30 protein-coding genes, 1 tRNA gene and 1 pseudogene are annotated in these 42,888 nt (G+C 47.4%); 12 read left to right on the plus strand and 20 right to left on the minus strand.

The window, feature by feature from the left end:
• The 12 genes from Q0090_RS03935 to Q0090_RS03990 form a co-directional block, all read left to right on the plus strand.
• A partial coding sequence (locus Q0090_RS03935; protein WP_297947664.1) for a T9SS type A sorting domain-containing protein occupies positions 1–2,279 on the plus strand: 2,279 nt, incomplete at its 5' end.
• A gap of 425 nt (positions 2,280–2,704) precedes the next feature.
• Complete coding sequence (locus Q0090_RS03940; RefSeq protein WP_297947666.1) at positions 2,705–4,357, plus strand: hypothetical protein; 1,653 nt, start codon at positions 2,705–2,707, stop codon at positions 4,355–4,357.
• A 19-nt stretch (positions 4,358–4,376) separates the two neighbouring features.
• The gene (locus Q0090_RS03945; RefSeq protein WP_297947668.1) at positions 4,377–6,764 is read left to right on the plus strand and encodes a T9SS type A sorting domain-containing protein; all 2,388 of its coding nucleotides are present in this window, start codon (positions 4,377–4,379) and stop codon (positions 6,762–6,764) included.
• Positions 6,765–7,377: 613 nt separating this feature from the next.
• On the plus strand, positions 7,378–7,806 hold the full coding sequence (locus Q0090_RS03950) for a SoxR reducing system RseC family protein (protein ID WP_297947670.1): 429 nt from the start codon (positions 7,378–7,380) through the stop codon (positions 7,804–7,806).
• Between the two features lie 5 nt (positions 7,807–7,811).
• Positions 7,812–8,771: a Fe-S cluster domain-containing protein gene (locus Q0090_RS03955; RefSeq protein WP_297947672.1), complete on the plus strand. Its 960-nt coding sequence runs from the start codon at positions 7,812–7,814 to the stop codon at positions 8,769–8,771.
• A gap of 47 nt (positions 8,772–8,818) precedes the next feature.
• The gene (rsxC, locus tag Q0090_RS03960; protein ID WP_297947674.1) at positions 8,819–10,150 is read left to right on the plus strand and encodes an electron transport complex subunit RsxC; all 1,332 of its coding nucleotides are present in this window, start codon (positions 8,819–8,821) and stop codon (positions 10,148–10,150) included.
• Between the two features lie 26 nt (positions 10,151–10,176).
• Positions 10,177–11,175, plus strand: a complete 999-nt coding sequence (locus Q0090_RS03965; protein ID WP_297947676.1) for an RnfABCDGE type electron transport complex subunit D — start codon at positions 10,177–10,179, stop codon at positions 11,173–11,175.
• Positions 11,172–11,897 carry an RnfABCDGE type electron transport complex subunit G gene (locus tag Q0090_RS03970; RefSeq protein ID WP_297947678.1) on the plus strand — a complete coding sequence of 242 codons (726 nt, stop codon included), beginning with the start codon at positions 11,172–11,174 and terminating at the stop codon, positions 11,895–11,897. Before Q0090_RS03965 ends, Q0090_RS03970 begins: the two co-directional genes overlap by 4 nt.
• On the plus strand, positions 11,894–12,484 hold the full coding sequence (locus tag Q0090_RS03975) for an electron transport complex subunit E (RefSeq protein WP_297947680.1): 591 nt from the start codon (positions 11,894–11,896) through the stop codon (positions 12,482–12,484). The genes Q0090_RS03970 and Q0090_RS03975 overlap by 4 nt, the downstream gene beginning before the upstream one ends.
• A 31-nt stretch (positions 12,485–12,515) precedes the next feature.
• Positions 12,516–13,088 carry an electron transport complex protein RnfA gene (locus Q0090_RS03980; protein ID WP_297947682.1) on the plus strand — a complete coding sequence of 191 codons (573 nt, stop codon included), beginning with the start codon at positions 12,516–12,518 and terminating at the stop codon, positions 13,086–13,088.
• 460 nt (positions 13,089–13,548) lie between these two features.
• Positions 13,549–15,921, plus strand: a complete 2,373-nt coding sequence (locus Q0090_RS03985) for a TonB-dependent receptor (protein ID WP_297947684.1) — start codon at positions 13,549–13,551, stop codon at positions 15,919–15,921.
• A gap of 124 nt (positions 15,922–16,045) precedes the next feature.
• Positions 16,046–16,825: a patatin-like phospholipase family protein gene (locus tag Q0090_RS03990; RefSeq protein ID WP_297947686.1), complete on the plus strand. Its 780-nt coding sequence runs from the start codon at positions 16,046–16,048 to the stop codon at positions 16,823–16,825.
• An 8-nt stretch (positions 16,826–16,833) separates the two neighbouring features.
• Here Q0090_RS03990 and Q0090_RS03995 read toward each other — a convergent pair whose 3' ends face one another.
• The 20 genes and pseudogenes from Q0090_RS03995 to Q0090_RS04085 form a co-directional block, all read right to left on the minus strand.
• Entirely contained in the window at positions 16,834–17,844 is a 1,011-nt protein-coding gene (locus Q0090_RS03995) for an ABC transporter ATP-binding protein (RefSeq protein ID WP_297947688.1), read from the minus strand.
• Positions 17,841–18,881, minus strand: a complete 1,041-nt coding sequence (locus tag Q0090_RS04000) for an iron ABC transporter permease (RefSeq protein WP_297947690.1) — start codon at positions 18,879–18,881, stop codon at positions 17,841–17,843. Before Q0090_RS04000 ends, Q0090_RS03995 begins: the two co-directional genes overlap by 4 nt.
• 26 nt (positions 18,882–18,907) lie before the next feature.
• Positions 18,908–20,077, minus strand: coding sequence for an ABC transporter substrate-binding protein (locus Q0090_RS04005; RefSeq protein ID WP_297947692.1), 1,170 nt, complete (start codon positions 20,075–20,077; stop codon positions 18,908–18,910).
• A gap of 106 nt (positions 20,078–20,183) precedes the next feature.
• Complete coding sequence (locus Q0090_RS04010) at positions 20,184–21,401, minus strand: FprA family A-type flavoprotein (RefSeq protein ID WP_297947694.1); 1,218 nt, start codon at positions 21,399–21,401, stop codon at positions 20,184–20,186.
• Between the two features lie 22 nt (positions 21,402–21,423).
• Complete coding sequence (gene lgt / locus Q0090_RS04015) at positions 21,424–22,290, minus strand: prolipoprotein diacylglyceryl transferase (protein WP_297947696.1); 867 nt, start codon at positions 22,288–22,290, stop codon at positions 21,424–21,426.
• Positions 22,291–22,296: 6 nt separating this feature from the next.
• Positions 22,297–23,199 carry a diaminopimelate dehydrogenase gene (locus tag Q0090_RS04020; protein WP_297947698.1) on the minus strand — a complete coding sequence of 301 codons (903 nt, stop codon included), beginning with the start codon at positions 23,197–23,199 and terminating at the stop codon, positions 22,297–22,299.
• 4 nt (positions 23,200–23,203) lie between these two features.
• Positions 23,204–24,016, minus strand: coding sequence for a lipoyl(octanoyl) transferase LipB (gene lipB / locus Q0090_RS07985; protein WP_366136308.1), 813 nt, complete (start codon positions 24,014–24,016; stop codon positions 23,204–23,206).
• A 51-nt stretch (positions 24,017–24,067) separates the two neighbouring features.
• Positions 24,068–24,742, minus strand: a pseudogene (locus tag Q0090_RS07990) (MBL fold metallo-hydrolase); the annotation flags it as partial.
• Between the two features lie 15 nt (positions 24,743–24,757).
• Positions 24,758–25,792, minus strand: coding sequence for a UDP-N-acetylmuramate dehydrogenase (murB, locus tag Q0090_RS04030; RefSeq protein ID WP_297947702.1), 1,035 nt, complete (start codon positions 25,790–25,792; stop codon positions 24,758–24,760).
• A 3-nt stretch (positions 25,793–25,795) separates the two neighbouring features.
• Positions 25,796–26,287: an SPOR domain-containing protein gene (locus tag Q0090_RS04035; RefSeq protein WP_004334415.1), complete on the minus strand. Its 492-nt coding sequence runs from the start codon at positions 26,285–26,287 to the stop codon at positions 25,796–25,798.
• A 189-nt stretch (positions 26,288–26,476) separates the two neighbouring features.
• The gene (gene truA, locus Q0090_RS04040) at positions 26,477–27,274 is read right to left on the minus strand and encodes a tRNA pseudouridine(38-40) synthase TruA (protein ID WP_297947704.1); all 798 of its coding nucleotides are present in this window, start codon (positions 27,272–27,274) and stop codon (positions 26,477–26,479) included.
• A 6-nt stretch (positions 27,275–27,280) separates the two neighbouring features.
• Positions 27,281–29,647: a type I DNA topoisomerase gene (topA, locus tag Q0090_RS04045; protein WP_297947706.1), complete on the minus strand. Its 2,367-nt coding sequence runs from the start codon at positions 29,645–29,647 to the stop codon at positions 27,281–27,283.
• A 417-nt stretch (positions 29,648–30,064) separates the two neighbouring features.
• Entirely contained in the window at positions 30,065–31,276 is a 1,212-nt protein-coding gene (locus tag Q0090_RS04050) for a class I SAM-dependent rRNA methyltransferase (RefSeq protein WP_297947707.1), read from the minus strand.
• A 56-nt stretch (positions 31,277–31,332) separates the two neighbouring features.
• On the minus strand, positions 31,333–33,372 hold the full coding sequence (gene dnaG / locus Q0090_RS04055; RefSeq protein WP_297947709.1) for a DNA primase: 2,040 nt from the start codon (positions 33,370–33,372) through the stop codon (positions 31,333–31,335).
• Between the two features lie 26 nt (positions 33,373–33,398).
• Entirely contained in the window at positions 33,399–35,882 is a 2,484-nt protein-coding gene (locus Q0090_RS04060) for a bifunctional UDP-N-acetylmuramoyl-tripeptide:D-alanyl-D-alanine ligase/alanine racemase (protein ID WP_297947711.1), read from the minus strand.
• Between the two features lie 386 nt (positions 35,883–36,268).
• Positions 36,269–36,342, minus strand: a tRNA-Arg gene (locus tag Q0090_RS04065).
• 46 nt (positions 36,343–36,388) lie between these two features.
• Positions 36,389–38,818: a UvrD-helicase domain-containing protein gene (locus Q0090_RS04070; protein WP_297947712.1), complete on the minus strand. Its 2,430-nt coding sequence runs from the start codon at positions 38,816–38,818 to the stop codon at positions 36,389–36,391.
• Positions 38,815–40,185, minus strand: coding sequence for an SWIM zinc finger family protein (locus Q0090_RS04075; RefSeq protein WP_297947714.1), 1,371 nt, complete (start codon positions 40,183–40,185; stop codon positions 38,815–38,817). The genes Q0090_RS04070 and Q0090_RS04075 overlap by 4 nt, the downstream gene beginning before the upstream one ends.
• 148 nt (positions 40,186–40,333) lie before the next feature.
• Positions 40,334–42,154, minus strand: a complete 1,821-nt coding sequence (locus Q0090_RS04080; protein ID WP_297947715.1) for a long-chain fatty acid--CoA ligase — start codon at positions 42,152–42,154, stop codon at positions 40,334–40,336.
• Positions 42,155–42,519: 365 nt separating this feature from the next.
• Positions 42,520–42,888, minus strand: a 369-nt coding sequence (locus Q0090_RS04085) for a hypothetical protein (protein WP_297947717.1), incomplete at its 5' end; no start/stop codon positions are given.

Consider the following 42,888-nt stretch of genomic DNA (forward strand, 5'->3'; position numbering starts at 1 on the left):
TGGCAGAAAAGGTGACTCACACCTATGCGACTGCACTCGCCGAAAATACTATTGTAACCATCGATGCTAGTGATATTATGGCCCTCCGAGATGGCGGTTATACAGCTGGCAACGTTATCGGTATTGCTGCATTGGATGCTCCCAATCTCGTAGCAATCGAAATGCGTTATACTAAGCTGTACGCATCGCAGAAGATTGACCTCTCGGGGTACAATCTGCAAAAGGTTGTAATGAACAACGTGAAAGAGGTGGTTCTTCCTCCCGCATCAGAAGACCTCAAGGAGATTGTTATAAAGAATATGTATAGCACAGATTTGGGAGAGAATGATCCCGAGTATGCTTGCCTTACAGTGGATAGACTCGATCTCTCAACCTATGCAAAATTGGAGAAATTGGACCTCCAGAACCAAAACATTAAGGAGGTGAATGTCTCTGGCCTTGAGGAGTTGAATTATCTCGTTATCAGCAGATCTAATCTCCATAATCTTTATGGAGCCAAGGAGCTGAAGAAGCTTGCTTTTATAAACGTTAGTGGTAACTATTTGAGCTTCGATCAGATCCCTCTCCAAGGAAGTGCTACGTACCATACCTACTTCCAGAACGCCTATCCTATGGAAGGACATCACTTTGGTTTGGTTGCAGATCTGAGTCATCTCGCTGTTGTGAAGAATGCAGAAGGTCAGGATGTTAATACGGTCTTTACACCATGGTGGCACAAAGACGCTGCAGACTATAGCGGTGAAGCGATTCCTCAGGATATGTACGTTGTAGAAAATGGTAAGATCACATTCAAAGAAGCCATACTCAATGGCCAAGAAAGTCGTGAAGTAGAGATTAGAATGACCAACGAGGTTTATCCTAAAATTACCATCTCTTCTTACTTCCCCTATGCTACAGAGGCCTTCTCTATCTCTAAACCATCAGAAGAAAAAGTCTTCTTTGACTGGAGTGCAGATCCTATAGAAGATGGGATTGTACGTGTAGAAGACGAGAGAGGTAGAGAGGTATTCGCTGGCAATATCTTGGTGGGGACTCAGCTAACGTTCTACATCAAACCTTGGGAAGGTAAGATGATTAAAGAATTTAAGTATGGCTCACATAGTCTCACGCAAGCAGACTTCAAATACGATGCTCTTTCCGAAGAGTATAGCTATACTATTCGCATAATGTCTCAAGAAGAAGCTACCGTACAAATTACTTTTGCAAACAGCACCTACAAGGTAGAATTCTCTACTCCGGAAGGAATTCCCGCAGGTTCTCTCGTGGCTTTCAATGGGGAAACAGCTATCTCTAGCGGAGATCAGGTGGCCGGTAAGACGGAAATCAGATTTTCTATTGATTCAAGCGTGTTAGACGAAGCGAAAAAAGAAGTTGACTATTGGTTGGTAAATGGAAATAAAAAGGGCGAAGGACGAAATCCTTTGGTACTTACCATTACTGAGAATGTAACTGTATCGGCAGTCCTCAAAGAGAAGGGGAATGAACCCAAGCAGGTCGCTTTTTCTGTGAAGACAGAGCCTAAGAGCGACACCGGCCTAGACCTCGCAACCTTTATCCTAGACGTGAAGGCTCCAGGTAAGGATGAGTACGAAATGGCATTCGACTATGCAACACTTACCGAGGGTTCTGAAGTGATTTTGAAGGCAATGATCATGTCCGATTTCAAAGAACTCTACGATTTTGTAAAGATTATGGTCAATGGAAAGGAAGTTGAGCATACCATCGAACCTTCTTTGGATATGCCTACTGCTCGCTTTAAGGTGACAGGGGATACTGAGGTTGTCTTTGTTTATTCGAAAAAAGACCTTCCCGGCTTCATCATTAACTATAGCGTAAAAGAAGGGAAGGGTACACTCACTTGCACCGGTACAGATGGCGTTGTAGAGAATGGTAGCAAGGTGCCCTATTCAGAGTCAATCGAGTTTGTTGCCACCCCCGATGATGGCTACGAAATCGCTTATTGGGAGATGGATGGCGAGAAGAAAGAAAGCAAAGATTCTCAGCAGCTCTTGAGCTTCTTGTCTGGTGAGTCTCACGATGTGAAAGTGGTTTTTGCGCTCAAGAATAGTGTTGATGCTGTGGCTGGTGCAAGTGTCTCAGTTCGTCTCGAAGGTACTACACTCCTTGTGGAAGGCGACTACAAGGCTGCAATCTCTATATACGATGCTATGGGACGTTTGGTTTTGACGACTACAGAGCACAAGGTTGATCTCACTACAATAGCTAGCGGAGCTTACTTTGTACAAGTGGGAGCTGCCGTCTACAAAGTGTTGCGTTGAGAGGCTACATTAATTATGTGATACAACTTATGTAGTCGGGTGCGTTAGCACGACTACGTGTTGAGATGCACTCCGGATGGATATCCGGAGTGCATTTTTTTGTGAGTTTGCTCTAATGAGAAAGAGTTGGAGTCGAAGGTCGTTTTTTGCTCCCTTCGGTTGTGACTTCCCTCTAATGTTGTCGCTTCTTACATTTACTTCCTAGAGAATAATTCGTCAATAAGGGGGATATAAAGTCTTATATTGTCTAGTCTAGTTTAGCTAGTAAAATTTGATGCTTAAATCAAAATATATACTTATCTTAGCTGGCAGATAATGGGGATGATCTCAACGTCCTCGCCCGATCTTTTCACTTCCGTTGCTACTAGCGATAGCATCCCGCAAAATATAAGACTCCATAATAACACCAAAGAATTATTGATCAGATGAAAGCAAGAACGCTGTTGAAATTTCTCGCACACACTCTCCTCTTTTCATTATCCGTCTGTGGAGTAGCTCTAGCTCAAGATCCATCCTCAGAGTGGAAGCCTCTCAAGGGCTTTGACTACACGGCTCAGACTATTGATGGGCAACGTATTAACATTGATTCGCTTGTGAGGGCTGGCAAGAAGGTCGTTTTAGATTTTTCTGGAACATTTTGTAGACCTTGTTGGACAATACATCAACGAGGCACTGCAGAACGCCTTTGGAAAAAGTATGGTCCTCTAGGGAGTGACGAGATGTACTTTATCTGGATTGAGGCTACTGGAGCCAGCAGAGCGGCCATTGAAGGAAAAGAAGGGAATACTCTTGGAGACTGGACAAATGGAGGCACCGTCCCTTATCCGATTGTGTCGGATGCCCAGATGGCAGATGCTTTAGGAATTCCCCTCTCATACGTCCCCTGCATCGTATTGCTCTCGGCTAACGGTACCTACATTGAGGTGCAAGATATATTACAAATCAGCGAAGAGGGGGTTTACAACAAGAGTAAAGAGTGTCTTTCTGCTCAAGATACCCCCGTTGTGCGGGATCTCTATGCCCCCTCTTGGGGCATGACAACTAAAACCCCCTGTGAGATACAAGCCTATGTGGGCTCTGTCTCTCCCATCACAAAGTATATTTGGCAGGTCAATGGTAAGGACTATGCGACTACCTCTGAACCTCGCTTAATCTTGAATTGGCCAACAGAAGGGGAGATGGAGCTTGCTCTGAAGGCTGTCAATCAGTATGGAACCGGTACCTCGCTATCCAAGCAGATTAAGGTGCGACAGGGAGAGGAGAAGGCATCATTGCCCATCAGAGAAACCTTCGAAAAGGGGGGATTGATAGGCTGGAGCCGTGCAGATCTAGACAGAGACCTTATCGGATGGACCTATCTCTCTCAAGAACTCTCACGCCTCCAGGTGTCCGAAGATCAACTCTCAGCAAAGACGATGGCACACTCTGGCGAAGACTGTCTGGTCTCTTGGTCGTTCTATCCGACAGAGTTTAGGAGCTATACAAACCTAATTGGCTATAGAGTCTCAACTAAGAACTGGCTCCTTCCGCCTCCTATAAGCATTCCCGAGGGCGGGGAGGTAGAGACACATCTAACCCTCTATGCTCGCTCCTTTAGTAAACAATTCTTGCAACAAGATTCTCTCTATATATACTATGTGCCGGCACCGGTTAATCCGCTCTCTTGGACAGATGGGATGGTTAAACTTCTAACGACTCCTATATCCTACAATTGGAAAAAGGTTGAGTGCGACTTGTCTTCTTTCCGAGGACAAAAGATCCAGCTCATACTGGCGCATGAGACCTATGGGGCCACCGGGCTATTGATTGATGATGTTTCTATTGAGACAACGGATAATAAAGGAACTGCCGTGCAACTTCCCAGCCGAGGTCAACTCACACTCGTCAATGGAATACTCTACCTAGAGACTTCTTCCGATACCGAGTGGTATCTATACAATGTCGCCGGGGAACTACAAGGCCGAGGTGTTCTGAGCGACGGATCACGTCAACTAACTTCAGCCCCTCTCTCAAAAGGGCAATACATCCTCTCTACCAAAGGATCCAATGGTAGCTACTCCTATAAGATTCAAATATAAACTAAAGAGACTAAGAACTATGATGCAAAGAACTACCTCTTTACTTCTGACCTTTATCCTCCTTTGCTTAGGAGGGCAATGTACTTTGTCTGGTCAGAACAAGATTACTTTGACTACCAACAAACTTGTTGGAGAGTCAATCAAATTGCAGATCAAAGCCGTGCCGGGAGCCTCACTATCCTATGAGGGGCTGGAGGAAGATGCCAGTGGCAACTACACTGTCGGTTCCAGTACATTCTCTATCATCGGTGATGTCGAAGTACTACGCTTTACCAATTGTGGCATCAAGGCTGCTTCTTTCTCTCCTCAGCATAGTACCCTTAAGGAGGTGTGGGGCAACTTTAATCAAATGGTGGGCACCATTGATCTCTCTGGGGCTCCCAAGCTAGAGACCTTTGTCGTTACGAAGAATCTGCTTTCGCATGTCAATCTAGCCAACTGTCCCAAGCTTTCGCTCATCTACGCTGATAGGAACTCTCTTGAGACAATAAATATTGAGGGGTGTAATGCCCTCACGTTCCTCTCCCTCTCTACTAACTGTCTGAGTTCGCTGTTATTCCCCTCAGAAGCAAGCGGTCTAAAGGAGATACGATGCGAAAACAACCAGATCAATGGCGAAGCGATGAGAGCGACCCTTCGTTCACTCCCTGACCTCCGCGAATCTCCGGAGTTGGCAAGCATATTGTTGGTTAATCAGAGAAACCAAAACGAAAAGAACTGGGCATGGCATTCCGATATAGTCCTAGCCAAGGAGCAACGAGGCTACCTTTGCAATGGCATTTCTGAGGAAGGCGAAATAGGGGATTATGAGGGCATAGAAGATCCACAGGTAATCACCCAACAGATCTCTATGACTATTGGAAGCGACCTCGTAGGAGAATCTAAATTCATGACTATCAAGGGGATCGGAGAGATAACTATCGATGGTGTAGAGGAGGCTTATGACCCCAATCGAAATAGCTACACCTTTACAAAACAAGAGGTAACCATACGTGGCGAGGTGACCGACCTTACCTGCTCCATACTTGGGCTTACAAAACTCGACGTCTCTCAAGCTACCTCTCTTGCCAGACTAGACTGTAGCTCTAATGCACTCACGGAGCTTGATCTCTCCAATAATACCAAACTCGAGAAGCTCATCTGTCTCAACAACAAGATAGCTCAGCTAAGCCTAGACAACCATGCTGAGTTGACAGAATTCAATAGCTCTAACAACGAACTGACTCAACTCAGCATCAAAAATAGTCCCAAGCTCAGCAGATGTGATGTATACCTCAACAACCTATCCACAGAGGCATTAAATACTTTCGTTGATGGGCTCAGAAGTTGTGAAGAAAGTAGCCATGGCATATTGATTCTTATTGACACAAAGAATAAGAAAATTAACGAGCGCAATAAGCTCACCAATGAGATTATTACCTCTGCTCGTGGCAAAAACTGGGATGTGTATGACTGGGCAGCTGGCAATGCCGTTCAAATAACTGACATTGTTATCTCTGACGCTCTCATTACTCTAGAGACCGGACTAGCCATAGGAAACAAGATTGCTTTAGAGATCAGCGGATCAGACAATGTTACTATAACGGGTGTTGTTGAGCCTTTTGAAGCTTACTACAAGGAGTATACGCTCACCGATACCAAGATCTCTATAAAGGGTGACGTCAAAGTTCTTGTATGTAGCGGGCAGAAGATCCAAAAAATTGACGTCTCTCAATGCCCTCTTCTAGAGTATCTACACGCTTATAGGAATGAACTTTCCACTTTTACGATCTCTAATCACAGCAATATCAAGCGACTCCTATTGAGCGAAAACGTTCTTACCGAGGTGAACGTCTCAAACTGTGAAAAGCTAGAGAGTATCTCCCTCTGGGGTAATAAGCTAGAAGGTATAGGGTTCAGCAATTGTCCTAAGATTACCTATGTAGACTGTATGCGCAACAATATCGGAGATGCAGCCTTCTTGCAATTTGTTGAAGCGCTCCCCTCTATTCCTAGTTACGAAAAGGAAGGTGTCTTCTTGGCCATAGACACCCAGTGCAACCCTAGTGACAAGAACGTTCTAAATAAGAATACAGTAGGAAAGGCAATGGCTAAGCATTGGGTTGCCAAGGACTTTAGCGATGGCAAGTTCGGAGAAGAAGGTGCGCCCTTCGAGGGTAGTGACGTCGCTGCGGACAAGATTGTAGAGGCTAACCTCGCAATCTACCCGAATCCTGCCACCGATTGGCTCTACATCTCGGGAGCTGCTCCAGGTGCTGCCATTTCTCTACATGCACCCGATGGACAACTCCTCTACCAAGGCACTACATCTGCCGAAGGTGTTGCCTCTATAGAGTTAGTCGTTCTCGCTCCTGGATACTATATCCTCCAGGTAGGCTCTGATACAAAGCAGATTATCAAGCAATAGTTGGGTGGGGAGGAGGCTCTCCCTCTTAGATCCTCTGTTTGAGATTTGAACGAAAAAGGGGCTTGGCCAATGGTCAAGTCTCTTTTAATTTATATGCCCTAGACTGCAGAGGCTACTTATGGGAGAGCATGCGAGAAGGGTAGAACTTCTCCGATAGAAGCATTTGTAGAGAAGTCAACGCTAGGGTGAGGCCTCAAAATAAAACCAGATCTTTCCTATACCTTCTTGTCTAGTGCCATAAGATACCTACAAGTACCTAGTTGTTAGTTGTTAGCTAGCGGCGAGATGCGGCTTGCGTACTGTGTGGCCAACGCCATCTAAGCGAGTCTAGAGGCTTCATTTTCATTATCTCTGGAGAGATTATTATCTATCCCTTTGTGTATCAGAGCTCTTTACAAGAGCCCTTCTCTCTTTCCTTTTGTCTTGTTTTCCCCTCTTGCATGTTGTTTTACTTTCGTTCTTTCTATGCTTTTTCTACACTTTGTAATGCCTGTTTGCCAAGTGTGTGTGTCAAACTTATCAATTCCTCTTACCCAATATGTGGTGAAAGTAGATTTTTATACCTACTTTTGTGGAGCAAAAGACAAGTCTAAATCTGCGATAGCCATTTAGTATGGAGAGTAGTGTATTGGAGCATAGGGCTGTAGTTAGTGCTGTATATGCTGATAGAGTGATAGTTACTATCACGCAATCAAGTGCGTGTAGTGGGTGCCATGCAGCCAAAGCTTGCACTGCTGCAGACCATAAAGAGCGCCCTATTACCATATATCGTCCGATGGGAGAGTATGAAATAGGAGAGCTGGTCTTACTCAAAGGTCGTTATGCCATGGGTAATACGGCAGTGGTGATTAGCTTCGTTGTACCTCTGGTATTGTTGCTCGTTGTTGCATTGCTTGCTGTGCATGTTTTGCATCTCAGCGATCTTTATGCAGCTCTTTGCACTTTGGGGGGAGTGGGAGTGTACTATCTTATCCTTTCTTTCTTCCGCAAGTCGTTGAGCAAAAAGTTTGTCTTCTATATAGAGAAAATCCAATCTAACTAAACGATATGATACTAACTCTTACAGTTATTGTACTGGGAGCAATTGCGATTATCAGTGCATTGCTACTCTATGTTGTGTCGAAGAAGTTCGAAGTACAAGAGGATCCTCGTATTGGCGCAGTGGCAGAGGTGCTACCTCAAGCCAATTGCGGCGGTTGCGGGTATCCCGGGTGTGGCGGCTTCGCATCGGCATGTGCAGGAGCAGAATCGCTCGATGGTCTCTTTTGTCCCGTAGGAGGAGCCCCTGTGATGAGCAAGGTGGCTGAGATTTTGGGCTTGGCAAGTGTAGCATCCGATCCCCTGGTTGCTGTAGTTCGTTGTAATGGTACTTGCGAAGCTCGCCCTAAAGTAAACGAGTATCAGGGTGCTAGAAGTTGTAAGATTGCTTCTGTACTCTATGCTGGTGAAACAGGGTGTTCTTTTGGTTGCCTTGGTCTAGGCGATTGTGCAGACTCTTGTGACTTCGATGCTTTGCATATGGATGCCACTACCGGTTTGCCCGTTGTAGATCAAGACAAGTGTACTTCGTGTGGAGCTTGTGTGAAGGCGTGTCCTAAAACCATCATTGAGCTACGCAAGAAGGGCCCGAAGAATCGTCGCATTTTTGTCTCTTGTGTCAATAAAGACAAGGGTGGTGTGGCTATGAAGGCTTGTAAGAATGCTTGTATTGGCTGCGGTAAGTGTGCTAAGGAGTGTGCATTTGATGCTATTACCGTAGAAAACAACCTAGCATATATAGACCATACTAAGTGCCGTTTGTGCCGTAAGTGTGTGGTTGTATGTCCTACTCATGCTATCCATGAGGAGAACTTCCCTCCCCGCAAGCCTGAGGCTCCGAAAGAAGACGCTGCTAAGCCTGCTGCTCCCAAGACCGAGCAAGCTGCAGAAGCCCCCGCTAGTGAGGCTCCCAAGGTTGTGGCTCAGCCTGCTAACTCTCAGAGCGAAGCTCCACGAGCTAATGCGTGACATACGTAATTTATTAGAAGGAAATACATCGATCATTTATAGATACTATGCAGAGGACTTTTCGTATCGGAGGTATTCATCCTCCCGAAAGTAAGTTGTCGGCCGGGCGCCCTATAGAGGTATTGCCCTTGCCTAAGCAGGCTGTGATTCCTTTGGGGCAGCATATTGGTGCTCCTGCACAGGCAGTAGTTGCCAAGGGTGACCTAGTAAAGGTGGGGACTCTTATAGCAAAAGCAGGAGGCTTTGTTTCTGCTAATATCCATTCTTCTGTATCGGGTAAGGTAGCAAAGATAGATGCTATCTATGATGCAAGTGGGTATAAGAAGCCGGCCATCTTTATAGATGTAATAGAAGATGAGTGGGAAGAGTCTATAGACCGAACGCCGGATCTCAAGCGTGAGTGTGCTCTTTCTCCCAAAGAAATTGTAGATAAGATTGCCGAGATGGGCATTGTAGGGATGGGGGGAGCTACCTTCCCAACCCATGTAAAGCTCTCACCCCCTCCCGGGCAAAAGGCAACTGTACTTATCATCAATGCCGTAGAGTGCGAGCCTTACCTTACGAGCGACGACGCTCTGATGCGTGAGCATGCCGAAGAGATTATGGTGGGATGTACCATCATTATGAAGGCAATTGGGGTAACCGAAACCAAGATTGGGATTGAGGTAAATAAGCCCGAAGCTATTAGCATAATGGAGAAGGCAGCAGCCTCTTTCTCGGGGATTGAGATCGTTCCTCTCAAGAAGCGTTACCCACAAGGTGGTGAAAAGCAACTTATCGATGCTGTTATTCGTCGTCAAGTAGCAAGTGGTGCTCTACCTATCTCTACGGGTGCCGTAGTGCAAAACGTAGGTACAGTATATGCTGTTTACGAGGCTGTACAGAAGAATAAACCTCTTCTTGAGCGTGTTGTAACAGTTACGGGTAAGATGCTTCAGAACCCCTCTAACCTTCTTGTACGCATTGGTACTCCTATGATTGACCTTATCAATCATGCCGGCGGTATGCCAGAGGATACCGGTAAGGTAATTGGCGGTGGTCCTATGATGGGTCGTGCTCTCGTTAATACCGAAGTACCCGTAGCTAAGGGCTCTAGTGGTTTGCTCCTTCTCAATCGTAAGGAGTCTACTCGTCGTCCTATGCGTGATTGTATCCGCTGTGGTAAGTGTGTAGGTGTATGTCCTATGGGGCTTAACCCTGCCTTTATTATGCGTGATACCGTGGCTAAGAACTGGGATAGCTGCGAGAAGATGAATGTGGCGGACTGTATTGAATGCGGTTCGTGTAGCTTCACTTGTCCGGCAGATCGTCCTCTATTAGATCACATACGTATCGGTAAGCAGACGGTAATGGGCATCATGCGTTCGCGTAAACAATAAGAACCTCATACAGTGATTCAAGAGTGATGGAAAATAAATTAATCATAACGCCTTCCCCTCATATCCATAGTGGGGATAGCATCAGCAAGAATATGTACGGGGTGCTTATTGCACTTATCCCGGCGTTCCTCTTCTCGGTGTATCAATTTGGTTGGCATGCTCTTTTGGTAACGGCTATCTGTATCGTTACATGTTGCCTAACCGAGTGGTTTATTACCCGTTTTATGCTCCGCCGCGAGAATTATATTTTGGATGGCTCGGCTATCCTCACGGCGGTGCTCCTTGCGTTTAACCTCCCTTCGGAGCTCCCTTGGTGGATTGTAGTATTTGGCGCTTTCGTTGCCATTGCTATTGGTAAGATGGCATTCGGGGGGCTTGGGAATAACGTATTCAACCCTGCTTTGGTAGGTCGTGTATTCCTCCTTATTTCGTTCCCTGCACAGATGACCACTTGGCCTGTTGCCAATAAGCTCACTGCAATGGTGGATGGGGAGACGATGGCTACGCCTTTGTCTCTTATGAAGCAGGCCGTGCACGGCGATACGAGTGCCCTTGAGCAACTTCCCTCTCATATCGATCTTTTCCTTGGGTTAAACCCCGGTTCGATGGGGGAGATTTCTGCCATAGCATTGCTTATCGGCCTTGTGTATATGCTCTGCCGTAAGATCATTACTTGGCATACACCTATTTCAATCTTCCTCTCAGTGCTTGTGTTTGGTGGTATCCTTTGGCTTGTTAATCCCGATGTTTATCCCGATCCCATCCAGCACCTAACGACCGGAGGTCTTATGCTTGGTGCCATCTTTATGGCTACGGACTATGTTTCTTCTCCAATTACACATCGTGGTCAGCTTATCTATGGTTGCTGTATTGGGTTGCTAACTGTGATTATCCGTACATGGGGTTCCTATCCGGAGGGGATGTCGTTTGCCATTCTCATTATGAATGCCTTTACGCCCATCATTAACCTCTATGCGAAACCTAAACACTTTGGAGAAAAGATAAAGAAGGAGGCTACAAAATGAAAAAGCTTGCATCTACATTCCCCAATATGCTCCTATCGCTTACCCTCATTTGCTTGCTTGTGGGGGCTATCCTAGGAGTTATGAAGTCGGTTACTGATGAGCCTATTGCCAAAACGGAGCTTAGTAACAAGATTGCTGCCATTGAAAAGGTTGTACCCGAGTTCGACAACAATCCCCTTGATGAGGTACTGGAGTACAAAGAGGGAGAGAAGGACGTTGTGAAGGTGTACGTGGCAAAGAAGGCTGGCGAAGCTGTTGGTTATGCCGTAGAAACCTTCACCAAAAATGGTTTTGGTGGTCGTATCGACCTTATGGTAGGTTTTGATGCCAAGGGTGTTATCTGCGACTTCTCAGTGCTAAAGCATGGAGAAACTCCGGGGCTTGGTGCCAAGATGGACGAATGGTTCCATACCGACGCCAAAGGTGGTAATATCCAAAACATGAAAGGTGTGGATATGGCTGCTGAGAATGGTACGCTCGTGGTTGCAAAGGATGGCGGTAAGGTTGATGCTATTACAGCTTCTACCATTACAAGTCGTGCCTTCCTCGACGCCGTTAATCGTGCTTATAAATATTACTTAGAGGCTGCTGGTGGTGCTTCTGCCGGTGCTGAAGCTACGGATGCTGCTGCGGCTACACCTCAAGACGAGGCTTCCACTGCAGCAGAAACCACCTCTACCGAAGAAAATGCGGCTCCTGCCGAGAAAGGAGATAACAAATGAATCAATACGTAAAGACGCTTACTAATGGATTCATCAAGGAGAATCCTACTTTTGTACTTCTCCTTGGTATGTGTCCTACGCTGGCAACGACCACATCGGGCAAGAATGGTCTTATGATGGGGCTTGCTACAACCTTCGTGCTTATCTGCTCGAATTTGGTTATCTCGCTTCTGAAGAAGTTGATCCCGGACGCTGTGCGTATCCCCGCATTTATTGTGGTGATTGCCGGTTTCGTAACGGTGTTGCAGCTTCTCATCCAGGCTTTCCTTCCCGATCTTAACAATAGCTTGGGTATCTTTATCCCTCTTATTGTTGTAAACTGTATTGTATTGGGTCGTGCAGAGTCGGTAGCTTCTAAGCAAAACCCCGTGCTCTCTATGCTTGATGGTGTGAGCATTGGTCTCGGTTTTACTATGTCGCTAACCATCCTCGGTTCGGTACGTGAGTTCATCGGTTCGGGTAAGGTGTTTGAGCATCTTATTTACCCCGATTCGTATGGAGCATTGGTCTTCATCCTTCCTCCGGGAGCCTTCATGGTATTGGGATGTCTTATTGCTCTCTTCAACGTAATCACGAAGAAGTCTTGATGATTTGTAGAACCCTTAATACGATTGTGTTATGCACTATATAATGATTATAATCGCGGCAATTTTCGTCAATAACGTCGTATTGTCGCAGTTCTTAGGGATCTGTCCCTTCTTCGGGGTATCTAAGAAGATTGATACAGCTGCCGGGATGGGTGCTGCCGTTACGTTCGTGCTTGCTATTAGTACGATGGTGACCTTCCTCATCAACCAGTTTGTATTGGTGCCCCGTGGACTTGAGTTCTTGCAAACGATTGCGTTTATCTTGATTATCGCATCTCTTGTACAGATGTTGGAGATGGTGCTTAAGAAGGTTTCTCCTCCACTTTACCAAGCGTTGGGTGTATTCCTCCCTCTTATCACTACTAACTGCTGTGTACTAGGGGTGGCTATCCTTGTAATTCAGAAAGAATTTACCTTCCTAGAGAGTTTGATTTACGCTATCTCTACAGGTTTGGGCTTCTTCTTGGCAATGGTAGTCTTCGCAGGAATTCGCGATCAAGTATCAAAAGCCAATCTCCCCAAGGCTATGAAGAATATCCCTATTGCCATGATTAGTGCCAGTATTTTGGCTATGGCTTTCATGGGATTTAGTGGTATCGCTTAATTGCTAGCCGATTCAGGAGATTCGGTAAACAACCGAATTTGAAAGAGAATGGAGCGGTGTTGTTCCCCATCTAGAGGGGAGCAGCACCGCTTTCCTTTTAGATCCTTTGAGAAAGCTATCCCATAAGAGCCAGGATCTCCCTCTCCTAGTTCGGGATAATTTGTCCTTTCTTTCTTGTTAATATATCATAAATGGGGGGGGGGTAAAACCTCTTTTATAAGAAATATATATCTTTGTGCTATTCCGCTTCCTAGGTAAAAGTGGAGGGGAATTCCCGCTGATTTTTATCAAGAAATCAGGCAAAACTGGCAGGTGAAATCAGGTGAAAATCGCGGGATAATTGGGCAGAATATTTTCTTCTCCCAGGCAGGAAATATTCTCCACCTCGGTAGAAAAAGGTGTAGAGCCGTAGAAAGCGGAAAAAATACCTATTAAATTAGAAATAGAAAGGGTATATATTGTGAGACGACGTTTATTTTATTGGGTGACTATCCTGCTGCTAGGAGGAGTCTCTTTGGCTTCGGCACAAAGCGTACGAGGGAGGGTATTAGATGAGAATGGGGTGCCTATCTCATTTGCTACGATGCGCCTTCTTGTGCTGCAAGACTCTACCGTTATCAATGGCGGTGTCTCCGATGCAAATGGCTCCTTTGAGGTAGATCGTAAGGGGGCTTCTCTCCCTCTCTTGCTAAAAGGGAGCTACATGGGCATGGAAGATGTCTACCATATGATTGCAGAGGAGAGTGAGATAGAGCTACGTATGCACCCTCTCACTAGTCAACTAGAAGAGGTAACCATAACGGCTCATCGTCCCTCACATACCCTTGTTAATGGTGGGATTAGTACAACCATTGAGGGCACAACGTTAGCCCAATTGCCCAATATCTATCGTATGCTTGCCCAACTGCCCATGGTAGAGGTGCAAAATGAAGGTATAACGGTGCTGGGTAGAGGTACTCCCCTTATCTATATCAATGGTCGTAAGATGACTGATGCCACCGAGCTACAGCGTCTATCTCCACACCTTATTGAGAAGATAGATGTTGTAACTACCCCCGATGCACGATACTCAGCTTCGTCTCGAGCCGTTATTCTCATAACGGTGCGCCGCGAACCTGGGAGTGGGCTTAGCGGTATTGTACGAGGGGATGTTGAGACCTATCTCCGCAAGCAGGAAAAAATAGCTTTAGGGGATTACCTCCTTGCTGACCTGAACTATCGTGTGGGGAAGTGGGATATTCTTGCTTCTGTGAGTCAGTATAATAGTTTCTTTGTAAAGGATATGAAGGCTGACTTTTGGGGGCGAGCGGATGGCAATGAGTGGCATAATAGATCTACTTTGACTTATGAAAAGCAGCACAACCGCATTCAGTCTTCCCTTGGTCTTAGCTATACGGATGCCCTCAATAGTGCGGGGGTAAAATACAAAGGCACGTGGGAACCTTTGTCTCGAGAGGTACTTTCTACCGAATTGTACTCACTACGCAATAGTGGGTCGGAAGAGAAGCTTTGTAATCGGGATCATCAGAGAACCTTTCCTCATCTATCACATCGGGCTAATGCTTACTATATTCGTAAGTTAGGCTCTTGGGAGCTATCAGCAGATGGAGACTTTTACAGCTCCTCTTATAAGGGAGAGGGTGTAGTGGTAGAGGGGAAGAGCTTCGACCAAATTGATCATACCTATGTCAGTAAGAAAGGTGCTACTAATCAGGCTTGGGGTGTTCGCTCCGAAGTGCGCGGCCCCCTTTGGGGAGGAACATCTTCTTTGGGGATGGAGTACTCAAGCACGAAGCGTGGGGATACTTATCAAGCTGCCGCAGAGCTAAATCTCCCGAGTAATAATACCCAAATCAAAGAGCAGCAATTCGCCTTTTATCTAGGGCACTCTATGCTTATTGCCGATAAGGTGCAATGCTCGTTGGGGCTACGCTTGGAGCGAGTAGAGAGCGATTATACCTCTCAAGGTAAGCGAGTGCCGGAGCTTAGCCGTCAGTATTTCAATCTCTTCCCTAATTTCTCTTTGGCAACTCGTCTTTGGGGAATGAATGTACAACTTGCATTTAACTCTCGCATTGAGCGTCCCCAATATTGGCAGTTGCGTTCGGATTATAGCTATATCAGCCGCTTTGAGTACCAAACGGGAGATCCCAACCTTCGACCCGGGCTCACCTATGCTACGGAGTTTACGCTCAATCGTAAATGGATTACATTCCTTCTATCCCATCAGTATCTCAAACATAGCATTCAGCAGGTTACAACTCGTATGCCCGATATACAGGAGGAGGGAAAGTATCGCCCCTTTACTACGCTTCTCACTCAAATCAATGAGCAGCCTTTTCACAGGATGCAGGCAATGCTTATCCTCTCCCCTAAGATTGGGTTTTGGAGCCCCTCCTACACTATTGGAGCCCTCAAACAAGTTGGTTTTTATCGCTACGATTTTGAGGAGCGAGTAGCTCTTTCCAAGCCATGTCTTTATATTGCTCTCAAGAATAATTTTGCTCTACCCTATGATGTCCTTTTGGGGGCTAATTTCGAACTTCTAGGCTTTGGAGATATAGGGAATGCTTCCTTCGAGAAACCCCAGATCCGGAGTTCTTTAGAGCTAGGTAAGCAATGGTTGGGAGGAAAACTTTCGACGAATTTATACCTTTCGGATCCCATTAGAAACGAACACTATCGTATGGTCTCTCGCTATTCTCACCTTCTAATATCTAATTTTTACTCTCCTGAGATCTCTTTTTCTGTCTCCTATCGGTTTAATACCACAAAGAGTAATTATCGTGGGCGCGGAGCTCTCGACCGCGAGGTTAGTCGTATGAGTAGGTAGGGTGGCTCTGGGGATAATTTCCCCACGCCAAGCTGAGGGATGGCGAAGAGCATATAATAAAGGGGAAAATAGGTCGGAGTGGTCAATTTTCTTGTGTACTTTTGTGAAAGTAAATAAGAAGAGTATGATTCGCTACAAGATAGGCTTAGCTCTCAGTGGGGGTAGTATCAAGGGGTTTGCTCACCTCGGTGTGCTCCAATATATGGATGAGATTGGGCTCAAACCCGATATAATAGCCGGTACCAGTGCCGGAGCTATCATGGGGGCTTTTTATGCCGATGGATACAGCCCCAAGGAGATATTTGAGATTTTTTCTTCTGTCGGCTTCCGAGGAATGACCTCTCTACTACCGAAGCGTGGGGGGATGTTCTCAACGAAAAACTTTATGGAGCGGCTCAGAACCTATCTCCATCACCAGAATATAGAAGAGCTACCCATCCCGCTGCGCATCGTGGCTACCGATTTGGATAATGGTTGTCAGCATGTTTTCTCCGAGGGATCTCTTCCCGAGCGCATCATGGCCTCTTGTAGTATTCCCGTACTATTTCAACCGATCGTGATCGATAGGGTCTCCTATGTTGATGGTGGGCTATTCCGCAACTTCCCCGTCACGGTGATCCGAGAGGAATGCGACAAGGTAATCGGGGTAAACCTAGGACCCGAAACATTTCGTCGCTATAAGAAAACTATTAGAGGGGTAGCCGAGCGTTCGTGGCAATTGGTTTTTCGTCAGAATACACGCATTGATAAAGAAGTTTGCGACCTCCTCCTAGAAACTTTTAAGGTAATGAAATTTGGGATGTTTGAGGTGAGTAGTGCCGCAGAGATCATGGCGCTTGGCTATCGTATGGCACAGCGTAGTGGCATGGAGCACTTCCTACCCATACAGTTGCCCTCGGAGTAATCCTTCTACTATTTCTCTAGGATAATCTCTAGAAGGGCTTCTATATTGCTTGCCTCTCGTTCGGATTGATTGAGAGAGCCATATATAAATTTTGAAGGATAGACTTTGATATATTCTCCGCTTACCTCTTCTTCGGAGGTGGGGTAAGTGGCTATGTTGTAGCGGGAGAGTGCTTTTTGCACCATCGAGGCTCGCTGGCCGTCGCCGATTAGAGCGATAGTGGATTTCGTATCCCTTTCGATCGAAAATAATCCTGTTTGGAGATCGAATCGGATACCACGCCCTGCCAAGAAGTTACTCAGCGTTCCATCTAAGGCAAGATCCTCCGGAGTGCCGACTCTCAGGCCTTCTTTTTTGTCAAGCGTCCATATCTTATCTGCAATCCGTAGGGCAAGTTCGAGATCGTGCGTGCTCAAAAATATGCTTTTCTTGAGGGTGTGTGCAAGACGGAACAAAAGATACATTACCTCCACTTTGGCGGGGAAGTCGAGAAATGCGGTGGGCTCGTCTAAGAAAATAATAGGAGTCTCTTGGGCTATAGCCTTGGCAATCATTACCTTTTGTCTTTCCCCATCACTGAGCGTCTGTACCATGCGATCTCGTAGGTTGCTTATACCCACGGCCTCGATGGATTCCTCTACGATTTTTTTATCCCTAGGCATGAGTTTGCCCCAAAATCCGGTATGGGGGCTTCGTCCTAGAGCTACCATCTCAAAGGCAGTCATATTGCGGAGGTCGCATTTCTCGGTCAGTACTACGGCTATGAGCTGGGCAAGTTGTTTCGGTTTGTAGAAAGAAAAATCTTTGTCAAGTAGGGTAATTGCGCCCGCTCTTCTCGGCAAGAAGCCTGCCAAGGTATAGAGAAGGGTAGACTTGCCTGCACCATTTGCGCCAAGTAGGCAGGTCAGCTCCCCACGATAGAGCGAAGCCGAGAGGTGCGAGGAGACAATGTGTTCGCCCCAACGCCCTTCGTAGCCTGTGCTAAGCTCCTCTAGTGTGATACTTGGCTGTTTGTTCATTCTCGTATTTCTCCGCGATGCTTGCTAAAAAGTACAGATATGACTACCGGAGCACCAATGAGGGCTGTTACCGAATTGATGGGAAGAGCCCCCTCAAACCCGGGAAGTCGTGCAATGAGGTTGCACAGAAGGGCAATGGCACTCCCCAAAAGGATGGATGTAGGTACCAGTATGCGGTGATCGGAGGTCTGGAAAACGCTGCGACAGAGGTGGGGTACAGCCAGTCCGAGGAAGATGATAGGTCCACAGAAAGCGGTTACTAGGGCAACCAATGCTCCCGAGGTGGTGATGACCAAGAGACGTGCTCTCTTGATATTCAATCCCAAACTGCGGGCATAACTCTCGCCCAAGAGCATGAGGTTGAGCGTTTTGATAAGTAAAAAACTAAGGGAGAGGAGTACAAGAATCAGTACAACAAATAGGGGCACTTGCGATGGGGAGATGCGAGAGAAGCTTCCCAATCCCCAGAAGACATAAGCCTTAATATCCTCTTCTACACTAAAGTATTTGAGTACCCCTATCACCGCATTCACTACATAACCTATCATTACCCCAATGATAAGAAGTGTTACATTCCCCTTTACTCGCTGTGATACGTAGGCTACGAGTACCATAATGGCAAACGACCCTAGTATTGCACCCAGGGTAACAGCGACCTCGCCCAAGATACCCAAAGAGCTAAGAGCTACCCCACCTAAACTACCCGATAGCAGGACAATAAGGGCAACCCCTAGGCTTGCCCCCGAGCTAATACCCAATACAGACGGCCCTGCAAGGGGATTGCGAAAGACCGTTTGCATCAGTAACCCACTCACAGAGAGCCCGGCTCCGGCAATCATGGCCGTGAGAGACTGGGGAATGCGAGACTTCGTTACTATGTTGAACCAAATAGGTTCGGATGCGTCGCCCTCTAGGCAGATCTTTATAATCGAATTTAGGGGAATGGAGACCGAGCCTAGAGCGAGGTTGAGCAGAAACAGCAGCACAATACCCCCTACAAGAAGGATGATTTTGGAGGATAAGGCAAGTTGTTTCATAAAGGGGGAAACGTGCTAGTTTGCTTTTAATGCTCGAGTCGATGGTAGTACGTAGGGGAGTACTCTGGGAGCAACTCGGGGTGGAATACCTTTATGAAGTCCTTGAGTAGTAGGTCGGGGTGGATGATGGCAGACTCGTAATAGGGGGTGGTGGATAGGTTGCAATAGATAACACCCTTTTCCTTAAATGCCTTAAAGTCTTTGTACCGCTCGTCTTGAGCTTGTAGGGCTCCATAGGTAAATTCCCCATCAAAGCTACTTAGGATGCGCCAATAATCCACCTCAGCAGCTTTGCTATAGATGGTCTCGAAGTCTAGGGTAACGCCTCCGGTATTGGGGTCATCTTTGAGAAAGTAATCAGCGCCTGCATCTCGGAATAGTTGTGCAAGAAAGCTCTTACCACCTACAGCGTACCAAGTGCCACTCTTGAGATCACCACTAAAGACCGTTGGGCGAGGTGTTGCCTTCTCGGCTATTTCTTTCCACTTGTTGTATTCGTCTCTTAGCTCGGCAAATACCTTATTAGCCTCACTCTCTTTACCCAGCAGTAGCCCAATGAACTTAATCCATTCCGCTTGCCCTAGAGGGCTATTCTCCTTATATCCCAGATGGGGGATTAGGGGGATATCTACGTCTTTGAGGTCGTCGTAGCCTCCTCGTTTGAAGGGTGAAATCAGGATAATATCAGGCTCTATCGCCATTACTACCTCTCTATCGAAATTTCCTTCGATGCCTATTTTGTTGATTTTCCCGCTCTTTATTCGCTCCTTAACCTCCTGATTAAATAGATGTCGGGTGCTACTCATCCCCACCACCTTGTCTAGTTGGTCGAGAGCGATGAAGTTGGATAGCTGTAGGGTAGTCATACAAACAACCCGATTAAGCGGTATCACAACCTGTGTGTATTCGCTAGGGATGGCACTTTTGTCGCACTGTGCAGCATCCTGAATAAAGGCAAAGTGATATTGAGTAGCCTCTTCGGGGTTTTGGGGATCCGATAGGGTAGCGAGTACTGCTCCGGGGATATATTGTAGACGAAAACCCTCAGCATACTCTACCTCAATACGCTTAGTAGCGTCTCCGGTGTACTGCAAAGAGTCTTCTTTTGTTTGGTTGGATTGTTTCCCATTAGAGCAAGCCGAAACAGCCCCCCAGAGGAAGAGCGTGAAGAAAGAGTAGAAGAGGATTTTTTTCATACGAGGTTAGCTAGCAAGAGGGCTATAATCTGTAAAGCACCACCGAAGGGCTCTTCTTTCTGAGTCAGGAAAGGGCTCGTTCGGTGGTTTTAGAGGGGAGAAAGGGTTAAGCCTCTGGGTATAGTTCGTGCAAGCGATCGGCTACTTCTTTACCCAATTCAAAGGCTTTGTTTAGATCCTCTTCGTTGGGGGCACCCATTTGTTCTAGAGGAGTACCAACGAGCTCCCAGCCCATTTCTTCGGCAAAGGGAGTAAGCTTGCGCACAGCCTGTCCGGCCCATGAGCAAGAACCGAATATAGCGCAAATGTGATTCTTTACTTCTCTGAGTCGGATCATATTGAGCATATTCTGGATCGGCATGTAGATCTCGTTGCTATAGGTGGGGCAGCCTACGATAAGGGCACGATATCGGAATAGGTCGCGGAGAATGTAGGAGGGATTTGTGCGCGATACATCGTGGCAAACTACCTCTTTGATACCGGCTTCTCCAAGGCCTCGTGCTATGGTGTCGGCCATTACAGTGGTATTGCCATACATACTTCCGTAGAGTACTACAGCTCCCTTTTGGGTATCGTATTTACTTAGTTGGTCGTAGATGGCAAGGGCACGTGGGAAGCCTTCATTGGTCCATACGGGTCCGTGGGTGGAGCAAATAGCATTGAGGGTAAGGTTCATCCCAAGTACTTTGGTAAGTGCTTTTTGCACGAAAGGACCGTACTTTCCTACGATGCAGGCATAGTAGCGATACATCTCTGTGTAGTACATCTCCAGCGAGAGCTTGTGGTCGAGCACGTGCGAATCAAGAGAACCAAATGTACCAAAGGCATCTGCCGAGAAGAGTACGCCTTCCGTAGTATCGTAGGTAAACATTACCTCCGGCCAATGTACCATGGGTGCCATAATGAAGGTGAGGTTGTGGTTACCTATAGACAACGTATCTCCATCATTTACGGTGATGAGATCTGCTTTTAGGTCTGGGTAATAGGCCTGAAGCATATTAAAAGTCTTTTTGTTGCCGACTAGTTGAATGTTGGGGTAGTGGCGTTGCAGCATCCCGATAGAGCCACTATGATCGGGCTCCATGTGGTCGATTACGAGATAATCGATGGGACGATCCCCAATGATTCGCTCTATTTGACGGAAGAACTGTTCGGAGTAACAGATATCTACGGTATCTATAAGGGTGATCTTTTCATCCACAATAAGATACGAGTTGTAGCTTACCCCATGGGGGAGTGGCCACATGCTTTCGAAGAGATCTTTGGTGCGATCGTTTACACCTACGTAGTAAATAGAAGGGGTAATGTTTATCTGAGGAATCATAGGATATGTATTAAAAGTGGGTTTAGTTTTCTTTTTTCTTTGGGAGAGGAGCAACCTCTAGTGCGGGGCGACGCAGTGCGTAGATGATAAGAGCGAGCCCTGCAATTATAAATGGGATACTTAGGATTTGTCCTTGATTTAGCCCAATGGTATCTACCCATTTTAGCTCCCAAGCCTCTTGTACAAACTTCAATTTCTCTATGAAGATTCGAGCGGTAAATGTGCCAAAAAGGAACCATCCCAAAATCAATCCCGGGCGGCGGCGAGCAGCATCTCGACCCCAATAAAGCCAGCAACACACCCCAAACACGATGAGGTAGGCTAGGGCTTCGTAGATGGCCGTTGGGTGGCATCCCATATCTGTGTTGAGGGCGAGATATTCCTGAGAGCGTATAAAGCGGAATGCCCAGGGGAGGTCTGTGGTCACGCCAAATATCTCACTATTCATGAGGTTGCCAATACGGATCATGGCCGCAACGAGCCCCACGGGTACGGCAAGTCTGTCTAGTGTCCATGTAATAGGCTTATGGGTCACCTTACGCGAGAAGATCCATACGGCGATGATAATCCCTATGGTTCCTCCGTGGCTGGCGAGCCCACCTTCCCATACTTTGAATATCTCGAGGGGGTTAGCCAGGTAATGAGCCGGATCGTAGAATAGGCAGTGCCCGAGTCTGGCTCCTACAATGGTACTGATAACAATGTACCACCAAAGTTTCTCAAACCAACTATCGGGGAGTTGCTCCCGCTTCCAGATAAGTCGCTCGATATAGGGGCCTAGTAGAATGAGCCCAAGACTGAAAAGCAGGCTATACCAGCGTACATCTCTCCCAAAGAGGGTGAATAGAGTAGGATCAACGTCCCAAGTTATAGCGTTAAGGGTAAACATAATTCTTTAGCAGAGTTTGGTGATCCATTTTTCCCGATCCCCCGGTAGAAGATCAATCGGGGCGATCTCCGGCATGGTATAGGCACCGGGAGGCATTCTGAGGGCAGCTCGGGCAGCACAAACCATCACCTGAGCTGTAAGAGCCGGGTTATTGATTCTCATCTCGAAGTTGAGGTGTTGATTGTGGGTAGCTCCCGATACGCCTTTGCGTTCCATAGATACACCATGTCCCATATCGATGAGCTGATCCACATCGTCTACCACTACTACATGCGTCTCGTCATGGGCAAAGTAGTCATCTTGCTTGATACGTTGTGCTACCTCAACCTCGTTGTAGCCTGCGGCTAGCTCAATGTAAACCATACGACGATGGAGACCTGTGCCGATAGGGATCGTAACGGAGAGAGCTTTCTCCACCCCCTCAATAGCTTTTACAGCTACGGTGTGTCCCATACTCATCCCGGGACCAAAATTGGTATACGTAATGCCTTTGGGCACTATGGCTTCCATTATGGTTCGTACCATGGAGTCACTCCCGGGGTCCCATCCTGCAGAGAGAACAGCTACCGTATTATGGGCTATCGCTGCTGCATGTAGAGAGCGGCGAAGGGGTACGATACCGCTGTGAATGTCGAATGTATCCACCGTAGCAACCCCTCGAGAGAGAATATCTAGGGCATACTCTTCTACGGCACGAGTGGGGGTACATAGTAGGGCCACATCCACTTTGCCAAGCGCATCAATGGAGGTGACTACGGGAATATCTTGGAGGGCAGCGGGTTGCTTCTCCGTCAAGGAACGACGTACTACCCCAGCCAGTTCAAAGTCCGGAGAAGCCTTAATGGCGTCGAGGGCGTAACGTCCTATATTGCCATAGCCAACAATAGCTACGCGATATTTCTGATTCATATTCCTATATCTCTATACTTTCTTTGTCGTGTTTCTGTTTATAGGCTTGGAAGAAGCGGCGATGGAATGCCTCCTCAACCTGCTGTTTTACAAGCTCCATGGAGGTGGGTTTATCCATCTCTTGAGCCATCGAAGTTACGCCCTTATTGGTGAATCCACAGGGATTTATCCATGAAAAATAGGATAGATCAGTAAATACATTAAGGGCAAACCCGTGCAATGTAACGTAGCGAGAAGAGTGAACGCCGATAGCACAAATCTTGCGAGCTCGTGGGGTATTGGGTTCTATCCAAACTCCCGTAGCGCCTTCTAAGCGTTCCCCATGGATGCCGTTCACCCTTAGTGCATCGATAATACATTGCTCTAGGGTATATATGTATTGTTTGATACCCATCCCAAATTGCTCTAGGTCGAAGATGGGATAACCCGTGATCTGTCCCGGCCCATGATAGGTAATGTCTCCGCCTCGGTCGATATGATGAAGGGAAATCCCCTTTGCGTGTAAAGCCTCTTCGGGGAGGAGGAGGTTGCTTTCTTTTCCATGCTTCCCGAGCGTAAAAACCGGCTCATGCTCACAAAAGAGAAGGGTGTTTTGGGGGGCTTCTCCCCGGTGCTTTTGCTCTATGGCTCTTTGGAATAATTCTTTTTGTAGAGCATAAGCCTCATCATAGGGGATGCTCTGGCAATCTCGGAATTCGTAGGGAAGATGAGCTGCAAGAGAGGCTTTAAAGCCCTTTTTGTTGCAGATCTCAAGATGCTCGCCTATGCGCTCAAGTCTGAGACCATCGTAACTGGCAATGACTCCCTCCGGAAGCATTTTTGCCAAGTCTACAGCACAAGGCGCATGATGCGATAGGTGTATAATGTAGGTGTTTCTTGCCTCGACCTTTTTGCCGAGAGCTATTGCCTCTTCGATGGTTTGATGGGTAGGATGAGGCTTGGTAAAGCGTAACCCATTGACCAAAAGGGTATCTACACCGCGCAGTTTCTCTACCTCTTCGTCTGTAATTGTCTTCAGATCGGTGATGAAGGCAAAGTCGCCAACCCTAAATCCTGTGATGGGGAGTCTCCCATGAAACACGCGTATGGGTTCGAAGGTAAGCCCTTCTACTTCGAAAGGAGCTAATGAGATCTCCCGAAGCTTGAGTCTGGGAGCGCCAAGGTAGGGCGTCTTCCCAAAATAGTAATGTAGGCGGTATCGGATTGCCTCTAGTATACGATTTTCTGCGTAGATCGGTAGATCTCGAGCCCATGCTATGGTGCGCAGGTCATCGAGTCCGGCAATGTGATCGTAGTGTTCGTGGCTTAAAACAATGGCGTCTAGCTCATCTATTTCTGCAAGGATGGCTTGTTGCCTAAAGTCGGGACTGCAATCTAAGAGGATCTTTTTCCCTTCGTTTGTTTCTAAAAGGACAGAGGTACGGGTTCGCTTGTCGGCAGGGTCTGTACTCAGGCAGGTACTACAATAGCAACCCACCTCAGGTACTCCAGTACTGGTGCCGGATCCTAAAATCCGTACAGATTTGATCTCTTTTTTCTGCATCTCCACTTCGTTGGGTCAGTTGGTAGCTGGGGCTCCAATATAACGAACTTCTGGATGGAGGGTTACACCAAAGGCTGCTTCTACTTTTTCGACCAATAGGGATGCAAATTGAGCAACATCTGTACCCTTTGCACCTCCCTGATTGACCAATATAAGCGGTTGCCGCTCGTAGGTCCCAACACTTCCTACACGATACCCTTTGAGTCCGGCTTTATCTAATAACCATGCTGCCGATAGCTTTACCCCTTGCGATGCCGGATAGTGTGGCATATCGGGATACTTCTTCTCTAGCTCTTGGTAAACCTCTAAAGAGACAATAGGGTTCATGAAAAAACTTCCTGCATTGGGAAGTACTTTAGGATCTGGGAGCTTTGCTTGGCGAATCTCAATAACAGCCTTTCGTACATCCTGGGGAGTTACATCACCACTTGGTAGGTAGTCGTGTAGAGCCTTGTAGGAGAGATTTACACTTGCTTTGCGCAAGAGGGAGAAGACCACATGCGTAATAATGTAGCGCTCGGCCTCCTTCTCTTTGAAGTAACTATAGCGGTAGTCGTAGAGGCACTCCTTGGGGGAGAAAACTCGTTTAGCCCGCGTCTTGAGGTCGAATGCCTCTACTTGGTATATCAGCTGGGCTACTTCGCTACCATAAGCGCCTATATTTTGCACGGCGGCAGCACCCACAGAGCCTGGTATCCAAGAGAGGTTTTCGGCTCCGTAGTAGCCTTGCTCTAGAGACCAGGCAACAAATTCATCCCAAACAATACCCGATCCAATGCGTAGCAAAACGGTCTCTTGGTCCTCGTCTTTGGGCGTGGGAAGTACCTCTCTATCCCTGATCTCGGAGTAGAGTATAGCCCCATGGTAGTCGTTGAGGAATAACAAATTACTTCCCTCACCGATAGCTAGGTAGGGAAGGCTTGTAAAGTATTCGTCGCGGGCTAGACGATCAAGATCGTCGAGAGAATGATACGAAACCCACCAGTCCGCAGTGGCTTCGATACCGAAGGTATTGTGCGAGACTAGTGGGAATTTCTCTTTTATTTCCATCGATTAGCGAGCTTCTCTTTCAAGCAGCCAAGCGTCTTGGAACTGAGGAGCAAAACGTTCTTTGATTTGTTCGCGACTAGAAACGGCTTCTTCGCGGCTCATAAAGCTTGCCACGATTACGCGGATCATTCCGTGTTCGTTTTCTGCAAGGATGGGCTTAAAACCTGCTTCTTCCATGCGTTCCTTTAGAGAAAGTGCATTGGTGCGGTTTTGGAAGCTTCCGATAACTACGCTATAGCGATTGAGACGGTTTGCATCTTCACCTTCGGAAGGAGTGAGACGCTCGCGACGCATTTGTACAGAACTCTGAGCAGGCTTTGACACGATGATGTCGTTTTCGTCTGCCTCTGGAGCATGGTTCGAAGATTGATTTTGAGCAATCTCACGTTGCTTTGCTTTCTCGTATACCTGGCGATAAGTGCTTTGTTTGGGCTTGCAGGCTCCGAGAGAAACCACGAGAGCAAGTGCAGAAAGTGCAATAATTGATTTCTTCATCTGTCTATCAATATTTAGAGTTTCCAATACTTATGTACACCACCTTAGGGAGTTCTTTGTACGAGAGTCGCTCTCCCGATATTCCCCGTAGGTTGAGACTGAACCAAAGAGCCGAAGGAATCTCCATCGATTCTACGCAGTGTCACAAAGGTAGTGAGTTTTTTGTTTCGAACCACTCTTACCACCTTGTTAGAGAGAAGAAGGGTTATCTGTCTGGGGTGTATTGCTGTCTAAGTAAATCTCTTTTGGGTACTCCACATGAGCTAAAAAGAGGGCTTCTCCACGCACTGAGGCGCCTGCTCTATTGCGATCTTGTGCTCGAATAATCTCTATAATATCTTCGGGAGCAAGGGTCGAAGCCCCCACTTCTAAGAGAGTGCCCACAATGGCACGTACCATATTGCGTAAGAAGCGATTGGCTGTAATGCTAAATTGCCAAGTAGAAGGGTAGGGCGAGGGGGACCAAAAAGCCTCTTGTATCGTACATACATTGGTGTGCGTATCGGTATGTAACCGACTAAAACTGGTAAAGTCGTGTGTGCCAAGGAGGTATTGAGCCGCTTGGTTCATCTTCTCAATATCGGGAAAAGGGCGTACCGGTAGCACCCATTGCCTATTGAATGGGTCGCGTTCTTCAGCTATAAAGTAGAGATAGCGGCGAGATGTTGCATCGAAGCGTGCGTGGGCACCAGGCTGCACCGGCGTAATGCTTCGGACATCTATGCTATTGGGTAAGATGCCATTGAGACTTTTGCGCCAGCGATAAGGTGTTCCCTTTGCAGTCTCGGGTATATCCACATGAGCCGGCAAGGAGTAAGCATTCACCCCCGCATCGGTACGCCCCGCTCCCACAATGGAGATAGGGGTGCGAAAAAGAAGGGATAGAGCTTCCTCTACCACTTGCTGCACGGCAAGCCCATTGGGTTGGCGTTGCCAACCACAATAGCTACTTCCATCGAAGGCTATGTCTAAGAAATAGCGAGGCATAGAGAGCTACTTTTTGGACTTGGTAGTCGTTCGTTTGCTGGTCGAACCTTTGCGAGTACCTGATGGATGACCATCCTTCATAATATTGAGGCACTCTTCGTAAGTAAGTTCGGCTGCCCGCTCTTTTTGCTCTTTGCTTAGTTTATAGTTTTCCTTTCCATGTTTGAGGAAAGGACCAAAACGTCCCGTGCGTATGGTGAGCTCCGGATCCTCAGAGAACCTCTTTAGCTCAGCTTTTATCTCCTCTTCACGTTTCGCCTGTATGAGTGCTATACACTCATCTAGTGTGATGGAAAGAGGATCGTACTGCTTAGGAATAGAGGTGAACTTGCCTGCGTGTTGAATGTAGGGACCGAAGCGACCCGAAGCCACTTTTACGTCATTCCCCTCAAATTGACCCGCAGTGCGTGGTAATTTGAAGAGGTCTAGAGCCTCCTCCAGTGTAATGGTTTGGATGGATTGTCCCTCCCGTAGTGATGCAAAGCTAGCCTTTTCGGTAGGCGTATTCTCCCCTATTTGTACCAAAGGGCCGTAGCGTCCAATGCGTACTGTTACAGCTTTGTTTGTGGCAGGGTCAATGCCTAGATTTCGTTCTCCTCTGGCGTGATTGTCAAAGGACTCTAGAGCCGTCTCCACCATGGGATGGAAGAGGGTGTAGAATTGTTCCATGGTGTTGGTCCAAATCTCTTTCCCTTCGGCTATTCGGTCGAAGAGCCCTTCTACTTGAGCCGTAAAGTTGTAATCGATAACCTTTGGGAAGTTCTCTACAAGAAAATCATTCACCACAATCCCGATGTCTGTGGGGAGAAGTTTGCCCTTATCGGCTCCTACCTTCTCGGTACGTATCTTGAGAGTAGGTGTGGGATGCTGGGCGTTGCAGATATAGTCGTGATACTGATGTTCGGTACCACTACCGGTCCCTTTTTGTACGTACTCTCTAGCTTGTATAACTTGTATTGTGGGAGCATAAGTAGAGGGTCGACCGATACCAAGCTCTTCTAATCTGCGTACGAGAGAGGCTTCTGAGTAGCGAGCCGGAGCGCGTGTTATATGCTCTGTAGCAACGAGCTCTTGGGTGTTGAGCAATTCTCCCTTACTAAGAGTGGGGAGTTGATGGGTATTGTCCTTTTCTTCCTCTTCGTCGCTATGAGAAGTATAGTTGTAGGCTTTGAGAAATCCCTCGAAGCGGATTACTTCACCCTCTGCTACGAAAACGTCGTTAGAGGTCTGTCCCCTAAAGGTTGCCGTTGTCTTCTCCAAAACGATGTCTGCCATCTGGGAGGCTAGAGTCCGTTTATGGATCATTTCGTAGAGTTTTTGCTCTTGGGGAGTACCCGAGATACTTTCTCTGCTAAGGTCTGTAGGGCGGATAGCTTCGTGTGCCTCTTGTGCTCCCTTACTCTTTGTCTTGTACTTCCGTAGTTGGTAGTAGCTCTCGCCCCATCGCTCTTTTATGGCTTTGGCAGCACTATTGAGTGCCAACGTGGAGAGGTTAACGGAGTCCGTTCGCATATAGGTAATGTGCCCCGATTCATAGAGTTTTTGGGCTATACGCATGGTTGTCCCCACGGTGTAACCTAGTTTGCGAGCAGCCTCTTGCTGTAGAGTAGATGTGGTAAAGGGGGCTGCAGGAGAGCGTTTCCCGGGTTTACTCACGAGACTTAGTACCTCCATCTCTTGAGCGCTGTTACGGCTTAGGAAATCCTTGGCTTCTTCCGCGGTATCAAATGCTTTTTCTGCAATGGCTTGCAGGGTTTCCCCTTCCGTTTGTTTGCAAAGAGCCGCTATAACTTTATACGAAGAAGAAGGACTGAATTGCTGAATCTCTCGCTCTCTATCCACGATGAGACGGACGGCTACCGACTGTACACGTCCTGCTGAGAGAGCCGGTTTGATACGCTTCCATAGGATGGGAGAAAGCTCAAATCCTACGATGCGGTCAAGTACGCGGCGGGCTTGTTGTGCATCTACAAGGTTGAGGTCAATATCCCGAGGATGGGCAATAGCATAGTCTATTGCTTGCTGTGTTATTTCGTGGAAAACAATCCTTTTTGTTGGTTTCCCTGCACGTTCTAGCACCTCATACAGATGCCAAGCGATAGCCTCTCCCTCGCGGTCTTCATCGGATGCTAACCACACCATCTCGGCATTGTCGGCTGCTTGCTTTAGCTCTCGTACCACAGCAATCTTATCCTTACTTATAATGTAGTTGGGGGCGAATTGTTGGGAAATATCTATACCTAATCCACTCTTTTTTAAGTCGCGAATATGTCCGTAGCTTGAGAGTACTCGGAAGCCTTTCCCAAGAAATTTCTCTATCGTCTTAGCTTTGGCAGGTGATTCGACAATCACGAGGTTAGGGGTCTTTTGCATCGCTTTTCCGTATTTTGCGACAAAGGTAATAGGTTCATACGAACTAGAAAAGTCTCTACGAGAGCAGAGCCCCTCACGCTGTCCCTCGAAAAATCCCTTCGAAATGCTCTTCTCTCAGAAAGTTGCCATCGTCTATCCAAAGAGCCGGATCCCCAATAAAAATAGGCTATTTCGAGCTCAAATCTCACCTGATAATAAAAAATAAACAGCCCTAGATCTGGAAAAATCTAGGGCTGTTTTGGGTCTGTGTGCTGGGTGAGATTTTTTTTGAAATCACCCAGCGGGGGAGTTGAGGAATGGTCACCCGGATCTATAATCTATATCTAGAGGAATTATAAATCCTCGTTCTATTTTGTCTCGTCTTGGGGGCGCTCGTAATTACCGACTCATGCCAAGAGGCGGAGGGTACTGTGGGGATTACTCTACGTATAGAAGGAGCCCCTTGAGGTATTCTCCCTCAGGATGGTAAATGCTAATGGGGTGATCGGAGGCTTGGCGCATCTGTCGTAGAATCCGTACACTGCGCCCGGATTGTACTGCAGCCGTGAGCACCGTTAGGCGGAACTCTTCGGGAGAGACAGCTTGGGAGCAACTATAAGTGAATAGCAATCCACCCGGAGCAATTCTCTCTAGAGCAAGAGCATTGAGTTTTCGGTAGCCATTGAGAGCATTTCTTACAGCAGCGCGTTTCTTGGCAAATGCCGGAGGGTCTAGGACAATAAGATCAAAACTTCCCTTGGCAATACCCTTTAGATATTCAAAGGCATCGGCTACAACGCCTTCGTGTCTGCCGCCCGCAATGGAGTCGCCCCAGTTGCAAACTACATTTTCTTCAACGAGGGAAAGGGCTCGTGCCGAGCTATCGACCGATACAACCTCTTCTGCATTGCCTTGCAAAGCATAGAGACTGAAGCCTCCGGAATAGCAAAACATGTTGAGCACCCTTTTGCCGGAAGCCATCTCTCCCACAAGTTGGCGATTCTCTCGTTGGTCGATAAAAAATCCTGTCTTTTGTCCGTGTTCCCAATCCGGAATAAACTGGATACCATTCTCTAGTACAATCTCAGCTTTGTTGTTCCCTACTATAAAGCCATCCCCTACGTACTCTTCGCTGTGTGAGGGAAGTGTACTCGAAGATTTGTCGTAAACGGCAGTAACCTCAGGCGCAAGTAGCTTGATGAGGATATCTGCAATGACTTTGATTTGTTGGTACATACCCAAGCTGTGAGCCTGTATCACCGCTGTGGAGCCATAGATGTCAATGATAAGCCCCGGGAGTCCGTCCCCTTCGCCATGAATTAAGCGGTACACCGTATTGGTAGACGAGACTAAGTGCAGCTCTTTGCGTAGCTGGTAAGCTGCCGATATCCTTTCGAAGAAGAAGAGGGAAAGGTCGGTAATGGTCTGATGCCCATAGGTGAGCATTCTAACGGCGATACTCCCGCCTTCGTAAAAACCGGAGCCTAGAGCTTTACCATCGTGTGAGAACACTTCGACTAAACTTCCAACTTCCGGAGAGCCTTCTATGTGGGCAATGGCGCCACTAAAGATCCAGGGGTGAAAGCGGCAGACAGATTCGTCTCGACCTGCTCGTAACGTAATGTGTAGGGGAGATGGGACTGGATTCATCTATTTAAAGAGTATTTGATTTGTGACAAAGTCAAAGGGAATTACCACAGAGGAGGTTAGTGGGGGAGTATTGTCATACCGCCTAACCGCTCGGCAATCTCTTTCTTTTTATGATTGAGTTCGTTGATACGTTGTAGGAGACTCATTATTTGTGAACCATCCCCATGCTGTTGGGCATCACTTAGAGATTGCTGGCACTGTTCGATTTCTTGTAGTACACGCTCTACACGGAGGGCGTCAATGGCATGGAGAGACTCGCTAATGATCGTCTCTAGTTCCGGGCTATTGTCTTCGTTGTATATGCCCAATGCTTGGCGTTGTGCTCGGGACAATTGATATCGATCGCTCAGGAGCTCCAGAGTAAGATCTGCAATGTATGGCTCCGAATGATTGGCAAAGAAATGGGCCGGTCGGAAGCTCTCCGTAGTGCTTAATTGCTCAATGCTTTCGTTTACAATTTTCTGGAATGGGGGAGTAGACTTCTCTATCTCTTCTGCTCCGAACCACTCGTATATATAGAGTGCGAGGGGCATATCGCTTTGGGTCCCATCGCCGTTGTCAATAGGGATAAGGCGTTCTCCGTAGCGAATTATAAGGCGTAGGAGCTCAATCTCTTGGCGTGTAGGGGGAATAGTCGGTTGGGTAGAAGAGTCAGAAGAGGGAGCCTCATCTTCCGTCTCGCTGAGGGAGGTCTCTTCTTCGTGCTCCTTTTCTTCATTGCGCCTTCGCTCCTCTTGTAGGGCTGCTTGTCGGCTGCGAGCCTGCTCTTCGTTTGCCCTACCCATAAGATGATTAGAACGAGCAATTTTTACTTGCCGTAGGAGTAGCTCTTCGTCAATATGGAGAGTTTGAGCTACACTTTGGGCATATACGCTCCGTTCTATGGTGTCTGGGATAAGTCCTATGCTGTGAACAAGGTCATTGATAACGGCGGCCCGCCTTCCCGGGCTCGAAGCCATATCGTCTTGGAATAGTCCGGTTTTGAAAGAGATAAAGTCGACTTCGTGCTCCGAAATGTAGGTATTAAACTCATCGATGCTTCGGCTACGAGAGAAGGAGTCGGGGTCTTCTCCTGCAGGCAAGACGAGTACTTGTATATGCATTCCTGCCTCAAGGAGGAGATCGATCCCACGGATTGCTGCCTTTATACCGGCAGCATCTCCATCGTAGAGTACGGTAATGTTTTTGGAGAAACGACGGATTAAGCGTATCTGTTCTCGTGTGAGGGCTGTACCGCTGGAGGCCACTACATTTTCGATACCGGCCTGATGCATGGCAATTACATCCATATATCCCTCCACCAAGTAGACTTTGTCCTTTTGGGCAATCGCCTTTTTTGCAAAATAAAGTCCGTACAATTCGCGACTCTTTGAGTAGATAATGTTCTCTGGAGAGTTTATGTATTTTGCCATTTTATCGCTCTTTCCCATGATGCGCCCCCCGAAAGCAACGATACGTCCGCTTACGGAGTGTACGGGAAACATGATGCGCTCTCGGAAGCGGTCGCCTCCCGATCTTCCCTCACTGGGCTCGAAACACAACCCCGTAGCGTACAAATATTTCGCATTATAGCCGGCTTGGGTCGCTGCCGTGAGTAGGGCATTATGCGATGATGGAGCGTATCCCAATTGAAATTTCTCAATCACCTCTTCGGTTACACCGCGGGAGTGAAAGTAGGATAGAGCGATACTGCGCCCTTCGTCGCCCTCCAGAAGTTGCTTTCCAAAGTACTCTGCTGCAAACTTTTGCACTAGGTACATGCTCTCTTGTTGGTTACGACGCTCTCGCTCCTCGGGGCTCTCTTCTCGTTCCTCTAGGGCTATCCCATACTTGCGAGCAAGGTAGCGAAGGGCTTCGGGGAAGGTCATTTTCTCCAATTTCATGAGGAAAGATACCGGAGTCCCCCCCTCACCACACGAAAAGCATTTGCAGATGTTTTTGGATGGCGATACGTGGAACGAAGGGCGACGATCCGCATGAAAAGGGCACAAGCCGATGTAATCCACACCCGCTCTGCGGAGTGAAACAAAGTCGCTGACTACATCAACAATATGTGCAGTATCAATGATTTTCTGTTTTGTAACCTCGTCTATCATTGCCTCTCTTGAGAGCCCTTTTGGAACTAATTTTGGTAGTATACACGACGCACCCGAGGTGCAAGGTCGGCAATAAGTTCGTAGGGAATGGTATCAATGGCACTTGCAAGATCTTCAATTCGAGCCTCTTTATCACCAAAGAGAATTACCTCGTCTCCCTCTTGAGCTTCGGGGCACTGGCTTAGGTCAATCATGCAGGTATCCATGCAAACATTCCCCACAATCGGGCAGCGTTTGCCACGCACTACTACCCATCCTCTGCCGCAGCTCATGCGTCGGCTGTAGCCATCGGCGTAACCAATGGGGATGATACCAATCTCGCCTCCTTGGGTGAGATGTCCACGTCTACCATACCCAATCGATTCATTTTCTGAGATATACGATTTTTGTAGTAGGGTGGTGCGCAACCGTACTGCCGGCTCTAGATGCTTATCCATAGTGGGGGATATACCGTACAATCCAATGCCAAGACGAACACAATCGAAAGCATATTGGGGGAATCTTTCGGTACCTGCAGTGTTGAGGGCATGGTAGAGGGGGCGGTATCCTGCGATCTCTGAGAACTGATCGGCCGTAGTGCGGAATACCTCCAGTTGATTGCGTGTGAAGGCGTCTTCTTCCGGCATATCTGCGGCTGCCAAGTGCGTGAAAATACTCCGAGCACGTAGCAGATGGCTCTGAGCAAAAAAGCGAGCCAATTCGGGAATCTCGTCCGGACGGAATCCGAGTCTGTGCATCCCGGTATCCACTTCGATGTGCACTCCGATATTGTCAAAGCCCTGTTTGTCAATTTTACTTGCAAGAGCACGTAGCAACTTCCACGAGAAGACCACGGGCTCTAGGTGCCACTCCAAAAGGGTGTCAAAGGCTGTTGGCTCCGGATTCATCACGAGGATGGGAGAGAGAATACCCTGACTGCGCAATTCGCGTCCCTCATCGGCCACGGCTACGGCAAGGGCGCCTACGTGCATTTGGTCTAGTTTTTTGGCAACTTCGTAGGCTCCTACTCCATAGCCTTGTGCCTTGACCATGGCAATGCATTGCGTCCCTTGTGGTAGTTTGGAGCGGTAGTACTGGAGATTGTGGGCCACAGCATCCAAATCGACCTCTAGGGTAGTCTCATGCACTTTGCGTGAGAGCCTGTCCGAAATGCGCTCGCAATGAAAGGATCGAGCGCCTTTGATTAGGATACAAGCTTGGGAAAGCTGTTGAGGAATGTCGCTAGACAAGAAGTCTTCTACACTAGGGAAGAAATTCCTCTCGCCGATTTCCGTTGGGAAAAACTCCCGATAAGCAAATAGTTCTTTGCCTATCCCATAGAACTTACTAATCCTATACTTCCCGATGAGCTCGCCCACTCGGCTATAAAGAGGGCGCTCGTTGAGGGCACTCTGCTGTATCTCGGTTAGGATAAGTACGGGCTCAAGATCGGCATCGGCTGCACGTTGTTGCTGGAAGTCGAGGGCGATCTTTAGGGAGTTGATGTCGTTGTTGTAAACATCGTTGATAATAAGATTATTCCTATTCCCTTCGATGAGTTCCAAACGCATTTCTACGGGTTCGAGCTTCGAGAATAGCTCGGGATGATCGAGTAACGAGGGATTAATGATAATCATGGTGAGGATGCACGTGAGCACATTCTCGATGGAGGCTTGATCGGTAAAGGGGATTTCGATGGAGTATTCTATCCCCAAGACCAAAAAGTTGAGCTTGGTAGTATCTCGCTCGGTCTCTATACTGCGAACGTAGAGGTGGGCTTTGGGGTCTTTTCTACTCCACCCTCGAGCACGAGAGAGTAGTCCTAGTCTTTGTAATCCTGCAGCTATCTCGGGCTCGTCCATGTTGTAAACAATGCGATCGCAACCACCAAAGAGTAGTAGTTTTTCGTCTACTTTTTGGGCAATGCTACTGAAGTTTTCTTGATGTGCCGAACCTATGTTGGTAATGACGCCTATGGTGGGTTTGATCACCTCTTCTATGCGAGCCATCTCGCCTAATTGGGAGATCCCCGCTTCGAAAATGGCGATCTGGTCCTCCGAAGTCATCTTGAGAACGGAGAGAGGTACCCCGAGTTGGGAGTTGTAGCTCCGTGGAGAACGTACTACACGATAGGTATCTGCAAGTAGCTGATAGAGGAATTCTTTGACAATGGTCTTGCCATTACTCCCCGTAACTCCTACGACAGGGATGTCGAATTCTCTACGCCATTCTGCGGCTATTTTCTGTAGAGAGCGAATAACATCGCGGACCTCCAGAAAGCTAGCATCGGGGTATTGCTGGGTTAGTTTGTCGAATTCATCTCTAACAACAAAGCTGCGAACCCCATGGTTATACAGTTGATCAATATAGAGGTGCCCATCACCAGTGACTGTACGGATCGCAAAAAACAATGTGCTCTGAGGGTGCATGAGGGAACGGCTATCGGTGAGGAAATGCTCAATGAAGACTTCACTACGAATTGCACATCGGTGAGCGTGTATCTTTTCCGCAATAGTCTGTAGAGTGTACATAGGGTCTTTATTCTCGTCTATTAGTTACATCCATTGGGAATGGCACCCTAGCCGAAGGTTTCTCTTTTTGAGTTTTTTCATCTTCTCTTGGGTGCTTTCCGAATTGCTAAGGTACATGTTTTTCGTGACTTTGAGGGGGCATAACAGCCCTTTTTTCAATCGAAATACAGACAATCGCCTCTCCTCCTGGATTTGTATAGAGCTGGCCCAACCTTAATCTTGTTTGTTAGTCATCATCTCTTCGCTAAAGCTGTGTTTTGTTACCTTTTTGTTGCCATTTTTTTCCTTTTTCGGGGCTAAAGCCGCAAGAAAATGGGACATTTCCTCTCGGGAAGACAACAAAAAAGCCCTCGAATTTGAGGGCTAAATGCTTGGTTTTCAAGTTGTGATCAGGTCGGGATTCGAACCCGAGACCGACTGCTTAGAAGGCAGTTGCTCTATCCAGCTGAGCTACCTGACCAAGATCCATTCTGTGAAGATCCGAGCGCAAAGGTACAAAATCTGAACTAATCTACTAGCTTTTTGAGACTAGCAAAACGGATAAGTATGGTTTTTTCTCCAGCGGTGTCGAAGTTGACATGTATTTTGGAGTCTTCTCCCTTGTCAAGTACACTCGTTACCACCCCTCGCCCGAATGTGGGATGTTGTACGGTATCTCCTACCGAGAAATTGGTGGCTCCCTTTGGGCCCCCTTTGGGAGCTTTCCTTTGCGAATAGGGTATGGGGATGGCTCGTTTACTGCCCGAAGCCCCTTGTAGAGATGGTGCAAAAGAGGCTTCTTTTTTCCTCGAAAGAGAAACCTTTTCTCCCTGAGAAGGAGTGGCGTTTAGAGTGGCAATATCCTTAAAATCTAGCCCAAACTCCCCATGTCGATTCTTGCTACTTTCCCACGAAGATAGAGGGGCAAAGTCATTGCTCCGGCTTGTGAATTTGAGGTCTGTCGAGCAGTTGTGTGGATTCAGATACCTCATGTCCAGATCCCTCAAGAAGCGGCTAGGGATCATGTATTCTGTCATACCATTGATGGCTCTATAGCGTGCAAAGGAGATCGAGCAATACTCTTTGGCCCGGGTAATTGCCACGTAGAGGAGCCGCCGCTCTTCCTCGATGTTTTCTTCTTCGGCACTCAGTATCGAGGGAAAGAGTCCCTCTTCTAGCCCAACAATGTATACGTAGTCGAACTCAAGCCCTTTGGCTGCGTGGATGGTCATCAAGTGCACGGCATCGGCATTTTCTCCCGTCTCTAGGTTGTCTGTGATAAGGGTGACGCCTTGGAGGAAAAGCACGAGCAGGTCATGTAGAGAGGTGGTCTCGCCCCGTTCGAAAAATAGCCCATCAGCTGAAGTTTCATCCTCAAACTCTTGTACTCCGGAGACGAATTCGTTTACATTCTCTAGTTGAGTGTGCCCTTCGATAGAGGTGTCTGCACGGAGTGTATCTAGGATTTGGGAACGAACAAGAATAGACTGTACCCACTCCACAAGTGTCTTGCCCTCAGGATTATAAGTAATATCGCGGATTAGCTCTAGATAGGCCGTGAGTTTGGTGCGGGCAGACGAAGGGAGAGCATCCGGTCGAGCTATAAGAGACCCTGCTGCAGCGAAAAATGAGGATTTGCTGTTGTTGGCTTCCGTTCGGATTAAGGAGAGGGTTTTATCCCCAATGCCCTTACGAGGGTATTTGGCCGCACGCTCAAAGGCTTCGTTGTTATGAGGGTTTGCAATGAGTTGCAGATAAGCTAGTACATTTTTGATCTCAGCTCTACTATAGAAGGCAATGCCCCCATAGATACGGTATGGGATACCTGCCTGGCGCAACTGATCTTCGAAGAGACGGCTCTGTGCATTCGTGCGATAGAGTATAGCAAAGGAGCCGTAGGTGCTATTGGGGTGGCTGCGGTAGCGTTTGTAGATAGACTCTACAACGTGCTGAGCCTCTCGGTAGCCGGACTCCATCTCGTGGAGATCGATTTTTTCTCCTTTGCCTCGGTTCGAAAAAACCTCTTTCTTAATTCTGTGTACGTTGTGTTCTATCAAACTATTTGCCAGCGCCACAATGCGTTGGGAGGAGCGATAGTTTTCTTCGAGCTTGAAAAGCCGTGCCGAGGGGAAGGTATGCGTGAAGGTGAGGATGTTTTGCATGCTGGCTCCACGGAACGAATAGATACTTTGGGCATCGTCTCCTACAGCGAATATCCGTTGTTTTGCCTCTACCAGACGGCGTGCTATCAAGTACTGGGAGGGGTTGGTATCTTGGTACTCATCGATAAGTAGATAGTCTACACTTGCAGCACACTCTGCTTGTACATCGGGGTGATCTCGTAGGAGAATGTTGAAATAGTACAAGAGGTCGTCAAAATCCATGGCGTTGGCTTGACGGCATTGTGCTACGTAGGCTGCGTAGACGGAGTGCAGCATGGGCACCCCTCGTCGGTAGTCGTACTCTGTATATTCGCCTCCGGCAGCATAGCCTTCGGGGGTAATTAGGTTGTTTTTGCAATGCGAAATTCGCCCCAATACCAACTTAGGAGTGTAGGCCTTTGGGTCGAGCATCATGTCTTTTACAATGCGTTTGACAAGGCTTTTACTGTCGCTCGTATCATAAATGCTGAAGTTGGGAGTGAACCCGAGAAGCGGAGCGTATATACGAAGATAGCGCGAAAAGACGGAGTGAAAAGTCCCCAATTTCATCCGAAAGGTATCCCTACTTCCGACCATCACTTCCACGCGGGAGAGCATCTCTCGAGCCGCTTTGTTGGTAAAGGTGAGAGCCATAAGTTTATGAGGGTCATACCCTTCCTCAAGTAGGTGAGCTAGCTTGTAGGTGAGTACACGTGTCTTGCCAGATCCTGCTCCGGCAATTACCAAGGCTGGGCCATCGTCGTAGAGTACGGCCTCGGCCTGAGCAGGATTAAGTTCTTTTTCGTAGTCTATCATTGGTGACGGAGTAGAGCCTCTATCTTCTCAATCAGAAGCTGTCGAGCTAGATCATCGTTCAGTATATGTACGGTATCGTGTAGCCATTTTTCTACTAGGCCTTGGGTGTTGTGTGGGTGGCTTTCATTGCCAGAGGATCCTCTGGATTCTCCCCATGCCAGATGCTCGGTATGGGTGCGACAGAATACAAAAGAGTGTAGTATGTCGGGGAAGTTCTCACCATTATCGAGGAGAGGAAATAGGGGCCGATAGTCGCGAATGAAGCGGTAGAAGGGGCCTATGATATAGGGAGAAATATGCTGAGCAATAGAAGAGAACTGCACGGGCGTCAAGTGGTTAACCGACTTAAGGTGCATGTATAGATGCTTAAATTTGAGTCGTTTGATGGTGATAGACATCTTATTGTGCCACTCTTTTAGGATGTCGGCATTCTCTATAAATATGCAGTTGTATAGGTTGGCAAAGAAGCGTTCCTTTACGTTGAAGGACTCGGGAGTGACGATGTGTAGCTTCTCTTGCCGGAGGGGTGAGTGCTGCGTTAGTCTCTTCCATAGGTTCACGGAGTAGGCATCCTCAGCTACAATAAGAGAGGGAGCTGCCTCTATGGAATTTGTGTAGTCAATGATGGCAATAATCTGTTTGCGGAGTGTTGTGGTCATCTCACCCACTACAATGCCATTCCCTTGCAGTAGATACTCAAACATCTCGTGGCGCAACTCGGGCTGAGCGCAGTTTAGGGCATAGTCTGTAGCTAGCTCTCTGTCGGGGTATCTCTCTAGTAGCTGTCGTTGCCAATTGATAGCTTCAAGCTCTCCCTCTACAAACTCCCAAACATCATCGTAGCAGCGGAACTCTCCATTGATGGCGAGCCCTTCTTCGTAAATCTCTTCGAGTTTAGAATAGTGCTCTTCTCGGAGTATATTGTTACTGTCGAAATACTTGCGTCTGAATGATTCGTAGTTCTTGAGATCGCTGATCCCGATGCTCAATCGCACAGACCGCCCTCCCTTGTAGCTTACATATAACGAGGTGTGACGCGGGGTATAGGCTCGGTGTCCCCAGGGGTAGCCATCTTCGTGTTTTTGCAAATATAGAGAGACAGCTTCTATATGCTTGCAGGTGCCTAAGCCATTGGTTCGGAAGTCGAGGCACGAACAGAAGTTCTTGTCACTACGTACCCCTCTAAAGGCAACGCGGTAGTGATTTGCCCCATTGTGTACCAAATAGTCTCCCCATATTTTGTTGTCATCGAGGTGCTCAACGATAAATTCATTATCGCGTGCAAACTCATGTCGAAGGGCAACTTGCCACTCTTCAACCGTCATTCCTTCCGGGCAAAAGCGATTTGATAGTTTAGGTCTTTCCATGCTGTCTCTATATGAATATATCCTTATATAATCCGATCAAAGATACGCAACAATTCTCTGTGGAGATACTCGGTGGTGTCCTAAATAAACAGAAGCCCCCCGGGCGAGGGAGAGGGAAGGGCGTATCTCTATACACCCGATGAGAACGTTAGGACTCTTTGTACATGTTTTTTATCTCAGCTTGGTAATGCTCGTAGATCACCTTACGACGCAGTTTGAGTGAAGGGGTAATCTCGTTTCGATCCATGCTGAAAGGTTCGCTGATGAGGGTGATACGTTTGATTTTCTCAAAGGCGGCCAACCCGGCTTGTAGCTCCTCTATGTGGGCCATGGCAATTTGTTGCACTGCCGGCATACGGGCTATTTGATCAAGAGGGCTTGAGGCGTCTATGTTGGGATCTCGCTCTTGGGCGAGGGAGATAAGGAGCGACCAATTGGGGTAGATAAGTGCGGAAACAAATTTGTATCCATCGGCTACGACGGCCACTTGCTCGAAAAGCCGATGAGATGTAAGGAGGTTTTCGATTTGCTGTGGGGCAATATACTTCCCATTGGCAGTCTTGTAGAGGTCCTTTAGGCGCTCTGTAAAAAAGAGGGTGCGCCCTTCTAGACGCCCCGCATCGCCCGTACGGAACCATCCATCTTCGGTAAAGGCCTCGGCATTAGCAGCCTCGTTGTGGTAATATCCCGGTGTAATTGTTTCCCCTCGTAGCTGTATCTCATTATCCTCAGGAGCGATGCGCACTTCTATTCCTTCAAACACTTCGCCGATAGATGATAAGACAAAACCACGTTCGGGGTAGGCTGAGACCGTGGCACAGGTTTCGGAGAGTCCATATCCTATAATGATGGGGATATCTACCGCATTCAAGAATTCATTGATAGGCTCGCTCAGCAAGGATCCTGCTGTGGGGAAGAAGCGCCCGTTTTGTAACCCGGTGGCACGTTTCAGTAGGTAGTAGATGGTGTGTTTATAAACCCAATGCTCAAAAGATAGAAAGAGGGGTGCGGGTTTATACTGGTTCCAATAGTCCAGTTTATAGCGTTTCCCCACTTTGATAGCACGGCGGAATATGTTGGCCATCAGGCGTGGCGAGTTGTCAATGTGCGCCATAACCCCTTGATACACTTTCTCCCAATAGCGAGGAACGTTGCACATGAGAGTGGGCTTGATTTGTGGCATCAACTCTTGTATTCGCTTGGGGTTGGAGACAATAGCAACACGCACTCCCAAGGCCCAGCATACATATACCCAAGCTTTCTCGAATATATGGCTAAGGGGGAGGAAGTTCACTGAGGTGTCGTTGGGACCAATGGAGGGATAAACCTCGTGGTGCCGTCGGACTTGCTCTACAAATGCGTTGTGAAGGACTTGTACGCCCTTAGGCTCTCCTGTGGTCCCACTCGTGTAGATGAGGACAGCAAGGTCTTCGCCTCGCGCCTCACTCATGCGAATTTTTACTTTCGTTTCGCTCGGCATAGAGTCTCCGATGCGAATGAACTCGTCATAATATATCGAGGTCTTATCGTCGAATTGGCGTACTACTTGCCGATCGAAGATTATAATTCGCTCGATTTGCCCCCGTTCGTGCTGTACTTGATAGGCATTATTGTACTGATATTGCTCGCCTACAAAGATGGTTTTGATCCCGGCACTACATGCAATAAAGTAGACTTGATCCGGAGAGCAGGTAGAATAAAAGGGAACAGAGACTCCACGCAAGGCAAAGATCCCGAGTTCGGTATATAACCCTTCGCTCCTATTGGGGCTGTAGATCCCGATGCAATCTCCCGGTTCTACCCCGAGTTGAGCAAGCCCTTTGGCTGCTAGCATGCAATTTTGGGCCACGGTCTCCCCTGTAAGCCACTCCCATTCTTGTGTTTGGGGGTTGAGTTGTTTCAGTATTCTGTGGGAGTGGTAGTTGCTCTCTAGTAGCCCAATGATTTGGGATAGGTGGGTAAGTTGCATAAGTTTGTCTCTTGATGCTATTATAAATCATGTAGGGACGAGACTCAGTCTTGACGCCTCACCCCATACAAAGGTACCGATTTTGCCGTAAGGATAGCTCTTTTATCGCGAGATAACTTGTAAATATCACACTAGAGGGGTGCTATGAGAATCGTAAAACTAGGATAATAGAGAATGACTATTTGGGATTAGTTTACGGCCATTTTCAAGGATTTGCAGAGTCTGGGCTTCTTCAGTTGTGATATCGCTCTTGCTTCCCGGATAGCTTCTTAATTCAGTTTATAGATCCTATTCCGTCCCAAAATATTGTGTTTTCAAGGAAGACAAGGATTGGAATCTAAAAGGTTTGGGACCTACTCACATAGTCATCGAGTCAGAACTCGTATAGTAAGATTCAGTAAGAAATGTCTAAAGGCTTCCATAAATGGAAGCTCAATTCTGCGACCATCCTCTAGTTTTGCGTATATTTTTTTCGTGCATATCTCTGATGGAGTGCAGGCATTGAAATATGCGAAATAGCATAATAGTGTTCGCAAAAGGTTTACTGGCGTATCGTATCCCTCAATCTGAGGAAGCTCAATATTCATAGACCAAATATTGTTATAGCCGAATGGTGCTTGTTTTTCAATAACGCCTTCCAGCTCCAAGTCAACCCACTCTTTCTCACATATCCAGGCCATACGATAGACATTATGGTTTGCATAGGGGTTTCTCTCTTCTCCCTTGTAATAGCG

It is taken from the genome of uncultured Porphyromonas sp. (assembly GCF_938023125.1).
GTDB lineage: Bacteria > Bacteroidota > Bacteroidia > Bacteroidales > Porphyromonadaceae > Porphyromonas.

Coding starts and splice junctions, on each gene's coding strand:
- Q0090_RS04080 (WP_297947715.1), bottom strand. CDS start 42,154: ATGCAACTTACCCACCTATCCCAAATCATTGGGCTACTAGAGAGCAAC.
- Q0090_RS03945 (WP_297947668.1), top strand. CDS start 4,377: ATGATGCAAAGAACTACCTCTTTACTTCTGACCTTTATCCTCCTTTGC.
- Q0090_RS04060 (WP_297947711.1), bottom strand. CDS start 35,882: ATGTACACTCTACAGACTATTGCGGAAAAGATACACGCTCACCGATGT.
- dnaG (WP_297947709.1), bottom strand. CDS start 33,372: ATGATAGACGAGGTTACAAAACAGAAAATCATTGATACTGCACATATT.
- Q0090_RS04075 (WP_297947714.1), bottom strand. CDS start 40,185: ATGGAAAGACCTAAACTATCAAATCGCTTTTGCCCGGAAGGAATGACG.
- topA (WP_297947706.1), bottom strand. CDS start 29,647: ATGCAAAAGACCCCTAACCTCGTGATTGTCGAATCACCTGCCAAAGCT.
- murB (WP_297947702.1), bottom strand. CDS start 25,792: ATGGAAATAAAAGAGAAATTCCCACTAGTCTCGCACAATACCTTCGGT.
- Q0090_RS03950 (WP_297947670.1), top strand. CDS start 7,378: ATGGAGAGTAGTGTATTGGAGCATAGGGCTGTAGTTAGTGCTGTATAT.
- Q0090_RS04005 (WP_297947692.1), bottom strand. CDS start 20,077: ATGAAAAAAATCCTCTTCTACTCTTTCTTCACGCTCTTCCTCTGGGGG.
- rsxC (WP_297947674.1), top strand. CDS start 8,819: ATGCAGAGGACTTTTCGTATCGGAGGTATTCATCCTCCCGAAAGTAAG.
- Q0090_RS03975 (WP_297947680.1), top strand. CDS start 11,894: ATGAATCAATACGTAAAGACGCTTACTAATGGATTCATCAAGGAGAAT.
- Q0090_RS03955 (WP_297947672.1), top strand. CDS start 7,812: ATGATACTAACTCTTACAGTTATTGTACTGGGAGCAATTGCGATTATC.
- Q0090_RS04000 (WP_297947690.1), bottom strand. CDS start 18,881: ATGAAACAACTTGCCTTATCCTCCAAAATCATCCTTCTTGTAGGGGGT.
- lgt (WP_297947696.1), bottom strand. CDS start 22,290: ATGTTTACCCTTAACGCTATAACTTGGGACGTTGATCCTACTCTATTC.
- Q0090_RS03940 (WP_297947666.1), top strand. CDS start 2,705: ATGAAAGCAAGAACGCTGTTGAAATTTCTCGCACACACTCTCCTCTTT.
- truA (WP_297947704.1), bottom strand. CDS start 27,274: ATGCCTCGCTATTTCTTAGACATAGCCTTCGATGGAAGTAGCTATTGT.
- Q0090_RS04050 (WP_297947707.1), bottom strand. CDS start 31,276: ATGAATCCAGTCCCATCTCCCCTACACATTACGTTACGAGCAGGTCGA.
- Q0090_RS04020 (WP_297947698.1), bottom strand. CDS start 23,199: ATGAATCAGAAATATCGCGTAGCTATTGTTGGCTATGGCAATATAGGA.
- lipB (WP_366136308.1), bottom strand. CDS start 24,016: ATGCTTCCGGAGGGAGTCATTGCCAGTTACGATGGTCTCAGACTTGAG.
- Q0090_RS03970 (WP_297947678.1), top strand. CDS start 11,172: ATGAAAAAGCTTGCATCTACATTCCCCAATATGCTCCTATCGCTTACC.
- Q0090_RS03980 (WP_297947682.1), top strand. CDS start 12,516: ATGCACTATATAATGATTATAATCGCGGCAATTTTCGTCAATAACGTC.
- Q0090_RS04010 (WP_297947694.1), bottom strand. CDS start 21,401: ATGATTCCTCAGATAAACATTACCCCTTCTATTTACTACGTAGGTGTA.
- Q0090_RS04035 (WP_004334415.1), bottom strand. CDS start 26,287: ATGAAGAAATCAATTATTGCACTTTCTGCACTTGCTCTCGTGGTTTCT.
- Q0090_RS03965 (WP_297947676.1), top strand. CDS start 10,177: ATGGAAAATAAATTAATCATAACGCCTTCCCCTCATATCCATAGTGGG.
- Q0090_RS04070 (WP_297947712.1), bottom strand. CDS start 38,818: ATGATAGACTACGAAAAAGAACTTAATCCTGCTCAGGCCGAGGCCGTA.
- Q0090_RS03990 (WP_297947686.1), top strand. CDS start 16,046: ATGATTCGCTACAAGATAGGCTTAGCTCTCAGTGGGGGTAGTATCAAG.
- Q0090_RS03995 (WP_297947688.1), bottom strand. CDS start 17,844: ATGAACAAACAGCCAAGTATCACACTAGAGGAGCTTAGCACAGGCTAC.